Origin of the sequence: Ruegeria pomeroyi DSS-3, assembly GCF_000011965.2 — a bacterium.
Lineage (GTDB): Bacteria > Pseudomonadota > Alphaproteobacteria > Rhodobacterales > Rhodobacteraceae > Ruegeria_B > Ruegeria_B pomeroyi.
Genome location: NC_003911.12, coordinates 2,517,239 through 2,573,901 on the forward strand (window position 1 = coordinate 2,517,239; position 56,663 = coordinate 2,573,901).

50 protein-coding genes and 5 pseudogenes (2 of these 55 running past the window's edge) are annotated in these 56,663 nt (G+C 60.7%); 25 read left to right on the plus strand and 30 right to left on the minus strand.

All coding sequences use genetic code 11. The annotated features are described in order from the left end of the window. A protein-coding gene (locus tag SPO_RS12035; protein ID WP_011048088.1) for an Lrp/AsnC family transcriptional regulator crosses the window boundary here: on the plus strand, positions 1-114 show its 3' portion. The gene continues 342 nt to the left of window position 1, outside the view; 114 of the gene's 456 nt are visible here — the last part of the coding sequence; its start codon lies off the left edge, out of view; it ends in the stop codon at positions 112-114. Positions 115-125: 11 nt separating this feature from the next. Here SPO_RS12035 and SPO_RS12040 read toward each other — a convergent pair whose 3' ends face one another. The 9 genes and pseudogenes from SPO_RS12040 to SPO_RS12080 form a co-directional block, all read right to left on the minus strand. Then, positions 126-542 (minus strand): VOC family protein, encoded by a 417-nt coding sequence (locus SPO_RS12040; protein WP_011048089.1) that lies wholly within the window; start codon positions 540-542, stop codon positions 126-128. An 85-nt stretch (positions 543-627) separates the two neighbouring features. Beyond that, on the minus strand, positions 628-1,626 hold the full coding sequence (gene dusA, locus SPO_RS12045; RefSeq protein ID WP_230981738.1) for a tRNA dihydrouridine(20/20a) synthase DusA: 999 nt from the start codon (positions 1,624-1,626) through the stop codon (positions 628-630). Positions 1,627-2,203: 577 nt separating this feature from the next. Further along, complete coding sequence (locus SPO_RS22895) at positions 2,204-2,542, minus strand: 3-hydroxyacyl-CoA dehydrogenase NAD-binding domain-containing protein (RefSeq protein ID WP_144083996.1); 339 nt, start codon at positions 2,540-2,542, stop codon at positions 2,204-2,206. A 754-nt stretch (positions 2,543-3,296) separates the two neighbouring features. Continuing rightward, entirely contained in the window at positions 3,297-3,761 is a 465-nt protein-coding gene (locus tag SPO_RS12055; protein WP_011048091.1) for a CoA-binding protein, read from the minus strand. 3 nt (positions 3,762-3,764) lie between these two features. Continuing rightward, on the minus strand, positions 3,765-4,163 hold the full coding sequence (locus SPO_RS12060) for a 2Fe-2S iron-sulfur cluster-binding protein (RefSeq protein ID WP_011048092.1): 399 nt from the start codon (positions 4,161-4,163) through the stop codon (positions 3,765-3,767). Then, a complete protein-coding gene (locus SPO_RS12065; protein ID WP_011048093.1) occupies positions 4,160-5,509 on the minus strand; it encodes a selenium-binding family protein in 1,350 nt (449 codons plus the stop codon). Before SPO_RS12065 ends, SPO_RS12060 begins: the two co-directional genes overlap by 4 nt. Before the next feature lie 3 nt (positions 5,510-5,512). Beyond that, positions 5,513-6,320, minus strand: a pseudogene (locus SPO_RS12070) (enoyl-CoA hydratase). A 2-nt stretch (positions 6,321-6,322) separates the two neighbouring features. Next, the gene (locus SPO_RS12075) at positions 6,323-7,489 is read right to left on the minus strand and encodes an acyl-CoA dehydrogenase family protein (protein WP_011048094.1); all 1,167 of its coding nucleotides are present in this window, start codon (positions 7,487-7,489) and stop codon (positions 6,323-6,325) included. 118 nt (positions 7,490-7,607) lie between these two features. Next, positions 7,608-8,543 (minus strand): LysR family transcriptional regulator, encoded by a 936-nt coding sequence (locus SPO_RS12080; protein ID WP_011048095.1) that lies wholly within the window; start codon positions 8,541-8,543, stop codon positions 7,608-7,610. 248 nt (positions 8,544-8,791) lie between these two features. On the opposite strand from SPO_RS12080, the gene SPO_RS12085 reads away from it, so the two are divergent. From SPO_RS12085 to SPO_RS12130, 10 genes are all read left to right on the plus strand, one after another. Then, entirely contained in the window at positions 8,792-9,745 is a 954-nt protein-coding gene (locus tag SPO_RS12085) for a tripartite tricarboxylate transporter substrate binding protein (RefSeq protein ID WP_011048096.1), read from the plus strand. A gap of 29 nt (positions 9,746-9,774) precedes the next feature. Then, on the plus strand, positions 9,775-10,263 hold the full coding sequence (locus tag SPO_RS22545; RefSeq protein WP_011048097.1) for a tripartite tricarboxylate transporter TctB family protein: 489 nt from the start codon (positions 9,775-9,777) through the stop codon (positions 10,261-10,263). A gap of 2 nt (positions 10,264-10,265) precedes the next feature. After that, positions 10,266-11,825 carry a tripartite tricarboxylate transporter permease gene (locus SPO_RS12095; RefSeq protein WP_051420359.1) on the plus strand — a complete coding sequence of 520 codons (1,560 nt, stop codon included), beginning with the start codon at positions 10,266-10,268 and terminating at the stop codon, positions 11,823-11,825. Positions 11,826-11,840: 15 nt separating this feature from the next. Continuing rightward, positions 11,841-13,571 carry a thiamine pyrophosphate-binding protein gene (locus SPO_RS12100; protein WP_011048099.1) on the plus strand — a complete coding sequence of 577 codons (1,731 nt, stop codon included), beginning with the start codon at positions 11,841-11,843 and terminating at the stop codon, positions 13,569-13,571. Beyond that, the gene (locus tag SPO_RS12105) at positions 13,571-13,900 is read left to right on the plus strand and encodes a hydroxyisourate hydrolase (RefSeq protein WP_011048100.1); all 330 of its coding nucleotides are present in this window, start codon (positions 13,571-13,573) and stop codon (positions 13,898-13,900) included. The genes SPO_RS12100 and SPO_RS12105 overlap by 1 nt, the downstream gene beginning before the upstream one ends. Positions 13,901-13,908: 8 nt before the next feature. Further along, positions 13,909-15,315 (plus strand): FAD-binding oxidoreductase, encoded by a 1,407-nt coding sequence (locus tag SPO_RS12110; protein ID WP_011048101.1) that lies wholly within the window; start codon positions 13,909-13,911, stop codon positions 15,313-15,315. Between the two features lie 25 nt (positions 15,316-15,340). Further along, positions 15,341-15,982 (plus strand): LysE family translocator, encoded by a 642-nt coding sequence (locus tag SPO_RS12115; protein WP_011048102.1) that lies wholly within the window; start codon positions 15,341-15,343, stop codon positions 15,980-15,982. A 30-nt stretch (positions 15,983-16,012) separates the two neighbouring features. Continuing rightward, on the plus strand, positions 16,013-18,265 hold the full coding sequence (locus SPO_RS12120) for a molybdopterin guanine dinucleotide-containing S/N-oxide reductase (RefSeq protein WP_044028382.1): 2,253 nt from the start codon (positions 16,013-16,015) through the stop codon (positions 18,263-18,265). A 494-nt stretch (positions 18,266-18,759) separates the two neighbouring features. Then, entirely contained in the window at positions 18,760-19,320 is a 561-nt protein-coding gene (locus SPO_RS22900; protein ID WP_144083997.1) for a hypothetical protein, read from the plus strand. Positions 19,321-20,285: 965 nt separating this feature from the next. Then, entirely contained in the window at positions 20,286-20,945 is a 660-nt protein-coding gene (locus tag SPO_RS12130; protein ID WP_011048104.1) for a site-specific integrase, read from the plus strand. On the opposite strand, the pseudogene SPO_RS12135 reads toward SPO_RS12130, so the two are convergent. The 12 genes and pseudogenes from SPO_RS12135 to SPO_RS22550 form a co-directional block, all read right to left on the minus strand. Continuing rightward, positions 20,863-22,216: pseudogene (locus SPO_RS12135) on the minus strand (IS3 family transposase). The gene SPO_RS12130 and the pseudogene SPO_RS12135 sit on opposite strands and share 83 nt — an antisense overlap. A 51-nt stretch (positions 22,217-22,267) precedes the next feature. Next, on the minus strand, positions 22,268-22,567 hold the full coding sequence (locus SPO_RS23500; protein ID WP_044028387.1) for an XdhC family protein: 300 nt from the start codon (positions 22,565-22,567) through the stop codon (positions 22,268-22,270). Further along, on the minus strand, positions 22,548-23,000 hold the full coding sequence (locus SPO_RS12150) for a CoxG family protein (protein WP_011048106.1): 453 nt from the start codon (positions 22,998-23,000) through the stop codon (positions 22,548-22,550). Before SPO_RS12150 ends, SPO_RS23500 begins: the two co-directional genes overlap by 20 nt. A 211-nt stretch (positions 23,001-23,211) precedes the next feature. Further along, positions 23,212-23,994, minus strand: coding sequence for an XdhC family protein (locus tag SPO_RS12155; RefSeq protein ID WP_011048107.1), 783 nt, complete (start codon positions 23,992-23,994; stop codon positions 23,212-23,214). Then, positions 23,991-25,172 carry a vWA domain-containing protein gene (locus SPO_RS12160; protein ID WP_011048108.1) on the minus strand — a complete coding sequence of 394 codons (1,182 nt, stop codon included), beginning with the start codon at positions 25,170-25,172 and terminating at the stop codon, positions 23,991-23,993. Before SPO_RS12160 ends, SPO_RS12155 begins: the two co-directional genes overlap by 4 nt. Next, positions 25,169-26,044, minus strand: coding sequence for an AAA family ATPase (locus tag SPO_RS12165; RefSeq protein ID WP_044028390.1), 876 nt, complete (start codon positions 26,042-26,044; stop codon positions 25,169-25,171). The genes SPO_RS12160 and SPO_RS12165 overlap by 4 nt, the downstream gene beginning before the upstream one ends. Before the next feature lie 58 nt (positions 26,045-26,102). Beyond that, the gene (locus SPO_RS12170; protein ID WP_011048110.1) at positions 26,103-28,532 is read right to left on the minus strand and encodes an aerobic carbon-monoxide dehydrogenase large subunit; all 2,430 of its coding nucleotides are present in this window, start codon (positions 28,530-28,532) and stop codon (positions 26,103-26,105) included. Further along, entirely contained in the window at positions 28,529-29,023 is a 495-nt protein-coding gene (locus SPO_RS12175; RefSeq protein ID WP_011048111.1) for a (2Fe-2S)-binding protein, read from the minus strand. The genes SPO_RS12170 and SPO_RS12175 overlap by 4 nt, the downstream gene beginning before the upstream one ends. A gap of 13 nt (positions 29,024-29,036) precedes the next feature. Beyond that, on the minus strand, positions 29,037-29,891 hold the full coding sequence (locus SPO_RS12180) for an FAD binding domain-containing protein (RefSeq protein ID WP_011048112.1): 855 nt from the start codon (positions 29,889-29,891) through the stop codon (positions 29,037-29,039). Positions 29,892-30,002: 111 nt separating this feature from the next. After that, on the minus strand, positions 30,003-31,124 hold the full coding sequence (locus SPO_RS12185; protein WP_011048113.1) for an MHYT domain-containing protein: 1,122 nt from the start codon (positions 31,122-31,124) through the stop codon (positions 30,003-30,005). A gap of 502 nt (positions 31,125-31,626) precedes the next feature. Beyond that, positions 31,627-34,893, minus strand: a complete 3,267-nt coding sequence (locus SPO_RS12190; protein ID WP_158454174.1) for a calcium-binding protein — start codon at positions 34,891-34,893, stop codon at positions 31,627-31,629. Between the two features lie 372 nt (positions 34,894-35,265). After that, a pseudogene (locus SPO_RS22550) lies at positions 35,266-36,053 on the minus strand (IS5 family transposase). Positions 36,054-36,192: 139 nt separating this feature from the next. On the opposite strand from SPO_RS22550, the gene SPO_RS23110 reads away from it, so the two are divergent. Both SPO_RS23110 and SPO_RS12215 read left to right on the plus strand, forming a co-directional pair. Continuing rightward, positions 36,193-36,408: a hypothetical protein gene (locus tag SPO_RS23110; RefSeq protein ID WP_158454175.1), complete on the plus strand. Its 216-nt coding sequence runs from the start codon at positions 36,193-36,195 to the stop codon at positions 36,406-36,408. Positions 36,409-36,859: 451 nt separating this feature from the next. Next, positions 36,860-38,213 (plus strand): annotated as a pseudogene (locus tag SPO_RS12215) (IS3 family transposase). Here SPO_RS12215 and SPO_RS12220 read toward each other — a convergent pair. Beyond that, complete coding sequence (locus SPO_RS12220) at positions 38,131-38,790, minus strand: site-specific integrase (RefSeq protein WP_011048104.1); 660 nt, start codon at positions 38,788-38,790, stop codon at positions 38,131-38,133. The pseudogene SPO_RS12215 and the gene SPO_RS12220 sit on opposite strands and share 83 nt — an antisense overlap. A 668-nt stretch (positions 38,791-39,458) precedes the next feature. Here SPO_RS12220 and SPO_RS22560 point away from each other — a divergent pair. The 3 genes from SPO_RS22560 to SPO_RS22905 all read left to right on the plus strand — a co-directional run bounded on the left by SPO_RS22560 (position 39,459) and on the right by SPO_RS22905 (position 41,594). After that, positions 39,459-40,419 (plus strand): IS630-like element ISSpo6 family transposase gene (locus SPO_RS22560; protein ID WP_076611156.1). Its coding sequence is split into 2 segments (ribosomal slippage): positions 39,459-39,803 and positions 39,805-40,419, totalling 960 coding nucleotides; the frame shifts between segments, so codons are not numbered across the junction. Beyond that, positions 40,420-41,262, plus strand: coding sequence for a hypothetical protein (locus SPO_RS12230; protein WP_044028396.1), 843 nt, complete (start codon positions 40,420-40,422; stop codon positions 41,260-41,262). Between the two features lie 2 nt (positions 41,263-41,264). Continuing rightward, positions 41,265-41,594, plus strand: a complete 330-nt coding sequence (locus SPO_RS22905; protein ID WP_144083998.1) for a hypothetical protein — start codon at positions 41,265-41,267, stop codon at positions 41,592-41,594. Between the two features lie 372 nt (positions 41,595-41,966). On the opposite strand, the gene SPO_RS12235 is transcribed toward SPO_RS22905, so the two are convergent. After that, positions 41,967-42,602, minus strand: a complete 636-nt coding sequence (locus SPO_RS12235; protein ID WP_011048117.1) for a DUF6880 family protein — start codon at positions 42,600-42,602, stop codon at positions 41,967-41,969. A gap of 52 nt (positions 42,603-42,654) precedes the next feature. Between SPO_RS12235 and SPO_RS22565 the strand changes: the two are divergent. Together SPO_RS22565 and SPO_RS22910 are read left to right on the plus strand one after the other, a co-directional pair. After that, positions 42,655-42,786, plus strand: a pseudogene (locus SPO_RS22565) (transposase); the annotation flags it as partial. A gap of 117 nt (positions 42,787-42,903) precedes the next feature. Then, a complete protein-coding gene (locus tag SPO_RS22910) occupies positions 42,904-43,137 on the plus strand; it encodes a DUF7146 domain-containing protein (protein ID WP_144083999.1) in 234 nt (77 codons plus the stop codon). A gap of 320 nt (positions 43,138-43,457) precedes the next feature. Here SPO_RS22910 and SPO_RS12240 read toward each other — a convergent pair whose 3' ends face one another. Both SPO_RS12240 and SPO_RS12245 read right to left on the minus strand, forming a co-directional pair. Beyond that, positions 43,458-44,195 (minus strand): SDR family oxidoreductase, encoded by a 738-nt coding sequence (locus tag SPO_RS12240; RefSeq protein WP_044028399.1) that lies wholly within the window; start codon positions 44,193-44,195, stop codon positions 43,458-43,460. Positions 44,196-44,221: 26 nt separating this feature from the next. Further along, a complete protein-coding gene (locus tag SPO_RS12245) occupies positions 44,222-46,003 on the minus strand; it encodes an IlvD/Edd family dehydratase (RefSeq protein ID WP_011048119.1) in 1,782 nt (593 codons plus the stop codon). Positions 46,004-46,124: 121 nt separating this feature from the next. Between SPO_RS12245 and SPO_RS12250 the strand changes: the two genes are divergently transcribed. The 3 genes from SPO_RS12250 to SPO_RS12260 are packed head-to-tail and all read left to right on the plus strand — an operon-like array spanning position 46,125 to position 48,059. After that, positions 46,125-46,580 carry a hypothetical protein gene (locus SPO_RS12250; protein WP_044028401.1) on the plus strand — a complete coding sequence of 152 codons (456 nt, stop codon included), beginning with the start codon at positions 46,125-46,127 and terminating at the stop codon, positions 46,578-46,580. A gap of 21 nt (positions 46,581-46,601) precedes the next feature. After that, on the plus strand, positions 46,602-47,297 hold the full coding sequence (locus SPO_RS12255; protein ID WP_011048121.1) for an RraA family protein: 696 nt from the start codon (positions 46,602-46,604) through the stop codon (positions 47,295-47,297). A gap of 9 nt (positions 47,298-47,306) precedes the next feature. Next, positions 47,307-48,059 (plus strand): SDR family oxidoreductase, encoded by a 753-nt coding sequence (locus SPO_RS12260; protein ID WP_011048122.1) that lies wholly within the window; start codon positions 47,307-47,309, stop codon positions 48,057-48,059. Between the two features lie 140 nt (positions 48,060-48,199). Here SPO_RS12260 and SPO_RS12265 read toward each other — a convergent pair whose 3' ends face one another. The 4 genes from SPO_RS12265 to SPO_RS12280 form a co-directional block, all read right to left on the minus strand. Next, the gene (locus tag SPO_RS12265) at positions 48,200-49,369 is read right to left on the minus strand and encodes a mandelate racemase/muconate lactonizing enzyme family protein (RefSeq protein ID WP_011048123.1); all 1,170 of its coding nucleotides are present in this window, start codon (positions 49,367-49,369) and stop codon (positions 48,200-48,202) included. Next, the gene (locus SPO_RS12270) at positions 49,366-50,280 is read right to left on the minus strand and encodes a phytanoyl-CoA dioxygenase family protein (protein WP_011048124.1); all 915 of its coding nucleotides are present in this window, start codon (positions 50,278-50,280) and stop codon (positions 49,366-49,368) included. Before SPO_RS12270 ends, SPO_RS12265 begins: the two co-directional genes overlap by 4 nt. A 19-nt stretch (positions 50,281-50,299) precedes the next feature. Next, positions 50,300-51,211 carry an NAD(P)-dependent oxidoreductase gene (locus SPO_RS12275; RefSeq protein WP_011048125.1) on the minus strand — a complete coding sequence of 304 codons (912 nt, stop codon included), beginning with the start codon at positions 51,209-51,211 and terminating at the stop codon, positions 50,300-50,302. Positions 51,212-51,301: 90 nt separating this feature from the next. Further along, positions 51,302-52,063, minus strand: a complete 762-nt coding sequence (locus tag SPO_RS12280; RefSeq protein WP_011048126.1) for an SDR family oxidoreductase — start codon at positions 52,061-52,063, stop codon at positions 51,302-51,304. A 198-nt stretch (positions 52,064-52,261) separates the two neighbouring features. Here SPO_RS12280 and SPO_RS12285 point away from each other — a divergent pair, with 198 nt between their 5' ends. The 4 genes from SPO_RS12285 (at position 52,262) to denD (ending at position 56,104) form a co-directional block, all read left to right on the plus strand. Continuing rightward, positions 52,262-52,864 (plus strand): LysE family translocator, encoded by a 603-nt coding sequence (locus SPO_RS12285; RefSeq protein WP_011048127.1) that lies wholly within the window; start codon positions 52,262-52,264, stop codon positions 52,862-52,864. A gap of 60 nt (positions 52,865-52,924) precedes the next feature. Next, entirely contained in the window at positions 52,925-54,076 is a 1,152-nt protein-coding gene (locus SPO_RS12290; RefSeq protein WP_011048128.1) for a fumarylacetoacetate hydrolase family protein, read from the plus strand. A 148-nt stretch (positions 54,077-54,224) separates the two neighbouring features. After that, the gene (locus SPO_RS12295; RefSeq protein ID WP_011048129.1) at positions 54,225-55,139 is read left to right on the plus strand and encodes a sugar kinase; all 915 of its coding nucleotides are present in this window, start codon (positions 54,225-54,227) and stop codon (positions 55,137-55,139) included. After that, the gene (gene denD / locus SPO_RS12300) at positions 55,136-56,104 is read left to right on the plus strand and encodes a D-erythronate dehydrogenase (RefSeq protein WP_011048130.1); all 969 of its coding nucleotides are present in this window, start codon (positions 55,136-55,138) and stop codon (positions 56,102-56,104) included. The genes SPO_RS12295 and denD overlap by 4 nt, the downstream gene beginning before the upstream one ends. Positions 56,105-56,217: 113 nt before the next feature. Here the strand turns inward: denD and SPO_RS12305 are convergent, their stop codons facing one another. Next, on the minus strand, positions 56,218-56,663 hold the 3' end of the coding sequence (locus tag SPO_RS12305) for a 2-hydroxyacid dehydrogenase (protein ID WP_011048131.1). 496 nt of this gene lie beyond the right edge of the window; only the last 446 of its 942 coding nucleotides appear in the window; the start codon falls outside the window, past its right edge — the gene reads right to left on this strand; the stop codon is at positions 56,218-56,220.

Sequence of the window (56,663 nt, forward strand, 5' to 3'; positions counted from 1 at the left end):
GATTACGAGGCGCTCTATCGCAGTTCGCTGTCGGCAATCCCGGCGGTGTCGCAGATGAAGACGCTGCTCAGCCTGTCGACGGTCAAGGAGTTTCGCGGCTATCACCTGCGGTGACCCGCTGGCCCCTACCCGTCCCGTCCGGGATCCGCCGGATTGCTGGAAAACAGCGCGATCTTGTTGCCATCAGGGTCGCGCAGATAGCCGACATAGAAATGCGGCCCATAGGCATCGCGAAATCCCGGCTGCCCCTCGTCAGCCCCGCCCGCGGCCAGAGCGGCCGCATGCAGCGCGCGCACCTGGGCCTGACCCGAGGCCTCGAAGGCGGTCATGTTGCCGTTTCCGGGCACGGCCGCCCCGCCATCGAAGGGCGATTTGACGTAGAAATCCGGTGGGGCAAAGGACTGCCCCGCTTGCCGGGGCAAGATGTAGCTCAGGTCGCCATGATACCGCTCCAGCACATATCCTAGGGCGGGCAGGAACGCGGAATAGAACCGCTCGGCACGGGCGATGTCGTTGGCACCAACGGTGACATAGGCGATCATTCTGCTTGCTTCCTCTCAGACGGTCCCATTTTGACGCGCGCATGCGGCGTCAGGCCGGGCCAAGATACCCTTCGGCGCTGAGGCCTCAAAGCCTCGGCGCGGGGTCCAACGGCGTTTCAGAGGTGTGCCAAAGCCCGGCCACCTGGTCCAGCGCTGCCTCGACCAGCTCGGGACCCGCACCGGGGCGCACCGCGCCTTCGGACAGCATCCGCCGCCAGCCGCGCGCACCCGGGCGCCCGGCAAACAGCCCCAGCATGTGCCGGGTGATCTGGTGCAGCCGCCCGCCCGTGGCCAAATGCGCCTCGATATAGGGCAGCATGGCGCGCACCGCCGTGACCGGATCGCTGGCCGTGCCGGTGCCATAGATCAGCGGATCGGCCTTGCACAGGATATCGGCGGGCTGGTGATAGGCGGCCCGCCCGATCATCACCCCATCCAGCCCCGCATCCAGATGCGCCCGCGCCGCCGCGAGCGTGTCGATGCCGCCATTGATCGAGATATGCATCCCGGGAAAGCGCGCCTTCATCCGGTGCACCAGATCGTAGTCAAGCGGCGGGATGTCCCGGTTCTCCTTCGGGCTCAACCCCTGCAGCCAGGCCTTGCGCGCATGGATGATCACCCGCTGGCACCCTGCCCCGGCGATCTGTTCCAGGAACTCCGGCAGCACGGTCTCGGGGTCCTGATCGTCTACCCCGATCCGGCATTTCACCGTCACCTCGACATCGACGGCCTCACGCATGGCGGTGACACAATCGGCCACCAACCCGGGATGTTTCATCAGCACCGCGCCGAATGTCCCCGATTGCACCCGATCCGAGGGGCAGCCGCAATTGAGATTGATCTCGTCATACCCCGCCTCGGCCCCCAACCGCGCCGCCTGCGCCAGCTCTTCGGGGTCCGAACCGCCCAGTTGCAGGGCCACCGGATGCTCTTCAACGCTGTACTCCAACAGATGCAAGGCCCCCCCCCGCACCAAAGCCGGCGCGGTCACCATCTCGGTGTAAAGCAGGGTCTGCCGGCTGAGCAGCCGATGCAGATACCGGCAATGCCGGTCCGTCCAGTCCATCATTGGCGCGCAAGACATACGCCAAGGTACGATATTCTGCGATTTTCTTTCCATTACTGACGTTTATCGCAGCTTGGGCAGTCCCGCCAGAGCATGTTTCAGGCCCGTTTATTGCTCGTCCGAGCCCGTTTTCGATCAAGTTACAACAAATGTTGCGCCTGAATCGCGATGTTGTAGCTCGGCCTTACCCCTCTCCGTTCGTCTTTGGGTGATAGGTTCCAATCCGTGCGAGCAAGTTTGCCGCCATTCGCTGCGCCGCGCGTGAACTGACAGAATGCAGGTCTTTCCCGACCTTCTCTTTTCAGTCTTCGCTGGCGCAGCATCAGTTCGCAACCGCGGCACGTTTGATTTTGCGGTGCTGCGTAGGTCGCCAATCCGGTTATTCCACTGGAAGAAGTTCAGCAAAAAAATCGCTACAGACAGGGCCGGCCATCGAGGTGCGGCACAAACCAGACTTGAGCAATCGCATATACTGTTTATCAAGAAGCACGCGTGCCCAATGTGTGCTGGTTCTCGCCATACGGGCCAAGTCGCGAAAACGTCATTGTCAGATAATCGGGCAAGAGGCGAGAACGTAGCAGAACAGTTGTCACTTTCACAGTTCAATCATATTCGCTTTGACGATGTTCATCACGAAGAATGGTCCGACTGGCACGCCCAAAACCTCTTTTGCGACCTCGTCAATTTGGGTAGGCGATCCCAGCCCATCGTCCAGACAGCGCGGCTTCATTTGTGTATGGGCAGAAAAACCGGTCGAGGGCAAATCCGCTGTAATCCTTGCATTCGATGGCTTCCTTCTGGCATCGAGCCAAAAATGGCAGCACAGCGGGGCCATGGTTTCCGAAGCCGTCCTCGGGGCCTTGATGACTTCGACAATTGGGTTCACTTCGGCCGGACTGAAGCAGTGCATGTCGCAAAGCCGGTTCAGCGTCAACGCAGGCGATGCCTAAGGTAGGCCTGACCCAGTTGCAGCGACGTGCGCCAGATACATGTCGCGGGGTTCGGTATGAATCACATTACAAATACCGATTGATCAATCTCTGCGGGGGCAACCCCGGATCGCGCGATGGCCTCTGACGAAACCTGCGTTGCCAGATCACACGAAGAGGTTCCAGCCAGCGCGCCACCAAAGCTGCCAATGGCCATGCATACGCCCGCACAGACTGCAACATCACTCATTTGGAGCCCGTTACCAGTGGTCCGCCCGCGTTTTTCCAGGCCGCAATGTCGCCGGTGAGGTTGACGACCGGGGTCAGCCCCATCTCCATAGCGGACCGCGCTGCAAGGGCCGACCGCCGCCCGAGGCACAATAGAAGACATAGGTCTTGTCCTGGTTGAATTCAGACTTATGGGCCGGGCTTTCGGGATCGATGTGGAATTCCACCATACCGCGCGAGGATTCCACGGCGCCAGGGATTAACCCGGTACGTGCCGCTCGGTCCCGTCGCGCAAATCGACAAAGACATGGTCCTCGCTTCCAACCGATTCCAGCGCCTCATCGACACTCAAGGCAGGAACAACTCCAAGCGCCTCCCTGGTTATGTCCCTGGCGCTCTAGGTAATAGTCTGAGCCATAACGATCGGTCTTGTTCTCTTGTTGTCAATCCACCGCGAAATCGCGCCGAGCGTCCAATCCGAAGGGCTGGCAAAGCCGCAGCCACAGGCAGCGGGCGCGCGAAACTTCTGGTTCAGATTTCGAGGTCGAGCCTTGGCTTCCAGAACGGTCGGAAGAGCTCGATCTTGGGGCAGCGGTTCATGACGACCTTGAGACCTGCGTCTTCGGCCAGGGCGGCGGCCTTGTCGTCATAGACACCGATCTGACCCCAAAGCACTTTTGCCCCGATGGCGATGGCTTTCTCGGCGAAGCCGTAAAGCTCCTCTTTGGGTCGGAAGACATCCACCATGTCGACCGGCTGGTCGATTTCCTCCAGAGAATGATAGACCTTCAATCCCCGGATTTCGGAGACATTCGGGTTGGGATTGACGGGCAGAATGTCATAGCCGATCTCGCTCAGCTGGCGCAGCACGCCATAGCTGAACTTGGTCTTGTCCGCACTGGCCCCGACCATGGCGATGGTTTTGACCGACTTCAGGATGTCGGCAATGTATGACGGGTCGTAATCGTAAATGTGATCGATGTCGGCTTCGGGCATGACTCAGCTTTCTTTTGTCTGCTCCAACGCATCGCCAATTGATGGCCTTGGCGTGGCGATGTCCGCCTTGAGTTCGTGCGGCTGCAGCGGGTCGAGGAAGGGGTTGCGATAGAGCGTGTCGTGACTTTCCACCCCAATTTCCAGCGTGATGTCGGAGGTCGCGCGGGCCACGCAGAGGATCACGTAGCCGTTGGCAATCTGCCGGTTGTTGAGGGCCACCTGCCGACGCTGGTCCACTTCACCTGCCGTGAGTTTGGCCGCGCAGGTGATGCAGCCGCCGTATTCACAGCCATAGGGCAGATCGACGCCCTGGTCGCGCAACTGTTCCAGCAGCGGGCGGCGGGCGTTGACCTGGAAGGATGCGCCCTCGCGGTTGGCGATCGTGACGGTGTGGGTCGTCATAGCCAGATGTCGCTTGTGCAATCGCCGCCCGGATAGCGCATTTCGTGGCAGCGCGAGGGGCCGTTCGGCTCTTTCCCGAAATCAACGATGAAATCCGGGTTGATTTTCATGCCACCGTTTTCCGGATCGCAATCGATCATCACCATGACCCCGCCCTTTTCGCGGATCTCCGGGTAGAACTGGTTGTCCCATGTGGAAAACAGGCTGGTCGTCACATAAAGCCTGCGTCCGTCGAGGCTCAGCTGGAACATCTGCGGGCCGCCCGCCATTTCGACGCCATTGACCACCGGCGCCTTGTTCAAAAGCCCGCCCATAAAGACCTGCCCGGTCAGTTTCGGGTTGTGCGGGTCGGTGATGTCATACTGGCGCATGTCGCCATGCAGCCAGTTATTCAGGTAGAGGTACTTGTCATCCATCGAGACCAGGATCGCCGACATCACACCAGGCAGCGGGATCGGCCAGTCGGGGTGCATCTCGTTTTCGACATCGATGATCTTTTCCCATTGCCACTTGCCCGCACCGTCCTTCCACCAGTGGATGACATTGGTGGACAGGGCCGCGCCGCAGAACCCATGAGTGCTGTCGGGGTTGTGGTGGAACTTTACCTCCAGCGGAAGCAATCCATCCTCGCCCAGATAGAAACTCTCGACGGGCTCGCGCTTCTCGAAATCCCAGAAGTGCAATTCGCGCCCGTATTTGAGATGCCCGACCTCCTCAAGGTCGAACCCCGGCATGAAGGTATTTGGCGCGGCCCATTCGCTGCTCACCATCACGTTGTGGCGCGGCTGATACCAGAAATCATAGCCGAACTTGATGTCGCCCATCGAGTTTTCCCATCGGCCGACGATGTTGAAATCCTTGTTCAGGTGCAGGTATCCGCCCGGTGCCTCGCCCTTGGCATCGCCGAGGAACGAGATGATGATCTCACTCCCCAGACAATGCACCGTGTGCGGCCCCGACAAATCCGCCTTGGCCTTGATCTCGGCCCCGTCGATGACCTTGTGCAGGCGCGGCGCGCGGGGATCGGTGGCGGTATCGACGATATGCAGCTTGTTGGAGCGCACACCGGGCAGGATCAGGTATTTGCGGGACATCGAGCCATCGTCATGACAGGACGAGCAGGCGTTCCAGCCCATGTGATGCAACTCGTCCCCGATGCCCGGCATTTCCAGCCGGTGAATGACCTGACTATACGTCGGACTGTCCGGGTCCACATCCACAGTCGCCAGATAATCCGGCTTCTGAATGCCCGTGCCAGTGTAAATCGCAATCGTATAAAGCAGCTTCTCACGCGGTGCCTCAATCGCCGCCTGAGGGGACGCATAGCCCGGCCCACAACACTCCATTGATTATCCTCCCAGTGCCTGCCAATTCGGCGGGCGTTTTTCGATGAAAGCCCCGATGCCTTCCTCTGCATCCGGTTTCATCATATTGGCGACCATGACCTGCGATGCGTAATCATAGGCGTCTTGCAGCGTCATCTCGGCCTGTTTGTAAAAGGCCTCTTTCCCGATCCTCAGGGTGGCCGGCGCTTTCGAAGCGATCTTGTTTGCCAACGCCTCTGTTTCGGTTGTCAAATTCTGAGGCGTGGTGATTTTGTTCAACAAACCAAACCCGGCGGCATCCTCAGCTGACAACATATCACCGGTCAAAAGCATTTCCATCGCACGCTTGCGCGACACATTGCGGCTGAGAGCGACCATCGGGGTGGAACAGAAAAGGCCAATATTGACGCCGGGGGGTAGCGAAACGCGCATCACTTGCCGCGACGGCCAGATCGCAGCTTGCCACAAGCTGACACCCGGCGGCGGTGGCTATGCCATGAACCTGCGCAATCACAGGCTTGGGGCAGGTCACAATCGATTGCATCAGGCGCGAACAGGCCGACATTGTTTGCTGGAAAAACTCTTTTCCCTTGTCCGGTCTGCTGCGGGCCGCCGTCATTTCCTTCAAGTCATGGCCGGCACAAAAGGCAGGCCCATTGCCCGCGATAATGATGACGTGGATGCTGTTATCAGTGCCAAGCGCGTGCAGTGTCTTATGCAGTTGCTCCAGCATGGCAAGGGACAGGCTATTGCGCGCAGCCGGACGGTTGAGCGTCAAGCGCGCAACCTTGTTTGATGTTTCACAAAGCACAATATCGCTGCCAATTTCCATGCTCAGTCCCTCAGCAATCCGCGCGCGATCACCAGTTTCATGATCTCGTTGGTGCCGGCGTAAATCCGTTCAATCCGGTTGTCGCGGTACATGCGCTCCATCGGGTATTCAGACATCACCCCATAGCCGCCGAAAAGCTGCAGACAGCGGTCGATGATCTTTGCCTGCAGATCGGTCAGCCAGTATTTCGCCATCGAGGCCTTTTCGGTGGTCAGATTGCCTTCGAGATGTTCCGAAATGCAGGCATCGAGGAATGTCTTGGCAATTGTCGCCTCGGTTGCGCACTCGGCCAGCACGAACTGGGTGTTCTGAAAGTCAGCGAGTTTTTTCCCAAATGCTGACCGCTCGGCGACGTAGTTCAGGGTGACGCGCAGGACGCGCTCGATCCGCGCCACAGCATAGACACCGATCAGCAGCCGCTCTTGCGGCAATTGCTGCATCATTTGTACAAAACCCTGCCCTTCTTCTGCGCCCAACAGGGCCGAAGCAGGAACGCGCATATCGTCAAAGAAGAGCTCTGACGTGTCGTTCGACTTCATCCCCAGCTTGTCGAGATTGCGCCCCCGCCGGAAACCCTCGAGCCCATCGGTTTCCACCAGAAACAGGGAAATGCCACGCCCGCCCACCTTTGGCTCGGTCTTGGCCGCGACAATGATCATGTTCGCCAGCGCGCCATTGGTGATGAAGGTCTTCGAGCCGGAAATCCTGTAATGATTGCCATCCTTGACAGCGGTCGTCTTGATGTTCTGCAAATCTGATCCGGCGCCGGGTTCGGTCATCGCAATGGCGCCGATCAGATCGCCCGAGATCATGCGCGGGGGGAGACGCTTTTTCTGATCTTCGGAACCGTAGTGAATGAGATACGGGATCACGATCGAGTTGTGCAGACCGCCGCCCCAGCCATCAATCCCGGCCAGATTGCCTTGATAGGCAATGACCGCATCATGCGCGAAGCTGCCGCCCAAGCCGCCATAGTCTTCGGGCACCTCCGCACCCAGCAAGCCCATTTCACCCGCCTTCAGCCACAAGTCACGCGGAAAAGATCCCTGCGCTTCCCACTCTTCATAATGCGGCAAACACTCCCGTTCGTAAAACTGTGCACAGGCGTCCGAAAGCATCAAAAGCTCTTCGTCCATCCAGGGTGAAGTGGGGAGAGTAAGGTCTGGCATACTTTACCTGCATCGTGATCCGATACCCAGTTCCCTACCCGCAGAGTGTCAGCACCAACAAATCCCAATTGGCTATTCCCATAATGTGGATTTGCGATTGCCTTTCGCGCCGCGCGGCTCAGTTGATGTCCTTCAACATCACACCGCCGCGCCAGTTGCCTTCCTTCACCTCGGCGATCAATGTCTGACGCACGATGTCATATGCTGCGGTCGCTGCGGAGGACAGCGGGCGGTTGGTCGGCACCGCCAAACAGACAGTACGCGACAAGCCCGGATTGACGATCCGCCGTGCATCCAGATCGCCCGAGAACCACAGATCGGCCATCGATGGCCAATTCAACACGGTGGACCCGATGCCCGCCTTCACCATGCTGCGGATGGTCAAAAGCGACTGCTGTTCATAGGCCACGGTCAGTTGCCCGCCGATCTTCATCATGCTGTTTTCGAGCGCCCGGCGCACGTTGACCTTACGGTTTGGCATGATCAGCGGCAGATTTTGCAACTCTATCAGATCGATGTCCGATGTGTCCGGCTCTCCCGACCGCTTGCTGAACAGAAAGAGATATTCCTCGAACACCGGTTCGATGGAAACGTTCTGAAGGTTGCCGACATTGGCCAGCAGCCCGAAATCGACCTTGCCCGCGTCGATGGTCTGACCGGTTTCATAGCCCAGACCGTCCTCGATCCTGACAGAGATGCCGGGATAGGCATCACTGACATTCTTCACGATGGGCGCGGCGAGATGCGACGCCATGCCCACGGGCAGTGCCATGGTGATCTGACCGGTCAGCATGTCCGTGCCGGATTTGGCGTCTGCCCTGGCAAGGTTTACCTGTTCGAGAACGTTCTTGGCGCGGGAATAGAACCGCTGGCCCGATGCTGTCACCTTCGTCCCTGCAGGACCACGCTCAAGCAGTTGGCACTCCAGTTCCTTCTCAAGATCCGAGATTTGGCGGCTCAGCGCGGGCTGGGCAACACTAAGTTCCCTGGCCGCCGAAATGAAGCCTCCGTGCTCAACGACGCCGCAGAAATACTGAAGCTGGGTCAGCTTCATCTTCGCCTCCCTCTGGCAATGCTGCATTGTGATTGGTTGTATGTTTCCTATGCCTTCTGGATAAACTTAGCCCCGAAAATCGCGACTTTTCAAGAAATTCCACCCGGTTTCGCGCAATGCCGCGCTTGAGTCATAGTCAATTGCTATCGGGTATATGCCGTGAAACAATTAGTTTCGCCCTGTGAAAACGGTAGGATTTTGTTCAGGACGCAGGCCGCAGACCTGCGCGTATCAAATGGGAGGACCCAATGAGACCAATCAAGAAGCTGCTAGGCGCTGCGCTGGTCGCTGGCCTGTCCGTAACGGCCGGAGTCCAAGTCGCTGCCGCCGATGAATATCCAACAAAACCGATCGAGATGATCATCGGCTTCAATCCCGGTGGGTTTTCGGATGCCATGGCGCGCAAACTGTCCGAACCCCTTACGGAAGAGTTGGGACAGACGATCGTGCACACCTACATGGGCGGTGCCGGCAGCAGCATTGCGGCAACCGCCGTCAAGGAGAAACCTGCCGACGGTTATACGTTGGTGGTGGGCACCAGCCTAACCTTCGGCTTCAACCCCCTTCAGGGCGAGGTCGCCTATACAAAGGAAGATTTCGACTATCTCCTGACCATGGCGCGGTTCGAAACCTCATTCGTATCGCTTGCCGACAAGCCCTGGACCGACCTGACCTCGATGCTTGAACATGCCAAGGAAACCGGCATCCCGCTGAAGTTCGGCTCGCTCGGCCCTGCCGACCGGTTGCAGATTGACGCGATTACCAAGGCGACGGGTGTTACGATCATTCCGCTGCCGATCAAGGGCGGCGCCAACATGATGCAGTCGATCCTGGGCGGTCACGTTGATTTCGGGCTGAGTGGTGGCCCTCATGTCCAATATGTGAAATCGGGTGAGATGATCGTGCTTGCGGCCTCCGGCTCCGAGCCGCTGAACGCGACACCGGATGCGCCGACCATGTCCAGCCTCGGCTATCCGGCGGTCAGCTATAACTCGGTAATCGCCGCACCCAAGGGACTGCCCGAAGATGTGCGCGCCAAACTGGAACAGGCTCTGCTTGACGCGGCGAACTCGGGCGAGTTCCAGGAACTTGTGCAGGGCCGTTTTGTGGGTATCACGCCGATGAACGGGGCCGAGACGGCTGCCTCAATCGATGCGATCAGTGCTGCGATGGAAGCTGTGATGAGCGACTCCGGCAGCTGATCGGGATCGCCAGGGCAGGAGTTGAGCCGGTGCCGTTGACCAACCGAAACATTGCGTCGATCGTGATTGCCGTCTTGTCTGGATTTGCATTGTGGTTGCTTCCTGACCATGTGCGCGGAGACAATCGACTCTTTGGGTCAAATGGAACTCTGCTTCCTGCCCTGGCTCTTGCCATTATCCTTGGGCTTTCGGCACTGGAAGTATTGCAGAGCCTGCTGGCCGCAAGGCGCAGCCGGATGCCCCATGCCGAGGATGTAGCCATCGGGCGCGCGGCGCTGTTCGGCATGCTGCTGGTAACGCTGCTTGCCGGGGTGTTCGCCGTCCTGCTGCGCCCGGTCGGATATGTGCCTGTCGCGCTTCTTCTGGTGTCGGCCCTGATGGTGGGAACAGGCGGGCGTCGCCCGCTGGTTGTTCTGGCAGTGTCGGCTGTTGCGGTGGCAATCCTCGTTGTGGGCTTGCGCTTCGGTCTGGGCGTTCATCTGCAACTCTGGCCCTCCGCAAACCTGTGGGGAGGTTGACCATGGACGCCTTGCTTGCAGGTATCCAGAACGCATTCGCGCTTGGGCCGCTTCTGGCGATCGCCGCCGGAGTCTCGATCGGCATCTTCATGGGCGCCGTGCCGGGGCTGACCGCTGCCATGGCGATTGCGCTTCTGGCACCGATCACCTTCGGAATGGACCCGCTGACGGCCGTGGCCTTCCTGATCGGTATCTACAAGGGAGGCACCTTTGGCGGGTCAATATCGGCGATCCTGCTGAACGTGCCCGGATCGCCGGAGGCCACGGCGACCGCCTTTGACGGCTACCCCCTGTCAAAATCCGGGCGGGCGAAACAAGCGCTTCAAATGGCGCTTTTCGCGTCGGTCTGCGGCGCGATCCTGGCGGATCTGATGCTTTATGCTGTGGCAGGGCCATTTTCGAAGATCGCGCTCAAGTTCGGTCCGGCCGAACTGACCTTCGTGGTGCTCTTTGCCTTTACCTTTGTGGCTGGCCTTACCGGCGGGTCGCTGGCGCGAGGGCTGATCGCCTGCGCTTTTGGCGTGCTTTGCGCGATGGTGGGCCTTGACCCGATGTCGGCCTCGCCGCGGATGACTTTCGGGATCGTTGAATTGCTGGACGGGTTGCCGCTGATCCCCATCGCCATCGGTATGCTGGGGCTGGCCGAGGTCATGGTTGCAGCCGAACGCGCATTTCTGCGCCGCAAAGAGGTTTCCTCGGACACTGAAAGCAGCCCGATCAGCGCCACCAGCGGCCCGCATTTGTCGCTGCCCGAGTTTGCCCGCCACTGGAAGACCGTGCTGCGCTCCAGCCTGATCGGTTCGGCCATTGGCGCGCTTCCGGGCATCGGCGCATCGCTGGCGGCCTTTATCGGCTATGGCACGGCGCAGAAATATTCGAAAACCCCTGAGAAATTCGGCAAAGGAACCCTTGATGGCGTCGCCGCGCCCGAGGCGGCGAATTCCGCCGTGGTTGGTGGCAGCTTCGTGCCGCTTCTGACGCTGGGCATCCCCGGCAACGTGACCACCGCGTTGCTGATCGGCACATTTCTGGTTCACGGGATCGAGCCGGGCCCGCATGTGTTCAAGACCGAACCGGCGCTGATATACGGCATTTTCACGATCCTTTTCGTCGCGAATTTCTTCAATCTTGCGATTGGGCTCATGGGCAGCGGGCTTTATGCGCATATCGTGAAAGCCCCCGAATATGTCAGCTATTCGATCATCGGCCTGACCTGCATGACGGGCGTTTTCGCCTCCACCAACAGTATTGTCAGCCTCTACATCATGATCATCTTTGCGGTGATCGGATACCTGATGAAGAAATTCGACTATTCCTTTGTCGCGTTCCTGATCGGCTTTGTGCTCGCCCCCGAATTCGAAGTGTCCTTCCGTTCATTCCTGCTGGTCGCGCAAGGTGATCCGTTGGGGCTGTTGATGACGCGCCCGATTGCGCTGGCGTTCTGCCTGCTGACCATCGTCGCCGTGCTTCGGATCGTCTGGAGCGAACACCAAAGAAGAACACGCAGCGCCACCTCTCTGAAAAACACGCCGGACCCGTCTTCCGGCCAAAAAAACCCATAGAAACGGAGTTTTGCCATGAACGCCCACACCAGGATCCGCGGCGGAGCGCTTCTTGCCCGTGCATTGAAGGAAAAGGGCGTGGAACATGCCTTTACGCTTGCGGGCGGGTTCTGCAATCCCGCGCTTGAGGGGTTCATGGAATGCCAGATGCCGATCATCAACTGCCCGCACGAACAGGTGGCGGGGCATCTGGCGGATGGGCATAGCCGGATCACGCGCAAGCCGAGCGTCTGCCTTGTGGGGCCGGAGGGCTTCGCCAATGCGGTGCCCGCCATGCTTGAAGCCTGGGGCGAGCGCACGCCGGTGATTTTTATCACCGGGTCCTCGACGCTCAAGCGGCAGGGCGCGGGCGGGTTCAAGGAAATCGACGATGTGGCGATTGCTGCGCCTCTCACCAAGTATTCGGTCCAGATCACCGATGGCTCGCGGATCAGCGAATTCGTCGATCGCGCCTGGCAGGCAGCGACCACGGGTTATCCCGGTCCGGTCCATCTTTCGTTGCCGGTTGATATCATGTTCTCCTCGTTTGAGGAGGACGCAGGCCGGAACGAGCGCCCCTTCGATCGCAGCGACAAGCCCGTGCCCCGCGCCTGGCCGGATCCGGCGCAGCTTGATGTGGTTCTGGGCCTTATCCGCAATGCCGAACGGCCGGTGATCATCGGCGGTCACGGCACCTGGTGGTCGGGGGGCGAAGAGGCTCTGGCGCGGGCGGGTGAGACGCTGCGCATACCGATATTCAACGTGCCTTATCACACAAAGATGTTGGGCGAAGGGTGCGACGCCTATATGGGGCTGGCGGATTTCCACCAATACCACCCGTCCAAACCCGCGATCCACGAGGCGGATGTGGTGGTGATGGTCGGCTGTCGGCTCGACAACCAGATGAACTTTGGGAACCCGCCGTTCATCCAACCCGAAACCAAGTTGATCTGTGTGAACGGCAGCCACGAAGAGCTGGATTACAACATCGGCGCGGATGTGCCCTTGCTTTCTGATCCCGGAGCCTTCCTGACCGCGCTTGAGGGGCTGAAAAAGACCTGGGAGCCATGGCTTGATCTGCAAATACAGCGGCGCAGGGACTGGGTGCGGGAATGGTCCGATCACATCGCCGCCGAGACGGCGACGGACGAGGCCGAAGGCCGCAAGATGCATCCCTTGCAACTGGCGCTGGATGTACAAGAGGCGATGAAGGACGGCGACTGGCTGGTCTTCGACGGCGGTAACACCCATTTCTGGAACGAGATCGCCACCAATATCGCCGCCGCGCGAGGCCGGGTACTGGGCGGCATCCTGCATCCGGGCAATTATTCGCTTCTGGGTGTCGGCGTGTCCTTTGCGTTGGCCGCCAAGAACCTCAACCGTGACAAGACAACCGTTCTGGTGACCGGCGACGGCGCGTTTCTGTCAGGCGGGCTGTCGATCGAAACCTGCTTTCAAGAGAACATTCCCATCGTTGTGGTGGTCGATAACAATGGCGGGCTGGACTGTATCAGCCAGCAGCAGGAACGGCTGTTTTCAAACCGGCAGCATTATGCGACCGATTTCCGCGACATCCCGTTCCACAGCATGTTCGAGGGTCTCGGCGGCCACGGCGAACTGGTTACGCGGCGCGCGGACCTGGCCGGTGCCCTGGAACGTGCCATCGCGTCCGGCAAGACGGCCTGCATCAACGTCAAGTGTCGGGGTGTGATCAGTCCGATCGTCGCCGCGACCTCGGACAAGCGCGACAAGGCCTCGATCGAGTGATGGCGACCGTTTCCTCGCATATTTTGAACGCTGTTGACGGAACCCATGCGGCCGGTGTCGCGGTGCGTTTGATCAATCTGGGGACCGGTGAGACGCTGTTTGACACCATGACAGACGCGGGAGGGCGGTTGAAAGAAGTGGTCTCGCGCATTGACCGCGACGCCGAGTACGAATTGACCTTTGATGTTGGAGCATACTGGGTCGCGCGCGGCATCGCCCCGCGTATGCGAGAGATCGTGCTGCGGTTCGGCATGCCCGACGACGACGGCACCTATCATTCCCCTATCATCGCCAGTCCGAACGGGTATTCCGTCTGGACTTCGGAGTAACCCGCCCCATGCTGGCCCCCGACATCGCGGAAAAGTTGAAGACGATCAGTGGGCCCAAGGGCTGGTTGGGGGGACCCGACACCGCCCGTTACAACGAAGACCCGCGCGGGCGTGTCACCGGTGCGGCGGAGCTGATCCTGCGACCGGATTCGGCGGACAAGGTGTCGCACATCCTGAAGACCTGCAACGACACCGGAACCGGCATCATCCCCTTCGGTGGCGGAACAGGTGGCGCGAACGGGCATCTCGATCCTTGTGGCAGGCATGTGGTCCTGTCACTGGAACGGATGTCCCGGATCCGGTCTGTCAGCGCCTCTGACAGTGCGATCACGGTCGAGGCCGGGGTAAAGCTGTGCGATATCCACGCCGCCGCAGACGGGATCGGGCGCGTGTTCGGTCTGTCGCTCGCTTCCGAGGGAAGCTGCACCATCGGCGGCAATCTGGCCAGCAACGCGGGCGGGGTGCGGACCCTGCGCTATGGCAATGCTCGCGACCTTTGCTTGGGGATCGAAGCCGTGATGGCGGACGGGTCTGTCCTTAGCAGCCTTGCCCCGCTGCGCAAGGACAACACCGGCTACGACCTGCGCCACCTGTTGATCGGGTCCGAGGGCACGCTTGGCATCATCACCGCCGCCACGCTGAAGCTGTCGCCCGCAACGCAGAGCCGGGACACGCTGTTTTGCGCCGTCCCCTCGCCCGGGGCCGCTCTCGACTTGCTCAATACCCTGCGCGACCAGTTGGGCGAGGTTGTCACCGCTTTCGAACTGATGTCGGCGCTTGGCCTGTCGCTGGCGCTAAAGCACTTTCCCACCCTGCGCGACCCGTTCAGGGACCGGCACGACTGGTATGTGGTCGCTGATATCGCAGGGCCCCGTGCCCTGAGTGACTGGCTGGAAGCCGCGCTTGCGCAGGCATTCGAGGCCGGTCTGATCAAGGATGCCGTGGTCGCTGCATCCGGCGCGCAGGCGGCAGATCTTTGGGCGCTCCGCGAGAATGCGTTCGAATACAACAAGCTGGAGGGGGTGCTATACAGTTCAGACACCTCGGTGCCGCTTGGCCAGATCGGGGATTTTATTGACCGGACCGCACGGGATCTCGCCGAATGGGATTCCAGCCTACGCGCCAATTTCTACGGCCATATTGGCGATGGCAACATCCATGTGAATGTTTTTGCACCCGAGAACGCGCGGCAGGTGTTTCTCGAACACCGTCCCGACGCCGCCGCCCGGATCGCCGATATCATCGACACCGCAACCCTTGACTGCGACGGCTCGATCAGTGCCGAACACGGTATCGGGCGGGCCAAGGTCGATGCCCTGAAACGCCATGGCGACCCGGTCAAGCTGGCGATGATGCGGCACATCAAACAGGCGCTCGACCCCAATGGCATCCTGAACCCGGGTGCCGTCTTGTGACGCCCCATCAGCCTCACCGCACCCGATGACCTGGGAGGCATGGATATCCCTCGTTCTGGTCGCAGGCGTCGCTATCGTCACGCCGGGGCCGGGGAACCTGAACACGCTTCGCCGGGCGGTCGAGCTGGGATACCGAAGCGCCATCTTCAGTGTCATGGGCAATGCTGCGGGCCTGATGGTGCTGGGGGCCGCGACTGGCATTGGCTTGCTCGCGATGCTGATCGCCTCGCCGGGTGCCTGGGCGCTGTTTCAATGGGTGGGCATCGGGTTCCTGCTGTTTCTTGGCGCGCAAATGATCCTGACTTCTTCACATGTCTGCACGGCGTCTACCCCGGCATCACGTCGCACGAGGTTTCACCTCTTTGCCGAAGCGGCCGGCGTCTCTGCTCTGAACCCGAAGGCAGCGCTGTTTTTCGTCGCCATCTTCCCGCTCTATACCGACCCGGACCGGCCAATGCCGCTCCAGGTTTTCCTGATCGTTGCCACATGCCTGAGCATCTCGGTGATGTCGCATGCGCTTTACATCCTTCTGGCACATCAGATGCGCCCGCATCTGAGCCGCCCGGCATCGTATCGCGCGTTCCGGCTGTGTTCGGGATTGGTCATGCTTGGCCTTGCCCTGTGGTTGTTGATGCAGAATGTTGCAGGGACCGAGGTTGCCGGATGATTGGCGCAATCAACGCGGAAAGGATCGATCATGTCCAAACAAACCCGTGAGCTTCTTACCAGCACCCATTGGGGCACATACCGGGTCGAGGTGAAGGACGGCAAGGTAACAGCACTGCGCGGGTTCGAGGAAGACCCCGATCCTTCGGCTATTGGTCCGGGCATCGTCGATGTGCTGGACGGGCCAACCCGGATCACCGCACCAATGGTGCGCAAGGGCTGGCTGGAGGGTGGCCCGGGTGCGGCGGGCGACCGGCGCGGGGCCGACGATTTCGTCGAGATTACCTGGGACGAGGCCAACCGGATTGTCGCGAACGAGCTGGACCGTGTCCGAAAGACCCATGGGAACCGGGCGATCTATGCCGGCTCCTATGGCTGGGCCAGCGCCGGACGGTTTCACCATGCGCAAAGCCAGCTTAAACGGTTCCTGAACTGCATCGGCGGATTCACCGGATCGAAGAACACTTACTCCTTCGCAGCCGCCGAGGTCGTTGTGCCCCATATCCTCGGCGACTTCCGGACCTATATCGACACGACCACAAGCTGGGCAAGCATCGCGTCGGATTGCGAGCTCTTTGTTGCCTTTGGCGGGGTGCCTCTGAAGAACGGCCAGATCAGCCAGGGCGGCACCGGCGCGCATGTGCAGAGGGGCGGGCTTCTGGCCGCCCATGAGGCAGGCGTCAGGTTCGTGAACATCTCGCCCCTGCGCTCGGATATTCTCGATCGCGTCGGGGCGGATTGGCTGGCCATCCGGCCCAGCACCGATGTGGCGCTGATGCTGGCGCTGGCCCATGTCCTGCTGAACGAGGGTTTGCACGATCCCGACTTCCTCGACCGCTTTACCGTTGGTTTTGATCGCTTCGCGGCGTATCTTAGGGGCGGAACGGACGGGCAGGCCAAAACGCCCGAATGGGCGGCAGAGATCTGCGGGATACCGGCCGGAACCATTGCAAAGCTGGCCCGTGACATGGCCGCCAGCCGCACGATGATCTCGACGGCCTGGGCGCTGACACGGCAGGATCACGGCGAACAACCCTTTTGGGCGGCGATTGCGCTGGCCGCGATGCTGGGGCAAATCGGCCTGCCAGGTACCGGTATCGGCTTCGGCTATTCGGCGATGAACAATACCGGGCTGAACCGGCGCCAGATCAACTATGCGTCCTTTCCACAGGGCCGGAACCCGGTCCCGGATTTCATTCCCGTGGCACGTGTCACCGAGATGCTGGAAAATCCAGGGGGGCGGTTCGAGTATGACGGCAAGACCTACGAATACCCCGACATCCGACTGGTCTGGTGGGCGGGTGGCAACCCGTTTCACCACCATCAGGACCTGAACAGGATGCGCCGTGCCTGGGCCCGACCCGAGACGATCATCGCCAACGAATGGTGCTGGAATGCCCTGGCACAACACGCCGATATCGTGCTGCCCTGTACCACCCCGCTTGAGCGTAGCGATATCGCCTTGACACCCAAGGACCCCTACCAGGTGGTGATGGATCAAGCCATCTTGCCCGTCGGACAAGCACGGGACGACCACGGCATCTTTCGCGGGGTCGCTGCCGAGATGGGGGTGGAAGACATGTTTACCGAAGGCAAAAGCGCCGGGGAATGGCAGCGCTGGCTCTGGGATGTCTCGCGCCAGCAGGCGGCGGAACAGGGTGTGGAATTGCCCGGCTGGGACAGGTTGCAGCGGGACGGCTGGATCCGGGTTCCCGCCCCCGCTGCACCGACGATCATGCTGGAAGCCTTCCGCACCGACCCGACAGCCAATCCTTTGGCGACGCCTTCGGGCAAGATCGAGATCTATTCCGAAACTATCGCGGGCTTCGGCTATGACGATTGCCCCGGCCACCCGGCCTGGATGGAGCCTGCCGAATGGCTGGGCCGCGCTGACCCGGGCCAGTTGCACATGATCTCGAACCAGCCGCGCAACAAGCTGCACAGCCAGCTGGACCACGGCTCGGTCAGTCGCGCCGATCGTCCCAAAGGCGTCGAACCGGTCATGATGCATCCGGCTGATGCCGCCGCACGCAAACTGACGGGCGGCCAGATCGTACGCCTGCACAACACACGCGGAGCCTGTCTGGCTGAATTGAGGCTGAGCGACGCCATCCGCCCCGGCGTGATCCAGATCGCCACTGGCGCCTGGCTCGACCCCCAGGGTGACCTCTGCCGCCGTGGCAACCCCAACATGCTCACCCTCGACAAGGGCACATCGAAACTGGCTCAGGGACCAATCGCCCATTCCTGTCTGGTAATGGTCGAAGCCTGTGCAGAAGCGTAGCCAAAAAATCGCCGTCAAAATTCCCAGCCGCTCCAAACCACTCTTTGAGGATGATGAATTTGAGACTTGGCAGATATCGACGCGTTGGACACTGGTGCAACTTCTGCTGCAGGACCAATGGCGAATATCCACACTCAATTCACGAGAAGCCAATGAAATCAGAAAATGAGTTCCATTGAGAAAGAAACTGACGGCAGGTATTCACTCCGCGCGGTAGCTTGAAGCGTTCCGCCAAAAACCTGAAGCACCGGTTTATGGCGGAACGCTTTAGCCAAAAATGCGGCTGCAGCGAAAACCTTGCTGCGAGCGCACGCAGCGAGAAAATCCTATTCACGGGTTGGACTTATCGCGGACCTTGACCGCGTTAGTCACGAGTGGCCGGGTCAGGGCATCTCTGCCGTTCGCTGCGCGGTGCCTGAACTGGAAAGAAGCGGTCGAAGCGTCATTTCGCTGCACTTGCGCCAATGTCTGTTTTGGGTGACTGATGGCGGGCCATGACATTTAGAGAATTCAGCAATATTACTTTCGCTATCGGAATGCTCTTAGCACTGTCCGCTTGCTCTTCAGGATACGTAGCTACCGCCAACCTTCAGGGGAGCGCGACTGCGAGCATGTCTGTTACGCCCATGTTCGGTTTTCACAGCGACTGGACCAGAGAATTCACCATCAATGACGGTAATACGACAGCTTCCATCGACCTTTCTGAAGATACAGGATGGTGGCGAGGCTCCCACTTATATCTCCACTCTTCAGGCACTTATGTTGTCCACGAAGGACAAAATGGGTGTTTCGACTTTACTCTCGAGCCAGTTTCGTTTGATGCTCGCGTCTCGATATCGTGCGCCAAGATGGCCGATAAGGCTGCTCGACTCTCGGCGGATAGTCCCGAACTGGACGGATATCCAGCGTCGAGATACTATGTCGGGTTGTTCTATATCGGCAGGTTCGTTGAAGCTGGTCACGTACAAGAGTTGCGGGACACGCGTGCCGAAACACCAATCGTCTTCCAAACATACGAACAACAAGCCGAGCCAGAACTGCCAGAAATTCTGTAAATAGACGTTCGTGCGCAACGCAGCATCGGTCAAAGTGGGCTCAGAGTACGAATTCGTCGCAGTTTGAACGAACGACGGCTTCAGGGAACCTGATGTACCTTCTCGTCCAGAACCGCCCTAGAAGAAGCGGCGCACTGGGGGCCGATCACCAGAAAAAAGTGGCCGCTATATCGTCCTTGGTCGGCGGCCGGAGGATCGAGGGATACAGAGGCGAAAGCGCTCGCATGTCTGAATAGAGTAGCGGGCCGACAATCCGGCATCCGAAAGTTACAACATTTTTTACAACATGCCCTATCAGGCCTTGGCAAAGCCTTCAGAACAAAAAGGGAAATTCGAACTACCTGTTCCATCCAACATAGGGGCCACAAGCAATCTAGCGCGTTGATTTATTTGATTTTTTGTGCATCCTTAAACTGTTGGCGGCGGATTTGGCTCACGCTGGAATACGCCCCAGTATCCCCGAATTTGCCCCTCTGCGACGACTCATTGCGCACATGAGCCGCAAGACGAAAATGGCCTCCCTCTACCCGCGCTCCCCTCCGGTGCCTGACCCGCGTCCAGATCAGACGACAGGCTGGCTCACGCGAGCGAGACGTTCCTCCGTCGCGACGATGCCGCACGCTCAAGCCCGCCAGGCGGAGAGCCCTGCGTCGATCAGGGGCCTCGCACCTACAAGCACGTCCGTTGCCCGCCTCCAGACCTTTGGCCACCTCATTGACGCGTCTGTAACCGATATGTGCGAGGTAGGGAAACCGCCGCGTCGCGAGCCAAGGCCGCCACGCTCACAACGCTCAAGCGTGATTTTGGGAAGGAACGGATCGGTCACCTCGACCGGTCCGAGCCTGATTGACTACGGCAAGATGCGCGCGGAGTTAGGTGAGGCGCGTCTTGCGGATTGATCCAGTGGATCAATCCGAGCGCTGAACGGCCCGGTCACGCTCGGGATCGATATCGGCGTGATCAAGATGATCGTCACCCACGCGGCAGCGGTGCACGGCCTCGACACCTCTCCGGAGCCCGTCGATCTGGCGCGCGTCGCGCTCAAGCGTCTCGGGCTGATCGGCAAGGGCACAGAGCGGGATCGTCACCCCACTACGGACGAGTTGAACCGCCTCTTCCGTTGCTTCGATGACAACGAACGCCTGACCCTGCCGATGACGCGGATCGTGAAGTTCGCCGTGGCCACTGCGATGCGGCTCGACGAGATTTGCCGCGTCGAATGGGCCGATCTCGACGTCGACCACAGGACGCTCCTGATCCGCGACAGGAAGGACCCGCGCAACAAGACCGGCAACGACCAGCGGATCCCGCTTTTCGCTGCTACTGGCTTCGACGCCTGGGCACTGGTCACCGAACAGGCCAAGGAACTGGGTCTCACCAACGGGCGGATCTTTCCCTATAGCTCGAAATCGGTCGGTACAGCCTTCCGGCGCGCCTGCGTCGAAGTCGGCGTGAAGGACCTGCATTTCCACGATTTGCGCCATGAAGGCACTAGCCTCCTGTTCGAGTGGCGTGCCCCAATCTGGTGGTCCGGTTTGACTGTTAGTGCATCGTCGGCCTCTGGTCCATTGGAACGATACTTTCCGGCGCAGGCGGGCGGTATCCCAGTGTGCTATGCGGCCTGACGGTGTTAAAATGGATACGCCACTGCTTGATCAGGATTTGCGCTTCCCGTTGGCTGTAGAAGATTTCGCCGTTCAACAGCTCGTCCCTGAACTGGGCGTTGAAGCTTTCACAATATCCGTTTTCCCATGGTGATCCGGGTTCGATATAGGCGGTCTTCGCGCCGAGGGCGGCGATCCAGTCCCGTACTTTTTGGGCAATAAACTCGGGGCCCCCTCTCGGCAGATTTGGTTTCACCAAATCGCCTGCCGGGCAATGATTGTCGGATCTTATGTATTCCGGTGGGCCATGCAGGATGAACAGCTCCGTCAGCGCATCCAGCACGTCCGTTCAGTAGAGCTTGCGATCGACGCGGATCATACGTTGCCCGGCAGGCGATTTGGCCTTACCAAATCTGCCGAGAGGGGGGCCTCGTTGGTGTATTCGTCGATTATGTTCAGCGTTCGGTAGATCCGTCCGTCGGCGGTGCGATCCTGAACGAAGTCGTAGGTCCAGACATGGTTGGGTCGTTCCGGCCGGAGCCGTACGCAGGATCCGTCCACTGCCCGGCAGGGCATTGCGCAGCAATGTCCCGAGAGGGTTCAGCCAAAGCCGGCCTTTCTTCTTTTGTTTTCGCGGAACCTTCAGCCCTTCGCGTCGTCAGGTGCGCTCGACCCGCTTACCCCCTCTCGGCAGATTTGCTACGCAAATCGCCTGCCGGGCAGCGGTATCACATGCCAGCCCGCGTTATTCAGCAGGCCGGACACCATGCGATAGCCATAGCGCCCGTACTGATCGGCCAACATCGATGATGTCGTCGGTCAGACGCTGCTCGTCGGCCCGGCCCTGCGGCACCTTGCGCTGCGTGGACCGATGCTGCCCGAGTGTGCGGCCGGCACGACGCTCGGAGAAGCCAAGCTCCCGCCGCACATGGTCGATGCACTTGCGACGACGCGACGGGCTCAGAAGGGCTGCGCGTTCAGGCCTGAAAATCATTCACTGGGTGATTTCCTTTACGGCCTTCATCCTTTGCCGCCTAGGTCAGGATGAGCTTGCCCAGCGTACGCTCAGACACCGCCCGCCGAAGCCGCTGGTTCTCCTTCTCAAGCTCCATCAGTCGGGTGAGCTGAGACCGCTGCGTCCCGCCATACAGCTTGCGCCATCGATAGAACGTCTGTTGCGTCACGCCGACCTGGCGCACCGCCTCGGCAATCGTTGCGCCTTGTCCCTGCAGAACTTCAACCTGCCGAAGCTTCGATACGATCTCTTCGGGATTCTCACGCTTTCCAGCCATCGCTGATCCTCCAATCTTGTGGGACAATCTATCCCAGCTGGTGGACAACTTTCAGGGGGATATTCCAGCGAGACCCCTCACCGAAGCGGACCACTTCTTTGCGATTGGCTTCCAATGCCATGAGCGATGCTGAATGTCCCGGTCGATACACCCGTTTGACAGATAACCCGTCATCTTTCCGTCGGGTTTCACGATGGCCAATGAGCCAACTTCGTGCGCTGCCCCGCCTTCAATCGAAAGGGATGTGATCAGGGCAAACCGTCCATCAGCCTGAACAATGCGAGCGGCCGCGTCCACGATGTCGGCCACGCGCTCTGCGTAGATGCCGCCCCTAGGCTGCAACGTCTTCATTGACTACATCCGCAAAGGACTTGAAGAACTTGGCTGCCAGCTTTTTCGCCGTGCTCTGGATCAGGCGGCTGCCCAATTGTGCCAGCTTTCCACCGATTTCCGCCTTCGCCTTATAGCGCAAAATGGTCGTGTCCCCGTCAGCGGTCAGCGTTACATCGGCGCCGCCTTTTGCGTGACCCGCTGCACCGCCATTGCCTTGACCGGTCAGAGAAAACGCATCCGGCGCGCCGCTTTGATCCAAGACAACATTGCCACCAAAACGCGCTTTGACCGGTCCAACTTTCAGCACAACCTTGGCTTCCAGCTCTGTGTCTGAGTGCTTGATCAGCTCCTCGCACCCAGGAATGCACTGCTTGAGCACCTCTGGATCGTTCAAAGCCGCATAGACCTGGTCTTTGGGCGCGTTGATGATGATTTCGTCACTGAGTTCCATGTGTTGGGTGTCCTTTTCTTAGCAGCAGGGAAATCGGATGTTGTCAGCCTGCTCAGGCGTCATCTTGAGCTTCTTGCAGTAGACCTTCAGTCGTTCGACAAAGCGCATCATCCCGCTGTCTCCGCTTCTTTTTTTGCGTGAGCACTGCGTAGTCTTCCGGGGTGTCCACACGCAGCGAGACAGGCCAGCGGCCAGAAGAATTGCAGCGACGTCATCCATTTGCGACGACCGTTTCTGCGCGGCGTACACGCAACAGTTGGGCCAGGATCGAGAGGGCGATTTCCTCTGGCGTGACAGCACCCAAATCCAACCCGGCAGGTGCGTTTACAGCGTTTGTCTTTTCCGGCCCGATGCCCGCGCCGTGAAGTTTCTCGGCAAGAGCCGCGAATTTCCGGCCACTCCCGACAAAGGCGACATATGCGGCATCGACCGAGAGCGCCGCTTTCAGAGCATCAAGATCGCCCTGTCCCTGTGTTGCGATCACGATGAATTTTTGCTGCGCGTCCACCGGCTCAGACGCAAGGGCGGCGGACACCGCCCAGTGAAACTGCGGAGCAAGCGTGTTGAGCGCCTGTGCGACCGGGGATGCGCCCAGGATCACCAACTCGGGCATTGGCAGGCAAGGCTCGATGAAAATGTCCACGGTCCCACGCGATGGGCAGCCGTTGCGCGCAAAATGCGTGCCGTCAACGGTATCGCCGGGCGCTATGCCTTTCTCGGCGAGCAGGTCTTCTGGCGCGACCGAGATGAGCTGTGGCACGCCGCTTTGCAACGCCTCGACCGCCGCGCGTTTGACCGCACCGCGCGTGCATCCCCCGCCCAGCCAGCCATGCACGATTGTGCCATCCGCACTTAAGAGCGCCTTGGCTCCCGGCTTTGCCGCCGTCGCCCCGGCCGTTCTCACGATGGTTGCAAAGGCAAAGGGCACCTGTTGCGCCCGCAACTCCTGCGCTGCATCGGCCAGATCGGTATCGAGGATCTCTGCCGGGCTCATAGCGGACCCAATTCGGTTTCAAGTGCGGCCAGATCATCCAGTGTATTGGCTGCTTTGAACAGGTCGAGATGGGGCAAGGCCGCTGCCATGCCACCGGCGACGGGCGCGTAGTCGCGCCACCCTTTCAGGGGATTGAGCCAGATAATCTTGCAGCCGCGCTTTTTGAGCTTGGTCAGCGCCGCATCCAGGTGTTCCGGTGGTTCGGTGTCGCAGCCGTCAGACAGGATCAGGACAACGCTGCGCCCATCCACAAAGCGTTTGGCGTAGGTGTCGGCAAAGCGCTGTAGTGACGGGCCAATTTTGGACCCTCCACCGAACCCGTCAGCCATCAGGGACATGCGCCCGATGGCCCGCATCGTGTCCTTGTCGCGCAGCGCCTCGGTAATCCGGACAAGGCGCGTGTGGAATAGATACGCATCCGCGTCCTTGTCTGCCCGCATCAGGCCCGCGAGGAAGGCGAGGAAGACCTGGGCATAGACGCTCATCGAGCCCGAGACATCGCACAGCGCGACTATCTTGCGCGCGCGATCCGGTCGCCGTTTGCGCAGCAGCTGCAACGGTTCTCCTCCGGTCGAAAGGCTGCGCCGGATCGTCTTGCGGAAGTGCAACCGGTCGCCCTTACGGGCGGCGATGCGGCGGCGCGAGCGTTTGTCGCGCAAGGCGGCGCCCAGGCGGTGTGCGATTGCCTCGGCCTCGGCTATTTCGTCCGGGCGAACAAGATCTCGCAGGTCGCGGCGGCTGAGGTTGCGCTGTTCGGTCGCGATAAGCTTGCCGGTGCCGTCGCTGTCAGCTTGGCCGTCTTCGGTGTCGGGGGTCGTGGACGTGCCGCTTGACCCCGCATCCTCGCCACTGCCATCGCGTGAGCTATGGACGGACTCATTGAGTGTGGCTTGCGGCTTGGGGACGATACGCTGTTTCACCCGTCCCGCATCCATCCAATAGCTGTCAAAGAGGGCATCGAACCTTTCTGCCTCTTCCTTGCATCCGGTGCAGATGGCACGCAGGACGCGGCGGCATTCATCCGGGGCTGCGGCATTCACCTGGGTGAGTGCCGTCAGGCTTAGATCCGCTTCAGCAACGCCCAGCCGCAAGCCATTGTCACGCAGATGCGCCACAAACCCAACGACACGCGCGGCGGGCCCCGGGTCGCGGGCGGCAAAGCGGGTGACCCGGGTCATGCGGCTTTGCCTGCGATGCGCGCGGCAACGTCGGACGTGATGTGCGCCTGATCGCTTTGCGTTTTCAGAAGGGTCGTGAGCGTCGATTGCAAGACTGCCGGATCATGGGTGAGGTCGGCAATGCCAAGCCCCATCAGGGCAGCCGCGAAATCGAGCATTTCGGCGACGCCGGGCGTTTTCTCCAGCTCTTCTTCCCGCAGTTTTTGAACGAAGCCGATAATCTGATTTGCCAAATGCCCCTCGACCTGCGGACAGCGCGCCCTGAGGATCGCCAGTTCCGCCGCGCGGTCGGGATATTCGACATAGGTGTAAAGGCAGCGCCGCCGCAAGGCGTCCGACAGGTCCCGCGTGCCATTGGATGTCAGGATCACGATAGGCTTGCAGGTCGCTGTGATCGTACCAAGTTCAGGGACGGACACTTGATAGTCGGACAAAACCTCAAGCAGGTAGGCCTCGAACTCTTCATCCGCGCGGTCGATCTCATCGATCAGAAGAACGGGCGGCTTTTCTTGCGTGATCGCGGCGAGCAAAGGACGTTCCAACAGGAAGTCGCGGGAAAAGATGCGATCTTCGACCGATTTGCCCGTCTCGCCGCCCTCTGCGGCAGAGCGGATCGTCAGCAATTGGCGCTGATAGTTCCATTCGTAGATGGCCTGCGAGGCGTCCAGACCTTCATAGCATTGAAGGCGGATCAACTTGGTGTCTTGGGTCAAGCTGAGCGTGCGGGCGATCTCGGTCTTGCCGACGCCTGCCGCGCCTTCGAGCAACAAAGGGCGCTCCAACGTGAGCGCAAGATGCAGCGCCACAGAAAGGTCGTCTGACGCGACATAGCTTTGCGCGGCCAGCGCGGTTTGAAGGGATTGCCAGGTCATCAAGATCTCCGGGGCTGGGGCGCACAAAGGGATATTCTGTGCGCCCCGCCGTTACGACTTAGTCATGCAGGCCCAGTTCATTGGCGGTCTTCCAGATCCGCCAGTGATCATGCGGCATGTTGGTGTGCCGGTTCCCGAACGGACGGAACGCGTCCTGAATGGCATTCGAGAAGCAAGGCACGCCGCCCACATGCGGGCTCTCGCCGACACCTTTCGCCCCGATGGGGTGATGCGGTGAGGGCGTCACGGTGTAGTCGGTTTCGTAGTTCGGAACCTCCCACGCGGTTGGCAGGAAGAAGTCCATCAACGTGCCCGTCTTCACATTGCCCATGTCGTCATAGGCAATCTCCTGCCCCAGGGCGACGGCAAGCGCTTCGGTCAGACCACCGTGGATCTGCCCCTCGATGATCATCGGGTTGATCCGGGTGCCGCAATCATCCAGCGCATAGAAGCGGCGGATTTCCGGCACGCCCGTATCAACGTCAATGTCCATCACGCAGACATAGGCGCCAAACGGGTAGGTCATGTTGGGCGGATCGTAGTAGCTGACCGCTTCCAGCCCCGGCTCGATCCCCGGAATGGCCTGATTATAGGCGGCAAAGGCGATTTCCTTCATCGTCTTGAACTTCTCAGGCGCACCTTTGACCACGAAGCGATCCACATCGAATTCCACGTCGTCGTCGTGGACTTCGAGCAGATAGGCCGCGATCATCTGCGCCTTGGCGCGGATCTTGCGCCCGGCCATGGCTGTCGCAGCACCTGCCACCGGAGTGGACCGGGATCCATAGGTGCCCAGACCGTATGGCGCGGTATCAGTATCACCTTCTTCGATGGTGATGCTGTCTGCCGGCAGGCCAATCTCTGACGCAAGGATTTGCGCAAAGGTCGTCGCGTGGCCTTGGCCTTGCGAAATCGTCCCCAGCCGCGCAATCGCGGACCCGGTCGGGTGGATGCGGATTTCGCAGCTATCGAACATGCCGAGGCCAAGGATATCGCAGTTCTTGACGGGTCCAGCGCCGACGATCTCGGTGAAGAACGACAGACCAATGCCCATCAGGGACCGGGTTTTGCCTGCCTTGAAGTCTTCGACCCGCTGCGCCTGCTCGGCACGGAGCCCGTCGTAGTCGACAGCCTTCAGCGCCTTGTCCCAAGCGGTGTGATAGTCGCCGGAGTCGTATTCCCAACCCAACGCAGCCTTGTAGGGGAATTGCTCCTTCTTGATGAAGTTGATCCGGCGCAGCTCTGCTGCGTCCATGTTCAACTCGATCGCCAGAACCTCGATCATTCGCTCGATGAAATACACGGCTTCAGTCACGCGGAAGGAACAGCGGTAACTGACCCCGCCAGGTGCCTTGTTGGTGTAAACGCCATCGACCTCCAGAAAGGCTGTCGGGATGTCATAGGACCCGGTGCAGATGTTCATGAACCCGGCCGGGAACTTTGTTGGGTCGGCGCAGGCGTCAAACCCGCCGTGGTCGGCAGTCACGTGACAATGCAGGCCGGTGATCTTGCCTTCCTTGGTGGCGCTGATCCGGCCCGTCATGTGGTAGTCACGGGCGAAGGCGGTGGTCATCAGGTTGTCCATCCGGTCTTCGATCCACTTGACCGGTTTGCCCGTCACGATGGAAGCCACGACCGAGCAGACATAGCCCGGATAGGCGCCCACCTTGTTGCCAAAGCCGCCGCCGATATCAGGGCTGATCACACGGATATTGTGCTCTTCGATGCCAGAGATCAGGCTGACCACGGTCCGGATGGCATGCGGTGCCTGGAACGTGCCCCAGAGGGTCAGCTTGCCATTCACCTTGTCCATCGACGCCACACAGCCGCAGGTTTCCAGCGGGCACGGGTGGGTGCGGTGGTAGTACATGGTTTCTTCAGCCACGACTTCGGCGTTGTCGATGGTCTCGAAAGTCGGGCCCTTGTCGCCTGCTTCCCATGTGAAGATGTGATTGTGGTGCTTGCGGGGGCCATGGGCCCCATCAGCCGGGCTGCCGTCCTCGGCAACCGTGTCTGGCCTCAGCACCACATCGGATTGCATCGCCTTGAACGGATCAACAAGAACCTCGAGCTCTTCGTATTCCACCTCGACCGCTTCGATCCCATCTGCGGCGGCATAGCGATCTACGGCCACGACAAAGGCTACTTCCTGGCCCTGGAACAGAACCTTGCCGTCGGCCAGCACCATCTGTTTGTCGCCCGCAAGTGTCGGCATCCAGTGAAGGCCCAGGGGTTCCAGATCCTTGGCCGTCAGGACCGCCAGGACGCCCGGTACCTCCAGCGCAGCGGACGTGTCGATATTGACGATCTTCGCGTGGGCATAGGGCGAGCGGACAAAGTCGCCGAACAACATGCCATCCAGCTTGATGTCATCGACATAGTTACCCTTGCCTTGGGTGAACCGTGCGTCCTCTACCCGCTTGCGCGAGCAGCCCATGCCTTTGAGGTTTTCGATCCGCTCTTCGCGGCTTGTTACTTCGTCTTTCATTCTGCCGCCTCCTTGGCTGCATTCATTTCCGCCGCGGCCGCGCGTATGGACTTCACGATGTTCTGGTACCCGGTGCAGCGGCAGATATTGCCGGCCATTCCGAAGCGGATTTCCTCTTCGGTGGGGTTCGGGTTCTCCTCGAGCAGCTTCTTGGCCCGGGTGATCATCCCCGGCGTGCAGTAGCCACACTGAAGGCCGTGATGTTCCTTGAACGCGGTCTGAAGCGGATGCAGGTTGTCCGGCCCGCCGATGCCTTCGATGGTCGTGATGTCCTTGCCGTCGGCCTGGGCCACGAACATGGTGCAGGATTTTACCGACTTTCCATCAATGGTGACGGTGCAGGCGCCACAGTGAGAGGTGTCGCAACCGATATGCGGGCCGGTGATGTTGAGCCGCTCACGCAGCGTATAGATGAGCAGCTCACGCGGTTCAGCGAGGAACTCCTCTTCCTTGCCATTCACCGTTATCTTGTAATGCTGTTTCTTTCCCATAGCGTCCTCTCCCTCAGGTGCGTGACCAGGCGCGCTCGATGGCGCGGCGCAGGATCACACCTGCGACATGTTTCTTGAACGCGACCGGGCCGCGGTTGTCTTCGGTCGGGTCGATGTCATCCAGCATTGCGGCCATCGCGGCTTTGATCGCGGCGTCGTCCACCGACGTTCCAACCAGCGCAGAACCTGCCGCCTCGGAATAGACCGGCGTATCGCTCAGGTTCGTCATCGCGATCGACGCCGACACGCAGGTGGCCCCGTCCTTGACGATTTGCACCGCAGCGGCGGCAGTTGCGTAATCGCCAATCTTCCGCTTCTGCTTTTCGTAAGCATGGCCGCCCTGTGGCATCGGGATCGTGACTGCGGTCAGAACTTCATCGTCTTCGCGGGCAGTCATGTAGGCGGCCTCATAGAACTCCCGCGCGGGAATCTCGCGCTCACCGTCAGAGCCCACGACGGTGAAGGTCGCGTTGAGGCACTGCATCAGGCCCGGCATGTCATTGCCCGGATCGCCGTTGGCGACATTGCCGCCAACAGTGCCCATGTAACGCACTTGCGGATCGGCAATCTGCAGCGCGGCTTCGCGCAGGATAGGCGCCGCCTGGGCAAGCGCGTCATTGTCGATGATGTCATGCTGCGTGACCATGGCACCGATCCGGATGCTGTCGGAACCGATCTCGATATCAGACATGCCGCCGACATCCTGAAGGTCGATCAGGTGCGGAACCTCGGCCATGCGCAACTTCATCATGGGGATCAGGCTGTGACCGCCAGCCATCACACGCGCATCATCGCCATGTTCTTGCAGGATAGACAGAACACCGGCCATATCCTTGGGTCTGTGGTACTCAAAGGCCGCGGGTATCATCGGCTCTCCTCCCTAAAGCGATTCAACTTGCTGGAGGAAAGAAGTGCATGCGCCCCGATGCCGAGGCTTTAGAAAATCAACGAAAAACCGGGATCTTGCACGAAATGCGCCTCAGGTTGCACGAATTGCGCCGACCTGCGACGCCAAAGCGTCCTGTATTGCCTTCAACTTGGACCGGCTCACCGGCGCAGGCGGTGTTTCAGAACCTCCGAACACACATTTGCCGCTGTCTTTGGTCCGCTCAAACCGGACGACATGTCCAGGATTCACCAAATAGCTGCGATGCGTCTGAAGGAAACCCAGTGGCACAAGTCGTTTCGTGGCCTCCGTCACGGACCACACACAAAACAGGCGTTCGTGATGGGTGTAGACCTGAGTGTAATGCGCATCCGCCCGGACAAAGACAACATCCTTTGCAGACACAAAGACCTTGCCGCCATCACGCTCGCAAGGCACCTGCAAAAGCCGCGCTTCGGCTTCGGGCACGTCCTTTTTCCGAGGCGGCGCGACGTTCTCCATGGGGCGGGGCAGATAGGTCACGCCGACCCACAGACAGGCCCCGAACATGACGAAACTGAAAAAGATGACCCCAAGGGCAAGTGTCTCGTTGCTCATCAACGGACCAAACTCTGTGCCATCTGACACCGCCACAAATTTGGTCCCAGCCATGGCCAGAAAGTGGACGCTGGTCACCGCGACAGCAAAGCACAGAGTGCCAAGGAAGATATTCCTGTTGGTCCTCTGGCCGTAGGCAATGCCAAGCGCCAGAATGCACAGCAGAACGGCCACAAGCGATGACACGATGACGCCAAGAGGCGCGTAGACGGCGCGGCACAATTCAAGCCCCGCCATTCCTATGTAGTGCATGACAAGGATACCCACACCAACAATGGCTCCTGCCAAGGACACCGTGAGACGGGTGCGAACGGTGAAATGCAGGATGATCAGCGCTGCACCGACAATCAGGATTGCCACAAGGGCTGAGATCAGCGTGATCGCGGCATCGTAGTAGAACAGGATCGGCATTTGCAGTCCAAGCATTGCCACGAAGTGCATTGCCCATATCCCGCCACCGAGCGAGATGGCAGCCAAGGCGATCAAAGCCTTCTTCTCGAAGTCAGGTTTAGCACCGAGGTCACGTGTCAAAGACAAGCCAGTGAACCCCGCAACCAGAGCAACCAGGCAAGACATGGCAACGAGAAGGTTGTTATGACTGACGTCTAGGAACTCCATGTCCGCAAAATGACCAAAAAAACGACACTTGACAAACGTTGGTGTAGTCTTCCTCTCGAAATTGTTCGATGGCGTCCTGGTATCCCTAAAATCTTGCCAGTTGTTTTGGTTCCGGAGATAGCGAGCGGAATCGCCGCTCGCCCGCATGGTTCATATGTCGGTCTGTTCCGCTATGCTCAGCACATCTTCCAGCTCGACCCCGAGATAGCGTACTGCGCTTGCGCCTCTTCGCCATCCCAGCCCCTTGAGTGTCCACTTAGCTAAGTGGACACTATCCGACACTAGCGCACTTTCGGCAGGGCAGTCAGACCGGACGCTTACACGGTTCCGGCCCTTTCCGGCCATTCATCTAAGGCGCCAACGCCGCAGCGCAGCTTTTCGAAAGCTGACATTGCGACGGATAGGGATCATTATGATTGACTGATCGTTCCCCTGAAATGACTTCTGGAGCATTCTGCTTGACGCCACGCGCCAGGTTGGCGCGCGGCAATCTTATGTTTGCTCAGAACAGGAAGTCGTCGGCTGTGAGATCAGCCATATTGATACCAGTCAGCGTGATTGTATTGCCAGCACCATCATTGATCACGGCATCCGAACCTGATTGTGTTAGGTGATTGGTGGCCAGGTCACTGAAGGACGTGATCTGAGAGACGCCACTCAGGTCAATTGTCTCGCCCGATTGGCTGGTGGAGAAGTCCGCAATCGTATCCTGGCCAAAGTCGGACAGGAACACGAAGCTATCCGCACCCGTTCCGCCTTCGAGATAGTCGTTCGCCTTGCCCCCCGTGAGAGTGTCGTTGCCAGCGCCGCCAAACAGCTGATCGCCACGATGCTGGTGATCCGCCTGGGTCTCGCCCTGGCCCGATATCAACAGATCATTGCCGTCCCCGCCATAGAGGTAGTCCACATCTGCCGTGATCCAGTCATCGCCTCCGTTCAGCGTATCATTGCCTGCGTCACCATAGAGCCAATCAGAGGCGTTCGAGCCGGTGATCTCATCGTCGCCGTCACCGCCTGCTGCTGTATCGTGGCCCGCCGTCCGGCTGTCGAATGTGCCGGTATTGATCACATCGTTCCCTGCGCCACCGGTGATGCTGTCGTTGCCGGCACCACCTTCCAGATGGTCATCGGCCTGGCCGCCTTGCAGCGTGTCGTCGCCGGCCTCACCAAACAGCTGATCGCCACGATGCTGGTGATCTGCGCGGGTTGTTCCCTGGCCCGATATCAGCAGATCGTTGCCATCCCCGCCATAGAGGTAATCCACATCCGCCGTAATCCAGTCATCGCCGCCGTTCAGCGTATCATTGCCAGCGTCGCCATAGAGCCTATCAGAGGCGTTCGAACCGGTGATCTCATCATCGCCATCGCCGCCCGATGCCGTATCGTCGCCAACCGTCTGGCTGCCGATAGTACCGGTATTGATGACATCGTTCCCTGCGCCACCAGTGATGCTGTCATCACCGACACCACCTTCCAGATGGTCATCGGCCTGGCCGCCTTGCAGCGTGTCGTCGCCGGCCTCACCAAACAGCTGATCGCCACGATGCTGGTGATCTGCGCGGGTTGTTCCCTGGCCCGATATCAGCAGATCGTTGCCATCCCCGCCATAGAGGTAATCCACATCCGCCGTAATCCAGTCATCGCCGCCGTTCAGCGTATCATTGCCAGCGTCGCCATAGAGCCTATCAGAGGCGTTCGAACCGGTGATCTCATCATCGCCATCGCCGCCCGATGCCGTATCGTCGCCAACCGTCTGGCTGCCGATAGTACCGGTATTGATGACATCGTTCCCTGCGCCACCAGTGATGCTGTCATCACCGACACCACCTTCCAGATGGTCATCGGCCTGGCCGCCTTGCAGCGTGTCGTCGCCGGCCTCACCAAACAGCTGATCGCCACGATGCTGGTGATCTGCGCGGGTTGTTCCCTGGCCCGATATCAGCAGATCGTTGCCATCCCCGCCATAGAGGTAATCCACATCCGCCGTGGAATAATCTTCTCCGCCGTTCAGTGTATCATTGCCAGCGTCGCCATAGAGCCAGTCGTCGCCGTTCGAGCCGATCAGCTGGTCGTCCCCGTCACCGCCACTGGCGGTATCTCGGCCGTATCCGTTGGATGCAGCACCTCCGGTAAAGATGACATCGCTACCCGCTCCACCGGTGATGCTGTCATCGTCGGTACCACCTTCCAGCGTATCGTTTCCACCATCACCAATTAAAGTATCATTGCTATCGAAGCCCTCTAGGTGATCATTAAACCCAGTCCCAATGATTTCGTCACTGGTTGCCGTTTGATCATCACCTGCGAGACTTACACCTCCATTTTTCGTGAACTCAAGCTGAATGGTCTCGTACCCACCGAGGTCGAAATCTAGCAAACCGTCAACTGTCGCGCCTTCAAGGTCACGACGGGTTCTGGCCTCCAGCATCCCGTCAGCATCTTTGGCAAGCGGATCGCCGTTTGCAGTGACTTTCAGAACCGTTCCGTGCAGGTGGTATCCGCTGTTCAGGAGCTGTCCGAAGTCAGCATTGATCGTTGTTGTGCTGCCTACGCCGGAAGAAAAATAGACAACGACCTTGTCGTCAGAGGTGTAGGTGAAGGTATATCCTACATTATGGCCCGCCGTGTTCTGAAAAAGAACATCGTTAGTCGTAAAGTTGCCATTCCCGTCGGCATCAACCAGTTCAGTTCCTACCAGCGCGTTCTTCATCATCCGAAACAGCAGGCCTGTCGGAGTAAAGGTGTCTTCGTCTTTCTGCGCAATGGTTCCATCGCTATCGCCAAGTGCTTGTGTTGTGAAAACGGAGGCAACATCGACACCGGCACTGATCATATCGGAAAATAGACGCACGAACATGGGAGCTCGTTCCAGCCCCGTGATTTCGCCTTTTCCTTCATCCGCTCTGACGTTCCATTCGGTTGTGACAATTTTCAGAGCATTGGTCCCGGTGACATTCCAGCCATCTTCTCTCAAGCGTCCGATTCTGGTCGAAGCAACAAGGCTATCAGGAAAATCAAAGATAGTAGCGCTACGAACAGGCTGGTAAAAATGATCTACGATACCGTCAATTTGGGCCAGTTGAGCTTGTGTGAAAACGCTCAGGAATTCCACATTGTCTTTTATCCCATTGCGATCGCTGTCTTGACTGCCAAGTTGACTGCTCTGGATATAGATATCGGGTCGGTTTATAGGTTGGACATCAGCACGAACCTCTGCCACCCAAACGGCGATGGATTTCTGCACATGGGCAAACTCTGCCGGGGTCCAGTTAAAGTCGTCATCGAACCACTCGTTGCCAATTTCGAAGGCGTGAATATCAATGTTTCCATATTCGCCGGTCAGGACATCGCGGATAAAACCTTTGATTACAGCCTCAGCTGCTGGATCAATGGAGCGCGTGTTTTGATCAAAGTAGCGCCAGGTCGGAATGGCAACTATAGGGCTGATGTTGTTTGCATCTGCATAGGCAAAAAATTCTGAGAGAGAAACAAAGTCGTTAATGGCTGGTTGACCAGCATTATCTCCAAAAAGGGCAATTGGCCTGCGCTCGTCAGGATTCGCGAGGTCAAAGAACTTTTCCATATGAGAGCCACCGGGAAATCGCAAATATTGCAGGTCTAGCCGCTCCACGAGCTGTGCAACATCATCGCTCGGGTCAACCGTCTGCGCTCCGCGGTTCTCAAACCCCGATCCAAAGTGCTCCTCTGAAACAGGATTGGCAAACCGCGCACCGGCCAAAGAGTAAGTATAGTTAACAGTCCCAGACATCATTCACCTTTTTTCCTAGGAGGCATCGACGGCACTCGACGGCGCGGCAACGGCTTTGTTGCTCCAGTCGGTTGAAGGGCAGTCTTCCCCTTTTTCGAGCGGATTCATGTTATTACGCCAATGGCGGGAATAACAAGAGTTGTTTGTCAGTTCGGAATTGCGGTGCGGACCTGGATTGTGCCGTCCGTTGAACTCGGCCTTTTGAGCCGGGTCGAGATCCGATGCGGGCGGGATGATGTGGTGTTTACTCCGTCTGACGTCAGCACCCATCGGACAGATTTGGGGGTTTGAGGAACGGAGGATTTCTGGTTCATCGAAGTCATCAAAGAGCGATGATCAGCCCCACCTGAGTGGTCCAATTTGATTGTTAGTTCATGTCGACAAATGGCGCACGCAGAGCCGGATTGACGCTATGTCGATGAACCCGAGGTAGCTTTCGGCAGTTTTGTCGTAGCGGGTGGCGACACGGCGGGCGTTTTTGAGCTTGTTGAAGCAGCGCTCGACCATGTTGCGGAGGCGGTAAAGCCCATGATCCACACCGACGCGCATCTTTCGGGCTTTGCGCATCGGTATTTGGGTCAAAATATCCCGCTCACTCATACTTTTTCGAATGCGATCAGCGTCATAGCCCCGATCTGCCAACAGCACACGCGGTTCGGGCAAGTTGTCATCCATCACCAGATCAAACCCCAGATAATCGGATGTTTGCCCAGGCGTGATGTTTGTTCTCATTGGCGGCCCGTGCGCGCTGACGCGGAGGTGGATCTTGGTCGTAAACCCACCTCTTGAACGGCCAAAACCCTGTCGCGGAGTCCCCCTTTTGCGCCGGCGGCCTGATGATGCGCGCGGATCACTGTGCTGTCGATCATTGGCAGAGCGTCTGGCACCGCCCCGCTTTGGTTCGACGCTTCAAGAATGTCTTCCCACAGACCCGCCAATGTCCAACGCCGAAACTGCCTGTAAACGCTTGGCTATTTGCCGAACTCTTCTGGCAGGTCGCGCCAAGGTGAACCGGTTCGCGCGATCCGGAAAATACCGTCCAGAACAAGGCGGTGATTGTTTGGCTTGCGGCCATTCAGGGCGCGGAACGCAAGAATGAAGTGTTGAAATAGCGACCATTCATCGTCGCTCATAAGGTGTCGAGGCAAGCTGGTCTCCATAGCAGATACCAGCTTGAATCACGGTAAGGCGTCCGGGTGAATCCCTTTTGTCAACATGACCTAAGACCGGGAGATGTGTCGTTCGAAATAGTTACTCCGACGATGTTCGCTCCATCGCCGCGAAAATTTGCACCTCCAAATGGACTTTTATTTCCCATTGCCACTATCTCTAGAAAAAATGCTCAAAATAAATGCTATGCCTCGTATTAGGAATAGCAATCCAAATGATAGACTTGCTAAGGAAAAGGCGGTGATGGATGGGATGCTGGGATTAGGCTTGTGTATGTCGCCAAGGATAAACAAAAAAGCCACAGATGCGAGGAAAACATACAGCAAAGTATTCGTCGCGCTATGATACATCTGATTTCCTTATTGTATTGAAGGGCGGGATATTCTGCAACCGACATTCCGCAAGTGGCATGCTGTCTGACGTTAAGATCGCCTGTATCCAACCGCTGGACAAGCATTCTCCGCCGCAACCGGCGTCTTCGGTCGCGCAAGCTGCGGGAACAGGGCGGATCAGACGGCGAGCCCACCGTGTTCTGGTCCAGCAGCGATGGTTTTCAGCGCAGCGGACAGACCTGTCCTGCCGCTTTTGTTCAGTTTGGGCGTGTATCGCAGTCATGCGCATGACGGAGGCGCTCGAAGGCGACGGATGGCGCGCACCATAGGGCTGGTGACGGCCACCTCGGCCAATTGGAAGGTGATGGCGCGGGCGTGGCGGACGACGCGGGCTCGCTGGAATATCCCCCTGAAAGTTGTCCACCAGCTGGGATAGATTGTCCCACAAGATTGGAGGATCAGCGATGGCTGGAAAGCGTGAGAATCCCGAAGAGATCGTATCGAAGCTTCGGCAGGTTGAAGTTCTGCAGGGACAAGGCGCAACGATTGCCGAGGCGGTGCGCCAGGTCGGCGTGACGCAACAGACGTTCTATCGATGGCGCAAGCTGTATGGCGGGACGCAGCGGTCTCAGCTCACCCGACTGATGGAGCTTGAGAAGGAGAACCAGCGGCTTCGGCGGGCGGTGTCTGAGCGTACGCTGGGCAAGCTCATCCTGACCTAGGCGGCAAAGGATGAAGGCCGTAAAGGAAATCACCCAGTGAATGATTTTCAGGCCTGAACGCGCAGCCCTTCTGAGCCCGTCGCGTCGTCGCAAGTGCATCGACCATGTGCGGCGGGAGCTTGGCTTCTCCGAGCGTCGTGCCGGCCGCACACTCGGGCAGCATCGGTCCACGCAGCGCAAGGTGCCGCAGGGCCGGGCCGACGAGCAGCGTCTGACCGACGACATCATCGATGTTGGCCGATCAGTACGGGCGCTATGGCTATCGCATGGTGTCCGGCCTGCTGAATAACGCGGGCTGGCATGTGATACCGCTGCCCGGCAGGCGATTTGCGTAGCAAATCTGCCGAGAGGGGGTAAGCGGGTCGAGCGCACCTGACGACGCGAAGGGCTGAAGGTTCCGCGAAAACAAAAGAAGAAAGGCCGGCTTTGGCTGAACCCTCTCGGGACATTGCTGCGCAATGCCCTGCCGGGCAGTGGACGGATCCTGCGTACGGCTCCGGCCGGAACGACCCAACCATGTCTGGACCTACGACTTCGTTCAGGATCGCACCGCCGACGGACGGATCTACCGAACGCTGAACATAATCGACGAATACACCAACGAGGCCCCCCTCTCGGCAGATTTGGTAAGGCCAAATCGCCTGCCGGGCAACGTATGATCCGCGTCGATCGCAAGCTCTACTGAACGGACGTGCTGGATGCGCTGACGGAGCTGTTCATCCTGCATGGCCCACCGGAATACATAAGATCCGACAATCATTGCCCGGCAGGCGATTTGGTGAAACCAAATCTGCCGAGAGGGGGCCCCGAGTTTATTGCCCAAAAAGTACGGGACTGGATCGCCGCCCTCGGCGCGAAGACCGCCTATATCGAACCCGGATCACCATGGGAAAACGGATATTGTGAAAGCTTCAACGCCCAGTTCAGGGACGAGCTGTTGAACGGCGAAATCTTCTACAGCCAACGGGAAGCGCAAATCCTGATCAAGCAGTGGCGTATCCATTTTAACACCGTCAGGCCGCATAGCACACTGGGATACCGCCCGCCTGCGCCGGAAAGTATCGTTCCAATGGACCAGAGGCCGACGATGCACTAACAGTCAAACCGGACCACCAGATTGGGGCACGCCACTCGAACAGGAGGCTAGTGCCTTCATGGCGCAAATCGTGGAAATGCAGGTCCTTCACGCCGACTTCGACGCAGGCGCGCCGGAAGGCTGTACCGACCGATTTCGAGCTATAGGGAAAGATCCGCCCGTTGGTGAGACCCAGTTCCTTGGCCTGTTCGGTGACCAGTGCCCAGGCGTCGAAGCCAGTAGCAGCGAAAAGCGGGATCCGCTGGTCGTTGCCGGTCTTGTTGCGCGGGTCCTTCCTGTCGCGGATCAGGAGCGTCCTGTGGTCGACGTCGAGATCGGCCCATTCGACGCGGCAAATCTCGTCGAGCCGCATCGCAGTGGCCACGGCGAACTTCACGATCCGCGTCATCGGCAGGGTCAGGCGTTCGTTGTCATCGAAGCAACGGAAGAGGCGGTTCAACTCGTCCGTAGTGGGGTGACGATCCCGCTCTGTGCCCTTGCCGATCAGCCCGAGACGCTTGAGCGCGACGCGCGCCAGATCGACGGGCTCCGGAGAGGTGTCGAGGCCGTGCACCGCTGCCGCGTGGGTGACGATCATCTTGATCACGCCGATATCGATCCCGAGCGTGACCGGGCCGTTCAGCGCTCGGATTGATCCACTGGATCAATCCGCAAGACGCGCCTCACCTAACTCCGCGCGCATCTTGCCGTAGTCAATCAGGCTCGGACCGGTCGAGGTGACCGATCCGTTCCTTCCCAAAATCACGCTTGAGCGTTGTGAGCGTGGCGGCCTTGGCTCGCGACGCGGCGGTTTCCCTACCTCGCACATATCGGTTACAGACGCGTCAATGAGGTGGCCAAAGGTCTGGAGGCGGGCAACGGACGTGCTTGTAGGTGCGAGGCCCCTGATCGACGCAGGGCTCTCCGCCTGGCGGGCTTGAGCGTGCGGCATCGTCGCGACGGAGGAACGTCTCGCTCGCGTGAGCCAGCCTGTCGTCTGATCTGGACGCGGGTCAGGCACCGGAGGGGAGCGCGGGTAGAGGGAGGCCATTTTCGTCTTGCGGCTCATGTGCGCAATGAGTCGTCGCAGAGGGGCAAATTCGGGGATACTGGGGCGTATTCCAGCGTGAGCCAAATCCGCCGCCAACAGTTTGAAGATGCAAGAAATGAAAATAAATCAACACGCTAGAGCATCGGACTGACTTTTTGAATCGATAGGATTCCCATGGGGAGTGATTTGTGATTCACCATATCTGGAGGTGGATCATGGCGAAGTCCCTATCACTGGATATCCGCGAACGGGTTGTCGCCCTTGTTGGAGAGGGCCTGTCCTGTCGGGAAGCAGCTCGCCGCTTGCGGATATCTGCGGCAAGCGCGGTTCGGATTGTGCAGAGGCACAAGGTGCGAGGGTCGGTTGCTCCGACACCCAGAGGCCGCCCGCGAGGCGGTGGCAAACTCGATGCGGTTTCGCGCTTCCTTCGGCGCGAGATCGAGGCCCGGCCTGACATGACGATGCCGGAGTTGGCCGATAGGCTCCGTGACATCCATGATGTTCGCGCCGATCCGGCGGAGTTGTCGCGGTATCTGCGGCACCGGCTTGGGCTGACATATAAAAAAATCCCTCATCGCGACGGAAAGACGGGCCAAGCGGGTGCGCGCCGCGCGATACGACTGGCAGCACAGGCGGCTGCCGAGGATGCGTGTTGAACCGCACCGGCTGGTTTTCATCGACGAGACCGCGGTCACGACCAAGATGACCCGTTTGCGCGGACGCTGCCCGCGCGGAGCGCGACTGGAAGCTGATGCGCCATTTGGACACTGGCGCACGCAGACTTTCATCGCCGGACTTCGGGTCGATGAATTGACCGCGCCCTGGATGCTCGACGGGCCGATGAACCGCGCCGCGTTCGAGGCCTATATCGAGACCCAACTCGCGCCCACGCTCGCACCCGGGGACGTGGTGATCGCCGACAACCTCGCAGCGCACAAATCGAAGCGGGTTCAGGACCTGCTCCACGACCAAGACAACTGGATGCTCTTCCTGCCGGCCTACAGCCCTGACCTTAACCCCATCGAAATGGCCTATTCCAAACTCAAGGCCCACCTCCGAAGGATCGCCGCCCGGACCTTCGATGCCTTGACCGAAGCCGTCGGCTCAATCTGCGATCTCTTCTCGTGGCAAGAATGCGAAGCCTACTTCAAGGCTGCCGGATATGTTGCAGAATAAATGTCCGATGCTCTAGGGGTCGATGTGACAACTGTCGAAGGCCGTTTGGCCGCAACAGCTTACGCCCTTGTGCAAGAAGGGATCAGCAGCGGCGGGTATCCGGTTCTACCGAAGAACCCGGAATTTGCCCGTATCGGCGCTGAGGCCGCCGCGCTTTACGAGTTGATGAACCCCGGCACCATTCTGGAAACGGGCGTGGGCGGCGATCCCGCGAAACAGCGCGCCTTACAGGATTTCATCGAAGCCGCTGGTGAAGCCTTCGCGCGTGGAGATTTACGGCTTCAGGAAGGCGAGATGGCGCAAGGCTGGGTTGAGGTTTTCCCTGAACTTACAGAAGATGAGCGCCGCTTGGGGCAGGTCCCTGGCTTTACCCCGGAACGGATCGAGCAGTGGCTTGAAACCTATCCGATCGAAGAATTAGGTCTGCCTAACCACACCGGATCGCCGATCCTTGATGATCCGACCGGCAACATCATTTCAACCCCGATCCCAGAAGAAACCGGGCCGAATATCGTTGACGCTCGACCTGGGGCCACAACGACACCTGACGGCAACAGAATTCTGCCACATGGCAGTAAGGGCGATGGGCAAGAATACATCACCGGCAAAGGGCACACCGTTGAACAGATTGATGATATCATTGCCAATCCACGCGCAGAACTCAGCGGCTTTGTCGAGGGTCGGGGTCGGCGAAAAGGTCAGGATGTGAGACTGTTAACTGGACCAGATGGTCATTGGGTCAAACTGGATGAAGACGGTAACGTAATTGCAACAAGTAATCGAAACTTGCCGTTGAGAAACGACGAGAACGATCCTGGTGCGATCATTCGGCCACTGGAGTGAACATGAACGAGCGTTTTGAACATCTCATAACCCAAGCACAAACCGGCGCTGGCACAGAATGGATTTCCGAGGCCGAGCTGTTGGAGTTCAACGAATATCTTGCTGAACGCGGCTTTGGTGTCTCTCGCATGGAAGTGAAACGAGCAAAAGGCGGGGCAATTCGGCCTAACCATGGTTACGAAGTTTCGCCACAACCTTTTCCTGGCGATGAGGAGCACTGGATGCATCATTTCGACCCTGTTCGTTCTGCTACTTACGTTCGAAGACAGGTTCGATATGCCAGAGAAGACGGCGCACTGTTTGACTACAAGGTTTGGGCGGAACAACCTTAAATCACCGAGAAGTTTGGTCAAAAACCCATACGTCTCTGCCCGGCCAACCCAGAGCCGCCACTGGTGCGACCGCAACGAAATGGGACTTTTGTCCCGCGTTGCAGTCTGTCGGCTGGCTTGTTTTTCTGCAATGCGCACGAGCGGCTGGAATGCTGCGCTGCACCGCGGCGTTGGAACTTCCGATGTGCACCGGGTGAACGCGGGTGTCATTGCTCAACCAGCCGCCAGAACCCGTGCTTGCGGGCGTGTTTCTGCCTGAGGCCTTCCGCGAACTGTGCGTAATCGGGGAATTCGCTGTAGTCACCGATGGCGGCGTCGCATGATCGAGGGCGGCGTCCTCGGCCTCGGTTTCGTCGAAGTCCGGCAGCAGTTTCAGGTACTATTGCAGACAGGCGCGCTGAGAGTTTCCCGGAATGTGCTCCAAACGTGCGTCTTGAGCTCATCTGTCCTGCCCAGCCTTTCGAGGCACTCTTGGTAGACCTCATCGAGGCTGTAGCTCAACATCCGGAAACTCTTGCCGTCCTCGACGGCGCGGGCACCGATGACGATGCCCAAGGCCTCGTCGACGCGGCCGGCATCCAGCAGGCGGCGCGCAACGCCAGGTGCGATCGTGCCATAGGTCAGTTGCTCGTGGGAATAGCGGGCCATGTACCCCCAGTCTTCACACGCAATGCGATAGATCTCGGAGACCGAGTACCGTCCGGTCAGCAGCAGATCGAAGAGATCGCGGACCACATTGAAGTTTTTCGGTTCCGGCACCATGCGTTGGCTTTCCCTGCAATGCCGATATCCGATGGCCGCCCGGTTCGGCATCCAGCCGTTGCGGATCTTGGCACCTTGGCCGCGTTTGAGGTTTTCCGAGAGGCTGTCGACGTAGTACGTGGAATCGCCGAAGATGATGTTCAGAATGAACTTGCCCTGGCTGGAGTTCTCGAAACTGTAGGTGCTGAACTTCAGGTCGCGCAGCAACCCCCGGTCGAGGGCATAGATGATCCGACCGCCATCCATCGAATTGCGGGCCAGCCGGTCGGGGTGCCAGGCAATGATGCCCTGGGAGTCGCTTGCCGATTTCTACAGCCATACAGGCCGTCCGTCGGTCGATCCCGAGCGACTGATCCGCATGCTGTTGGTCGGCTCTTGCTTCGGCAACCGATCCGAACGGCGGCTCTGCGAAGAGGTGCACCTGAACCTCGTGTAAGGAACAATCGAATTGCCAGATACAAATTCTAAGGACGAACGGCTAAGCGGTTCAGATCAACTCGCTCTGTTGGTCGAAAGACGGTCCTTAGCCACCTTGAAGGACGCGCTCGTGGAGGCACGGAGGTTTCTAAGCCTGCCGCAGACGGACAATCACCGGGCCACCAAACTGCCAGCCTCTCCCGGCTCGCCCGAGGTCGCGCGGCGGCTCTGGGCAATGGGCCAGCCGATGTCGGGCACCTCGGCGGAACGCTATCTCGCAGAGCGTGGCCTGACCGAGATGGGCCATCTCCAAAGCCTGCGGTTTCATCCGAACTGCTTCTACTGCGCGAGGATCACGCGCTGACAGACCCGCCTGAGGCCTGGCCCGCCCTGCTCGCCAAGGTGACGGACCTCGATGGGCGGTTTACCGAAGTCCTGAGACTAAAGGTTTCGATGTCCCGAAATCCTCTGTCGATTGTACCTCTAGACCTTCCGGCAGGCGCTGAGGTCAGACACCGCCGCGCGCGGCTGACGCCGCTCCTACCCCGGGCAATGTCGGCCTTGCCCAAATCCTGCCCTGCTTCGCGTCAGGCAAAATCTATGCATGCTGGCTTCGCAATCTGCACAGGATGAAATGACAGCGCCCGGGCCTGCAGCAGCGCCGCGATCACACGGCGCCCGGCATCATCCGCGGCCGATAAAGGGCATATTTGTCGCCATTACCGTCATGAATTGCACATTCGCCTCAGAGGGCAGCTCAGCCATATGAACCACGGAACGGGCCACGTTGCTCACATCCATCACCGGTTCGATGGCGATGGAGCCATCAGCCTGAGGCATGCCGGTGGTCATGGTCCGCGCCATCTCGGTCAGGGCGTTGCCGATATCGATCTGCCCACAGGCGATGTTAAAGGGGCGCCCGTCCAGGCTGATCGTGCGGGTCAGCCCGGTGATCGCGTGTTTGGACGCCGTATATGCCGCCGAGCCCCAGCGCGGCACATAGGCCGAGACCGAGCCATTGTTGATGATCCGGCCGCCCTGGGGATCCTGGCGCCGCATCAGGCCAAAAGCCGCGCGCGCGCAGATGAAGGATCCGTTCAGGTTGATATCCATCAGATTGCGCCAGTCATCGACCGAGATCTCGTCGATCGGCGCGCCCTTCAGGCTGACCCCGGCATTGTTGAACAGCGCATCGAGCCGCCCCCACTCCGCCGAGGCGGCGGCAAAGGCGGCGTCGACCTGCGCTTCGCTGGTCACGTCACAGGCCATGACCCTTGCGTTGACATGCCCGGCCGCGGTTTCTTCCAGCGCGGCGGCGCGGCGCCCCACCAGGCCAACGCGCCACCCTGCTTCGAGAAAGGCTTGCGCGGTGACCCTGCCGACGCCGGAACCGGCGCCGGTGATGATGATCGTTTTCGACATGCTTCGTCCTTTCCTGTCCCTCGCCGTCAATGATTGTCGCGCGGCAGGGCGTTGCGCACTTTCTGATAGGCGGTGGCCAGTTCAAGGCACCCCCCATCGGCCAGCTGCCCCACATGGCGGCGATAGATCTCTTGCCACGGTGTCTGGCTGACGATCTCGGGCGGCTGCCAGGCGTCGATACGGGCCTGCCATTCGTCCTCGGGCACCAGCGCATCCATCCGAGAGCTGTTCAGGTCAAGCCGCACCATATCGCCCGTGCGCAGATGTGCCAGCCCGCCGCCCACCACGCTTTCGGGCGAGGCATTCAGAATCGAGGGGCTTTCGGACGTGCCCGATTGCCGCCCGTCACCGACCGTGGGCAGATGGTTGACCCCTTGCCGGATCACCGCATCGGGGGGCTGCATGTTCACCACTTCGGCCGAGCCGGGATAGCCGACGCAGCCAACCCCCCGGATGAACAGGATGGTACGCTCGTCGATGTTCAGATCAGCATCGTTGATCCGCTCATGATAGTCCTCGGGCCCTTCGAACACCACGGCGCGGGCCTCGAACACACCCTCGTTGCCGGGCTCCGAGAGGAAACGTTCGCGGAAGTCCTGTGAAATCACGCTGGTCTTCATCAGGGCGCTGTCGAACAGGTTGCCTGACAGCACCTTGAACCCGGCATTCTTGCGCATCGGCGCGTCGTAAGAGGTGACGACATTTCTGTCCTGGCTCTCGATCCCGGCCAGGTTGGCGCCCATGGTATGGCCCGTGGCGGTCATCGCCTGAACATGAATGCGGCCCGCCTTCAGCAACTCTCCCATCACCGCCGGAACGCCGCCCGCGCGGAAGAAGCTTTCGCCCAGATACTCGCCAGCGGGCTGCATGTTCACCATCAGCGGCACGTCAAAGCCGATGGTCTCCCAATCCTTCACGTTCAGCTCGACGCCGATATGGCGGGCCACGGCCTGAAGATGGGGCGGCGCATTGGTCGACCCGCCGATGGCGGCATTGACCACGATGGCATTCTCAAAGGCCTCGCGGGTCAGGATGTCGGACGGTTTCAGATCCTCGTAGACCATGCCGACGATGCGCTTGCCGGTTTCATATGCCATCGACATGCGCTCGCGGAACGGGGCGGGAATGGCGGAATTGCCGGTCAGGCTCATGCCCAGCGCCTCGGCCATGGCGTTCATGGTGCTGGCGGTGCCCATGGTGTTGCAATGCCCCAGCGACGGGGCCGAGGAACAGACCCGGGCCATGAACTCCTCGTAATCGATCTTGCCCTCGGCCAGAAGGCGGCGGCTTTCCCAGACGATCATGCCCGACCCGGCGCGCTTGCCCTGCCACCAGCCGTCCAGCATCGGCCCGCCGTTCAGCGCGATGGCCGGAATGTCGACGGTCGCCGCCCCCATCAGCATGGCGGGTGTGGTCTTGTCACATCCCGTGGTCAGCACAACCCCGTCCAGCGGATAGCCGTGCAGCACCTCGACAAGGCTCAGATAGGCAAGGTTGCGGTCCAGCGCGGCGGTGGGCCGCTTGCCGGTTTCCTGGATCGGGTGCACCGGGAATTCCATCGGAATGCCGCCGGCCTCGCGGATGCCGGCCTTGATCCGGTCCATCAGGAAGACATGGATCTTGTTACAGGGCGCAATATCGCTGCCGGTCTGGGCAATGCCGATGATCGGGCGTTCGCTTTGCAGCTCTTCGCGTGAAAACTGACTGTTCTGGTAGCGCTCGACATAAAGCGCGGTCATGCCCGGGTTGTTGGGATTGTCGAACCATTCCTGGCTGCGGAACCGTTTGTTCGCGCGGGTGTCGGACATCTTGACCTCCTAGGATGCAATAATGGGCCGAAGCGCCATCGGCCTTGCGATAGAATTCCTATTTGGTATACCAAATGCAAGAACAATCAACGGAGCTGATCCAATACGCCATTTAGCCCTCTTGTTTTGCGGCAGCCTTGCCTTTGCGCCCCCGGCCCTGGCCGATGTCGATATTCAGGCTGCCGATGCCTGCCTCGCCGCCGCGTTCGACGCAGGCGGGCAAGGCGGCGATTGTGTCGAGAGCGCGCATGCCGAGTGCTCCGCCCTGCCCGAGGAAGCGCCAGCCGTTGCGGTGCTTTGCTTTACCGATGGGCAGCGGGTCTGGGACACCGCCACCGCCGCGACGATGAAATCCCTGGCCACCCGCCTGCCCGAGGACGTCGCCGCCATCACCGGGATCGAGGTGAAATACGATATCCTGTCGGGTCTGCTGCAATGCGACCGGCTGGAAGAGCTGGCGATCGCGGTCTCAGACCTGCCCTCCGGCACCATCGCCCGAGAGAAGGCCCGCTGTGCCGCGACTGTCGCCGGGCTTGCCTATACCCGGCTGCGCTGGCGCGCGCAGGGCCTGAAATGATCCCAGACACCAGAGGACGCCATGATCGAGGAACCACCCCTTCTGACCATCCGCCGCGCCTTTCCCCGTCCGACGGCGGCGCAGGTGGCGGCGTTTCAGGACGTGCCCACCGGCTTTGTCTGCGACGCGCTTGGCGGGCAAGGCGCGATGAACACCGTGATCCGGCCCATCGGCGGGCTCGAGCGCGAGGTACACGCCGCCGGGCCCGCGCTGGTGGCCGATAACGGCCCGGCGGAAATCCTCGCCACCGTTGCGGCGGTGCATTTCGCCCAGCCCGGCGACGTGATCGTCGCCGCCACGCATGGGGGCCGCAATGTCGCCGCCGCGGGCGACAATCTTTGCGCCATGATGCGCAACAAGGGCTGCGTCGCTTTTGTCACCGATGGCGAGTTGCGCGATTACAAGGGCCTGATGGAGGTTGGCCTGCCCGCATGGTGCGCCGGGCTGAACCCCAATTCGCCCTTTTCCAAGGGCCCGGGCCGCGTCGGGTTCGGCGCCACGGTGGCCGGGCGCCATGTGGAAAGCGGCGACATGATCGTCGCCGACCGCGACGGGGTGGTGGTGGTGCCCTTCACCCGAATCGACGCGGTGATTGCCCGGCTTGAGCAGATCACACGGTTGGAGGCAGAGGCAGAGGAAAAGGTGCGCTCGGGATACTGCGACTTTCCCGCCATCGAGGCGATGATAGCCGATGGCAGCGCCATCGTGATTGACTGAGGAGACGGCATGAACACGGTCGACCTTTCCGGCCTTGTTGCCGTCGTCACCGGCGGTGCCCAGGGCATCGGGCGCGCGGTGGCGGAACGCTGCCTTGCCTCTGGCGCCCGCGTGGCGCTGTGGGATCGCGACCGCGCGCTGGCCGAACGGACCGCCGCGGCCCTGGGCACGGCAGAGACCGTGCGCGCCTGCGGGTGTGACATCACCGACCCCGCCAGTATCGCCGCGGCGATGGCCGCGACCGAGGCCGCGTTCGGTCAGGTCGACATCCTGGTCAACAGCGCCGGAATCGCCGGGCCGAACGCGCTGGTCGAAGATTATGACGACGACGCCTTTGCCCAGGTGATCGCGATCAACCTGACCGGCACCTATCTTGTCAACAAGGCTGTGGTGGCGGGCATGAAGGCGCGCGGCTTTGGGCGCATCGTCAACATCGCCTCTGTCGCCGGCAAAGAGGGCAACCCCAACGCCGCCGCCTATTCCGCGTCCAAGGCCGGCGTGATCGGGTTTACCAAATCGCTGGGCAAGGAGCTTGCCGGGTTCGACATCGCCGTCAACTGCGTCACCCCGGCCGCCGCCCGAACCGCGATCTTCGACCAGCTGTCGCAAGAGCATATCGACTACATGCTCTCCAAGATCCCGCGCGCCCGCTTTGTCGAGGTCGGCGAAATCGCCGCCATGATCGCCTGGCTTGTCAGCCGCGAGAACAGCTTTACCACCGCCGCCGTGTTCGACCTGTCGGGGGGCCGGGCCACCTATTGAAGGGGCGCTGTGAGTAGAAACGGCCAGCACCCCTAATGGTGTCGGCCATCCTGTGATCTACCGGGAAGGCACCGCCGCCGCAGGGCTGGCCCCGCGCGACCGCTGCCCCTTTGTCAAACAGCGCGGCGCGGACCGCCCCCCTACCCCGCGAACGCATAGGCGCTCAGAAACGCACGGTCGGGTTCGACCCCCAGGCCCGGGCCGTCGGGCACCGCGATCCAGCCGCCGTTCCGGGCCACCTGCCCCTGAATGTCGAGCGGTTCCGTCAGCAGGCTGTCGCGAAAGATGTTCAGGGTGGTATCGAATTCCAGCCAGGGTTCGCGCGGGAACAGGCCGCCGGGCATGGGTGGCATCGCAGCCAGCAGATGCAGGTTCGTCGCCACCGCCACGGCCGAGCCCCAGACATGGTTCACCACCGGCACGAAATGCGCATGGCACAATGCCAGCACCCGCAGGTACTCGGTGATCCCCCCCAGCGCGCAGACCTCGGGTTGCGCGATATCGAGGCCCTGCGCCTCGAGCAACCTGCGCCAGCCCCAGCGGGTGAACTCTGCCTCGCCGCCCGATATGTTCACCTTGAGCCCGGCGCGCAGCGCGCGGTAGCCATCCAGATCCTCGGGCGCGACCGGCTCCTCGAACCAATAGGCGCCCAGCTCCTCGAGCGCGCGGCCGACAAAGAACGCATCCGAAGTGGTGTAGCAATGATTGGCGTCGACCATGAAGTCGAACCCCTCGCCCACACCGCGCCGCACCGCCTCGCAGAGTTTCACATCCTCGCGCGCGCCCAGCCCGACCTTCATCTTGGTGGCGGCAAAGCCCATATCGCGGATTGCCGCCGCCTCGTCGGCAAACCGGGCCAGATGCGCGGCGGTGCTTTCGCGTTTCAGCATCATGCCATAGCCATAGGCCTGTACCCGGGTCCGGTGGGCGCCGCCGATCAGCTTGTGCAACGGCAGCCCGGTCACCTTGCCCGCGATATCCCACAAGGCGATGTCGACCCCCGACAGCGCCTGGATCGGCATCCCCTTCTGCCCGTGATCGCGCAGAAGGTTATAAACCTTGTGCCAGATCACATCCCGGTCCAGCGGATCATCCCCCAGAACCATCGGCTGGATGACCTTTTCGACGATGGTCTTGTTGGCCAGCGCCACGGTGCCGGGGCCAAAGCATTCGCCCCAGCCGGTGATGCCCTCGTCGGTTTGCACTTCGACGATATGGGCGGTGCGGCGGGCATAGTATTGCTGTGAATAGCCAAGCTCTTCTGGCATGTCGGTTTGCAGCACATGGCTGCGGATCGCGGTGATCCTCATTGCTGGCCTTTCCTCGGGACGGTCGCAAAGGCGCTTTTGGCACCGGCGCTTTCCTGGGTCTTGAAGATCGAGGAAGTGTCCGGAGCAGGCGGCAGGGGCATGCGTACCGGAACCGGCGCGACCCGGGGCTGAATGCAGGGCGCGCCGGTCACCACCCGGTCCACAAGGTCGTCCCAGAACCGCCGCTGCCCCAGCGAATGGATGTAAGAGGCCGCACCCAGCAGCGGCCAGGCATCGGCGCGGCCCAGTTCATAGAACAGGATGAACCGGGGCCGGTCGCTGATATTGGGCGCTGAACCGTGCAACAGGCGCACGTGATGCACCGTCATGCTGCCCGCCTTGCCTGTCAGGGTCACGATCCGGTCCCGATCAAACAGCGGATCGTCGGGGTCGATGGCCCCGGCAAAGACCCCGCCCACATGGTGATCCAGCACCGGGCCGCGATGGGTGCCCGGCACCACCATCAGCGGGCCGTTATCCTCGGTCACATCCTCAAGCATCAGGCCAAAGGCCAGCAGGTCGTCGTTGGTATGCGGGTAAAAGGCCCAGTCCTGATGCCATTCCACCGCCGCACCGCCTCCGGGCGCCTTGGTGTTCAGCTTCGAGGTCAGGATCGAGGTATCGGGCCCCAGCAGGTCGGTCAGCACCTCGGTCATGGCCGAGGTGCGCAGAACCTCCCAGAAATACGGGTCCTGCTTGTGCGGTATCTTGATGCGGGTCAGCCGCGGGCTGTCCGGCCCGTGCCCGCTGTCGAGGTCATAGACATCGTTGCTGGCGCTCACCTGCCGCGAGGCGTCGATCAGACCGGCGGTTATGGCGCGCAGCCTGTCCAGCTGCTCGGTGGTGACCGCGTTCTCAATCAGCAGATAGCCGTTTTCGGCGTAGAAGTCCTTTTGCTCCCGGCTCAGCATAGGCGCACCCTCCCCAGCGCTATTTCCTGGTGACCTCGTCCATATCCAGCCCGTTCAGCGCGCCGACATGGTTTGACAGCATCGGCACGAAATCCTGCCCGGCACCCTGCGCCTCGGCATGGGTGTAGTAATGGCGCGCAGCGCTGGCCATGATGTTCACCACCCCCGCCTCGGTCGCCATCGCGTTCACATAGCGCATGTCCTTGGACAGGTTGGCGATGGAAAACTTGTGCGCATTCTCGTCGCGCTCGCAGACATATTGCATGAAGGTTGCGAAAAAGCCGCTGCCAAGGCGGCTGGGACCAATCACCTCGCGGAAGGTATGGGGTGAGATACCCACCCTTGCCCCCAGAACCACGGCCTCTGAATAGAGCGCGGCATAGGCGCCCCCGAGGAAGTTCATCAGCAGCTTCATCTTGTGCCCCGCGCCCACCGGGCCGATGCGGGTGATGGTGCCGGCCCAACAGTCGATGACCGGGGTGATGGTCTTCATCAGCGCCTCGTCACAGCCCACCATGGCGTCGAGCGTGCCGTCCTCGGCCTCTTTCGGGGTGCGGCCCAGGGGCGCGTCGACCATGTGAACGCCCTGCGCCGCCATCTCTGCCGCCAGCGCCAGGGTGGACACAGGATCGGCGGTGGTGGTGTCGATCACGATCAGCCCCGGCCTTGCAGCGGCAAGAATGCCCTCGGGTCCACGGATCACCGCCTCGACCTGTTTGCTGTTGCCCAGACAGATATGGATGATGTCGCAGCGCGCCGCCATGTCGGCGGGGCTTGCCGCTTCCTGCGCGCCCAGCGCCACCAGGCTGTCGATGGGGGTGCGGTTCACGTTACCGCGGACCCACAACGGGTATCCGCCCTTGAGGATGTTCTTGGCCATTCCGTGGCCCATGAAGCCCAGGCCGATGAAACCGATGACCGGTCTGTCCATGTCTCACTCCCTCCCGCACCGCATCTCTACCCGGATGAGGGGCGGCGGCCGGTGGCACAAGGCCCCTTCCGGCGCGCTTCGCCCACACCCCTAAAGGCTGGCGGTGATTCCTCCGTCGACGAACAGAACATGCCCGTTCACAAAACTCGCCGCATCCGAGCACAGAAAGATACAGGCCCCGACCAGTTCCTCTACCTCGCCCCAGCGGCCCGCAGGGGTGCGTTTTTCCAGCCAGGCCGAGAATTCGGGATCCGCCACCAGCGCGGCATTCAGCGGCGTGTCGAAATAGCCCGGCGCAATGGCGTTGCAGTTCAGCCCGTGGCGCGCCCAGTCGGTGGCCATGCCCTTGGTCAGATTGCTCACCGCGCCCTTGGAGGCGGTGTAAGGCGCGATCCCGGGCCGGGCCAGCGCCGACTGAACCGAGGCGATATTGACGATCTTGCCAGCGCCGCGCCCGATCATGTGCCGCGCCACCGCCTGTCCGACGTAAAAGGCGCTGTTGACATTGGTGCGCATCAGCCGGTCGAACGCCTCGACCGGGAACTCTTCCAGCGGGGTGCGGTGCTGCATCCCGGCATTGTTGACCAGAATGTCGATCTGCCCGATCTCGGCCTCGAAACCGTCGACCGCCTTGCGCACGGCATCAGCGTCGGTGACGTCGAACACCAGTGTCTCGACCTCGATCCCCTGTCCGCGCAACTGTTCGGCCGCGCCCGCGAGCCGGGCGCCATCTCGGGCGTTCAGCACCACCGACGCGCCCGCCTGCGCCAGTCCGCGCGCCAGAGCATAACCAATGCCCATCGAAGATCCGGTGACCAGCGCGCGACGGCCCTTCAGATCGAACAAGTCCATGGCTTTTCTCCCCAAAGGCCGCATGGTTGACAATTCCGGGCAAACCCGTCTTCATAAAATGGTATACCATTTTGGGGGCGATGCAAGCGAAAGCCCCGGAAAGGATCCCTTGTCACGACCGCTGCCCCGCCCGCGCCCCTTTGCCCGCCTGAGGGCCCCGGACCAAAGCACTCCTGCCCCAGGCGCCAGGGAGAGGACATGCTGACCTTTGCCGCCGCAGTCCTGTTTCTGATCATCACGCCCGGGCCGGGCGTGATGACGACCGCAGGTTTTGGCGCGGCCTATGGGTTCCGGGCCTCGCTGTCCTATGTCGTGGGGCTGTTTATCGGCACCAACCTGGTGATGCTGGCGGTGATGACCGGCCTGGCGGCGGTGCTGCTTTCGGTGCCCGGCCTGCGCCTGGTGCTGCTGGTGCTTTCGGTCGGCTATCTGCTGTATCTTGCCGCCCTGATCGCCCTCGCCGGTGCCCGCGTCGCCTTTATCGAGGCCCGCAGCGCCCCCGGCGTCATGCGCGGCGTGCTGTTGCAGGCGATCAATCCCAAGGCCTATGCCGTCAACACTTCGCTGATCACCGGGTTCAACTATGCCCCCGATGCCTTTCTGTTCGAGATGTTCACCAAGGCCTTGATACTGAACGCAATATGGATCCCGATCCACCTTGCCTGGCTCTGGGCGGGGGCCGCGTTGCACCGGCTCAACCTGCCGCATTCCACCCAGCGCGCCATCAACATTCTGATGGCGCTGTCGATGCTTGGCGTGGTCGCGCTGGCGCTGTGGTCAGCGTCGAGGGTCAAGGCATGAGGACCCGTCGACAGCGCCCCGCACCGCCGGGCAATCCGGCGCGCAATTAGGAGGACAACCATGCTGCCTCATTCCAACCCCACGCCCGAGGCCACGCTTGTCGGCCGCATCTGGCGCCCCGGTATCGGACCCTGCCTGGTCCGCCTCGACGGGGACCGGGTGGTCGATATCACCTCGACCGCCCTGCCCACCCTGCATGCCCTGCTGGAGACGCCCGATCCGCTCGACACCGCCCGCGCCGCGCCCGGCACGCCGGTCACCACCCTGGCAGAGCTTGCGGGCAGCTCGAGCCCCGATGCCGGTTCGGACGCGCTGCGCCTGCTGGCGCCGCCCGACCTGCAGGCGGTCAAGGCCAGCGGCGTCACCTTCGCCGCCTCGATGGTCGAGCGGGTGATAGAGGAGCAGGCCGCCGGCGACCCTGACCGCGCGGCCGCGATCCGCGTCCGCGTCGGCCGGGTGATCGGCGACAGCCTGTCGGGCATCGTGCCCGGCTCGCCCAAGGCGATGCAGGTCAAGGCGGTGCTGCAAGAGGAAGGGCTCTGGTCGCAATACCTCGAGGTCGGAATCGGCCCGGATGCCGAAGTCTTTACCAAGTGCCAGCCCATGGCCGCCGTCGGTTGGGGCGCCCGCGTGGGCCTGCATCCGATCTCGAGCTGGAACAACCCCGAACCCGAGATCGTGCTCGCCATCAATTCGCGCGGCGATATCCTGGGTGCGACGCTTGGCAATGACGTGAATCTGCGCGACGTCGAAGGCCGCTCCGCCCTGCTGCTGGGAAAGGCCAAGGATAACAACGCCTCTTGCGCCATCGGCCCGTTCCTGCGCCTGTTCGACGCCGACTTCACGCTCGACACGGTCCGGGCTGCCGAGCTGTCGATGACGGTCAAAGGCTCCGACGGCTTCATCCTCGATGGCCGGTCCTCGATGGCGCAGATCAGCCGCGATCCGGCCAGCATCGTGGCGCAGACGATCGGGCGGCACCATCAGTATCCCGACGGGTTCTTCCTGTTCCTGGGCACCATGTTCGCCCCGATCCAGGATCGCGACGCGACGGGCCAGGGGTTTACCCATCACCAGGGCGATGTGGTGACCATTTCCGAGGCCGCACTTGGCAGCTTGCGCAACAGCGTGTTCCTGTCGACCGATTGCCCGGAATGGAAATTCGGCACCGCCGCTCTGATGAAAAACCTTGCCAAACGGGGGCTGCTGTGAGCACGCCAGATCTTTTCCACCATGCCCTGTATCTATCGCAAACCCATGATCGGGTACCCTCTCCGGGTGCCGATCACCGCCAATCGCGGGGCGCGCGCTATCTGCGTCGCCCGGCCTCGAGCGGCGCAATGAACAAGCGGAAGCAGCCATGACCAGTTTCCTTGCCATCGGCGAATGCATGATCGAACTGCACGAGACCGGGGACGGGCTGTATCGCCGCGGCTTTGCCGGAGATACGTTCAACACCGCCTGGTATGCCAAACGCCTGCTGCCAGCATCCTGGAGGGTCGGTTACGCATCTTGCATCGGGCAGGATACCGTCTCTGACGAAATGGCCGGCTTCATGGCGCAAGAGGGGATCGACACCTGCGCGTTGCGCCGGCTGCCCGACCGTACAGTCGGCCTTTACATGATCAGCCTCGACAACGGCGAGCGCAGTTTTTCCTATTGGCGCGGCCAATCCGCCGCCCGCCAGCTTGCCAGCGACCCCGATTGGCTGGACAGCGTCCTGTCGGGGGCGGATATCCTTTACTTCTCGGGTATTACCCTGGCGATCCTGTGTCCCGATCACCGCCGCGCCCTGTGCGATGCGCTGGCCCGAGCACGCTCGCGCGGGGCCACTGTCGCCTTTGATACGAACCTGCGCCCAAGCCTGTGGGAAGACACCGCAACGATGCGGGCGGGGCTGAGCCTTGGCGCCTCGGTCGCCGATGTGGTCCTGCCCAGCTTTGACGAGGAAAACGGCCTTTTTGGCGATGCCGAGCCGCAGGCCACCATCGCCCGCTATCACGCCGCCGGGGCGGGGATCGTGGCGGTCAAGAACGGGGGGGGCGATCTGACCCTGTGGGATGGCAAGCGCCTGCACAACCTGCCCGCAACACCGGTGGCCCGGGTCGTCGACTCGACCGCTGCCGGGGATAGTTTCGGTGCCGCCTTCATGGCCGGTCTCGCCACTGGCGCATCCGCCACGGACGCCGCAGCGAGGGCGATGTCTCTGGCGGCGCAAGTCGTTCAATCCCGGGGCGCCCTGGTACCCGGCATATTCGAGAGGGAGCCAAAATGAACATTCTCATCATCGGCGGCGGTGGCGTCGTGGGCCAGAAACTTGGCCGCCTCCTCGCCACGCGCGGCCATCTGCGCGGACGGGAGATCACCCGTCTTACCCTGGTCGATATCGTCGATCCGGCGCCGATTCCCGATGCCGCCGTGCCGGTCGAAACCGCCACCTGCAACATCGCCGACCCCGCGTCGGTCGCCGGCTGCATCGGTGCGGATGTCGATGTCATCTACCTGCTGGCGGCCATCGTCTCGGCCCAGGCCGAAGAGGATTTCGACCAGGGCTATGCCATCAATCTGATGGGCACGCTGAACGTGCTGGAACGCGCCCGGGCGCTGAAGACGTCACCCGTGGTGGTCTTTACCTCTTCCATCGCCGTCTATGGTGGCGAGGTCCCCGATCCGATCCTCGATCACAGCTTCCTCAACCCGCAGACATCTTATGGCACGCAGAAGGCGATCGGAGAGATGCTGCTGACCGACTACTCCCGCAAGGGCTATGTCGACGGGCGCGGGTTCCGCCTGCCCACGATCTCGGTGCGGCCCGGCAAGGCCAACCGCGCGGCGTCCTCCTTCATGTCCTCGATCCTGCGCGAGCCGCTGAACGGGCAGGAAGCCGTCTGCCCGGTGGACGAGGATTTCCTCCACTATTACCTCAGCCCCCGCAAATGCGTGGAAAACCTGGTCAAGGGCGCCGAGCTGGATGCCGAGGCGCTGGGCCAGAACCGCTGCATGATGATGCCCGGCCGGATATGGAGCATCCGCCAGCTGATCGACGCCATGACGGCGGTGGCGGGACCGCAACCGGCAGGGCTGATCCGGTGGGACTCCCAGCCCGAAATCAAGCGCATCGTGTCGGGCTGGCGCTACGACCTTCGCCCGGAAAAGTCGCTGAAGCTTGGCCTGAGTGCGGATGACAGTTTCGAGGACAATGTGCGGTATTATCTGGAGGATGACCGCCCGGCGGGCTGACCGGCACCGGCGCGCAGCAGGATGTTTGCGCGCCGCTTCTCCGCCTTGGTCGGGCACCCGTTTGCCGCGCCCGCATCGCCCGGGCAACCGCACTCACCGGATATCGCCTGCCCTTATGGCTTGTTGACCGGTGTCAGCACCGGCTTGCCTGCCAGATGCGCGGCGATATTGCCGCGCTGAAGCGCCCCCATCGCGGCGCGGGTTTCAACCGTGCCCGAACCCTGATGCGGTTGCAGCACCACATTGCTGAGCGCAAGGAAACGCGGATCGATCGTTGGCTCGTTCAGGAACACGTCGAGCGCCGCGCCGGCGATCCGCCCCCGTTCCAGCGCATCCAGCAACGCGGTCTCGTCGATGGTCGAGCCGCGCGAGATATTGACGACAACCCCCCTGGGGCCCAGCGCCTCGATCACCTCGCGCGAGATGAATTTCTCGGTCTCCGGCCCGCCGACCAGGGCCACCACAAGGAAATCCACCGCCTTGGCCAGCGAGACCGGATCAGCGTGATAGGTCCAGCCGGGCGTGTCCTTTTCAGAGCGGGCGAAGTAATGGATATCCA

What these genes read in the sequence shown, in the direction of transcription:
- SPO_RS12230 (WP_044028396.1), top strand. Translation starts at nt 40,420, where the DNA reads ATGTCCGATGCTCTAGGGGTCGATGTGACAACTGTCGAAGGCCGTTTG.
- dusA (WP_230981738.1), bottom strand. Translation starts at nt 1,626, where the DNA reads ATGTCTTGCGCGCCAATGATGGACTGGACGGACCGGCATTGCCGGTAT.
- SPO_RS12190 (WP_158454174.1), bottom strand. Translation starts at nt 34,893, where the DNA reads ATGTCTGGGACTGTTAACTATACTTACTCTTTGGCCGGTGCGCGGTTT.
- SPO_RS12280 (WP_011048126.1), bottom strand. Translation starts at nt 52,063, where the DNA reads ATGGACTTGTTCGATCTGAAGGGCCGTCGCGCGCTGGTCACCGGATCT.
- SPO_RS12255 (WP_011048121.1), top strand. Translation starts at nt 46,602, where the DNA reads ATGATCGAGGAACCACCCCTTCTGACCATCCGCCGCGCCTTTCCCCGT.
- SPO_RS12295 (WP_011048129.1), top strand. Translation starts at nt 54,225, where the DNA reads ATGACCAGTTTCCTTGCCATCGGCGAATGCATGATCGAACTGCACGAG.
- SPO_RS12155 (WP_011048107.1), bottom strand. Translation starts at nt 23,994, where the DNA reads ATGAGCCCGGCAGAGATCCTCGATACCGATCTGGCCGATGCAGCGCAG.
- SPO_RS12290 (WP_011048128.1), top strand. Translation starts at nt 52,925, where the DNA reads ATGCTGCCTCATTCCAACCCCACGCCCGAGGCCACGCTTGTCGGCCGC.
- SPO_RS12095 (WP_051420359.1), top strand. Translation starts at nt 10,266, where the DNA reads ATGGACGCCTTGCTTGCAGGTATCCAGAACGCATTCGCGCTTGGGCCG.
- SPO_RS12120 (WP_044028382.1), top strand. Translation starts at nt 16,013, where the DNA reads ATGTCCAAACAAACCCGTGAGCTTCTTACCAGCACCCATTGGGGCACA.
- SPO_RS12075 (WP_011048094.1), bottom strand. Translation starts at nt 7,489, where the DNA reads ATGCCAGACCTTACTCTCCCCACTTCACCCTGGATGGACGAAGAGCTT.
- SPO_RS12160 (WP_011048108.1), bottom strand. Translation starts at nt 25,172, where the DNA reads ATGACCCGGGTCACCCGCTTTGCCGCCCGCGACCCGGGGCCCGCCGCG.
- SPO_RS23500 (WP_044028387.1), bottom strand. Translation starts at nt 22,567, where the DNA reads ATGAAGACGTTGCAGCCTAGGGGCGGCATCTACGCAGAGCGCGTGGCC.
- SPO_RS12220 (WP_011048104.1), bottom strand. Translation starts at nt 38,790, where the DNA reads ATGATCGTCACCCACGCGGCAGCGGTGCACGGCCTCGACACCTCTCCG.
- SPO_RS12240 (WP_044028399.1), bottom strand. Translation starts at nt 44,195, where the DNA reads ATGTCGAAAACGATCATCATCACCGGCGCCGGTTCCGGCGTCGGCAGG.
- SPO_RS12185 (WP_011048113.1), bottom strand. Translation starts at nt 31,124, where the DNA reads ATGGAGTTCCTAGACGTCAGTCATAACAACCTTCTCGTTGCCATGTCT.
- SPO_RS12285 (WP_011048127.1), top strand. Translation starts at nt 52,262, where the DNA reads ATGCTGACCTTTGCCGCCGCAGTCCTGTTTCTGATCATCACGCCCGGG.
- SPO_RS12260 (WP_011048122.1), top strand. Translation starts at nt 47,307, where the DNA reads ATGAACACGGTCGACCTTTCCGGCCTTGTTGCCGTCGTCACCGGCGGT.
- SPO_RS12165 (WP_044028390.1), bottom strand. Translation starts at nt 26,044, where the DNA reads ATGACCTGGCAATCCCTTCAAACCGCGCTGGCCGCGCAAAGCTATGTC.
- SPO_RS12245 (WP_011048119.1), bottom strand. Translation starts at nt 46,003, where the DNA reads ATGTCCGACACCCGCGCGAACAAACGGTTCCGCAGCCAGGAATGGTTC.
- SPO_RS12115 (WP_011048102.1), top strand. Translation starts at nt 15,341, where the DNA reads ATGACCTGGGAGGCATGGATATCCCTCGTTCTGGTCGCAGGCGTCGCT.
- SPO_RS12085 (WP_011048096.1), top strand. Translation starts at nt 8,792, where the DNA reads ATGAGACCAATCAAGAAGCTGCTAGGCGCTGCGCTGGTCGCTGGCCTG.
- SPO_RS12105 (WP_011048100.1), top strand. Translation starts at nt 13,571, where the DNA reads ATGGCGACCGTTTCCTCGCATATTTTGAACGCTGTTGACGGAACCCAT.
- SPO_RS12040 (WP_011048089.1), bottom strand. Translation starts at nt 542, where the DNA reads ATGATCGCCTATGTCACCGTTGGTGCCAACGACATCGCCCGTGCCGAG.
- SPO_RS12180 (WP_011048112.1), bottom strand. Translation starts at nt 29,891, where the DNA reads ATGATACCCGCGGCCTTTGAGTACCACAGACCCAAGGATATGGCCGGT.
- SPO_RS12110 (WP_011048101.1), top strand. Translation starts at nt 13,909, where the DNA reads ATGCTGGCCCCCGACATCGCGGAAAAGTTGAAGACGATCAGTGGGCCC.
- SPO_RS12080 (WP_011048095.1), bottom strand. Translation starts at nt 8,543, where the DNA reads ATGAAGCTGACCCAGCTTCAGTATTTCTGCGGCGTCGTTGAGCACGGA.
- SPO_RS12270 (WP_011048124.1), bottom strand. Translation starts at nt 50,280, where the DNA reads ATGCTGAGCCGGGAGCAAAAGGACTTCTACGCCGAAAACGGCTATCTG.
- SPO_RS12170 (WP_011048110.1), bottom strand. Translation starts at nt 28,532, where the DNA reads ATGAAAGACGAAGTAACAAGCCGCGAAGAGCGGATCGAAAACCTCAAA.
- SPO_RS12065 (WP_011048093.1), bottom strand. Translation starts at nt 5,509, where the DNA reads ATGGAGTGTTGTGGGCCGGGCTATGCGTCCCCTCAGGCGGCGATTGAG.
- SPO_RS12060 (WP_011048092.1), bottom strand. Translation starts at nt 4,163, where the DNA reads ATGACGACCCACACCGTCACGATCGCCAACCGCGAGGGCGCATCCTTC.
- SPO_RS12100 (WP_011048099.1), top strand. Translation starts at nt 11,841, where the DNA reads ATGAACGCCCACACCAGGATCCGCGGCGGAGCGCTTCTTGCCCGTGCA.
- SPO_RS12265 (WP_011048123.1), bottom strand. Translation starts at nt 49,369, where the DNA reads ATGAGGATCACCGCGATCCGCAGCCATGTGCTGCAAACCGACATGCCA.
- SPO_RS12055 (WP_011048091.1), bottom strand. Translation starts at nt 3,761, where the DNA reads ATGCCCGAAGCCGACATCGATCACATTTACGATTACGACCCGTCATAC.
- SPO_RS23110 (WP_158454175.1), top strand. Translation starts at nt 36,193, where the DNA reads ATGGACTTTTATTTCCCATTGCCACTATCTCTAGAAAAAATGCTCAAA.
- SPO_RS12275 (WP_011048125.1), bottom strand. Translation starts at nt 51,211, where the DNA reads ATGGACAGACCGGTCATCGGTTTCATCGGCCTGGGCTTCATGGGCCAC.
- SPO_RS12150 (WP_011048106.1), bottom strand. Translation starts at nt 23,000, where the DNA reads ATGGAACTCAGTGACGAAATCATCATCAACGCGCCCAAAGACCAGGTC.
- SPO_RS22905 (WP_144083998.1), top strand. Translation starts at nt 41,265, where the DNA reads ATGAACGAGCGTTTTGAACATCTCATAACCCAAGCACAAACCGGCGCT.
- SPO_RS12235 (WP_011048117.1), bottom strand. Translation starts at nt 42,602, where the DNA reads ATGGATGGCGGTCGGATCATCTATGCCCTCGACCGGGGGTTGCTGCGC.
- denD (WP_011048130.1), top strand. Translation starts at nt 55,136, where the DNA reads ATGAACATTCTCATCATCGGCGGCGGTGGCGTCGTGGGCCAGAAACTT.
- SPO_RS12175 (WP_011048111.1), bottom strand. Translation starts at nt 29,023, where the DNA reads ATGGGAAAGAAACAGCATTACAAGATAACGGTGAATGGCAAGGAAGAG.
- SPO_RS12130 (WP_011048104.1), top strand. Translation starts at nt 20,286, where the DNA reads ATGATCGTCACCCACGCGGCAGCGGTGCACGGCCTCGACACCTCTCCG.
- SPO_RS22900 (WP_144083997.1), top strand. Translation starts at nt 18,760, where the DNA reads ATGACATTTAGAGAATTCAGCAATATTACTTTCGCTATCGGAATGCTC.